Here is a 55,125-nt window from a genome sequence, read left to right as displayed (position 1 = left end):
GCAGTTACTGCTGGAGCTGATGGCCCTGGGGGTGAGGCGGGTGGTGCTTTGCCCAGGCAGCCGCTCGGGGCCCCTGGCGGCGGCGGCAGGGCTGCTGCTGCAGCGGGGGCTGGAGCTGCACACGGCCATCGATGAGCGCTCGGCGGGGTTCTTCGCCCTGGGTCTGGCCAGGGGCGAGGGCCGACCAGCGGTGGTGATCACCACCTCCGGCACCGCCGTGGCCAACCTGCTGCCGGCGGTGGTGGAGGCGGGTAGTGGCTCCATCCCGCTGCTGCTGCTCAGCGCCGATCGTCCACTGCGCCTGAAGAACTGCGGCGCCAACCAGACCGTGAACCAGGAGGAGTTCCTCGCCGCCTGCTGCCGCTGGTTCGCCCAGGCCGATGGCCGGGGCCTGGCCGAGATGGACCCCACAGCCATCCGGGACCTGGCCCGCCAGGCCCACCGCAGCGCCCTGGCGGCCCCGATGGGGCCGGTACACCTGAATCTGCCCTTTGAAGAACCACTCCATGCCAGCGCGGAGGCCCTGCAGCGCCTGGCCGCTGAACTGGGCACCCCAGCGGAAGCCAGCGCTGATATCCCGGCTGAAGCCCCAGCTGGCGCCCCAGCGGAAGCCACCGAGGCGCTCGGGCTGCTCGGCTTGGATCCTGATCGCCCCGGCCTGATCGTGGCGGGCCCCTGGCGGGGCAGCCCCCAGCACTGGCCAGCCTTTGTGGAGGCACTGGGGCGCTGGCAGCGGCGCAGTGGCTGGCCGCTGCTGGCCGATGGACTCTCCGGCCTTCGGGGCCAGACCGATCTGGAGCTGGTGGCCGGCTACGACCTGATCCTCGAAGACCCTGACCCCGCCCTGACTCCCCCCCAGGTGCTGAGGCTGGGGCCACTGCCCGCCAGCCAGCGGCTGCAGCGCTGGCTGGCGCAGTGCGGCGGCCTGCAGGTGCTGATCAGCGAAGGGGATCCGCGACCGCTCGATCCGCTGGGCACGGTGACGGCCAGCTGCAGCGTTGGCCTCTCGGCCTGGTGCGCCGCCCTGCCGGCTGCTCTCTGGCAGGGCGGCGACGGCACCACCGCCCACCAAAACGATCTGGCTCGCTGGCGGGCCGCCGAAGACGGCACCCAACACTGGCTGAACGCCCAACTGAACCAGCCGGCGGCCCGCCGGCCGGATGAACCCAGCCTGGCCCGGGCCCTGAGCCAGCTGCTGCCACCGGGCCTGGCGGTGATGCTGGCCAGCAGCAGCCCCGTGCGCGACTGGGAGAGCTTCGCCGATCCCAGCGGCCCCGCCCGGCCCGTTTATGGCTTCCGCGGAGCCTCCGGCATCGACGGCACCCTGTCGCTGGCGGCCGGACTGGCGGAGAGCCTGGGCAGGCTGGTGCTGCTGAGCGGCGATCTGGCCCTGCTCCACGACGCCAACGGCTGGCTCTGGCACCACCGGCTACAGGGCCGGCTCACCGTGGTGCTGATCGAGAACGGTGGCGGCGGCATCTTCGAGCAGCTGCCGATCCGGGCGGCGGCGGGCCTGGATTTCGAGCGCCTCTTCGCCATGGCTCAGCCCCTGGATCACACCGCCCTGGCTGCCGCCTATGGGGTGCCCTGGCGTCGGGTGGGGGCCCTGGCCGAACTGGGCGAAGCCCTCGCCTGGGCCCTGGAGCGGCCCGTGGCCCTGCTGGAGGTGAGAACCGATCGCCAGGCCGATGCCCGGTGGCGACAGCGCCTGCGCCAGGACCGCCCGCGCCCACAGCTCAGAATGGCTCCGCCCCAGCCCCCGCCGCGATGAGCGCCGATCCCCAGCCGGCCGCTGCCCCTGGTTCTGACCCGGTGTTGCCGGGGGAGAGCCTGGTGCACTGGCAGCCCGCCGCCAGCTACGAGGACATCCGCTTCGACCTCTGTGGGGAGGGGATCGCCCGGATCGCCATCAACCGTCCGGCCAAGCGCAACGCCTTCCGCCCGCGCACGGTGGTGGAGCTGTACGACGCCTTCAGCCGGGTGCGCGACAACCCGCGGGTGGGCGCGGTGCTGTTCACCGGCGTGGGCCCGGCCGCTGACGGGGGCTACGCCTTCTGTGCCGGCGGCGACCAGAGCGTGCGCGGCGATGGTGGCTACCTCGATGAAAGCGGCCTGCCGCGCCTGAACGTGCTCGATCTGCAACGCCAGATCCGCTCCCTGCCCAAGGTGGTGATCGCCCTGGTGGCGGGCTACGCCATCGGCGGCGGCCAGGTGCTGCATCTGCTCTGCGACCTCAGCCTGGCGGCGGAGAACGCCGTTTTTGGCCAGACGGGCCCGAGGGTGGGCAGCTTCGATGGCGGTTTCGGCGCCGGCTACCTGGCGCGCCTGGTGGGCCAGCGCAAGGCCCGGGAGATCTGGTTCCTCTGCCGTCGCTACAGCGCCGAAGAGGCTCTGGCCATGGGCCTGGTAAACGCGGTGGTGCCGCTCCACGAGCTGGAAGCCGAGGGGGTGCGCTGGGCCCGGGAGGTGCTGCAGCACAGCCCCACGGCGATCCGTTGCCTCAAGGCGTCCTTCAACGCCGAAACCGATGGACTGGCCGGCATTCAGGAGCTGGCGGGCCAGGCCACCCACCTCTTCTATCGAACCGCCGAGGGTCAGGAGGGGCGCAATGCCTTCCTGGAGAAGCGTGATCCCGACTTCAGCGATTCCCCCTGGTTGCCGTGACACCTGGTTGCCCTGAAGCCACTGGGCAGGAGCCCCTACTGAAGCCGCCGGAAGCAGAGAGGCTCACGGCGTTCCAGACCCAGGATCCAGAGACCGCCCGCCAGCTCCCTCAGCCGTTGCAGAAAGACCGTGCTGTCGCCGGTGGCGATCCACTGGGCCTTGAGGGCCGGCAATGTCTCCTGCAGAGCCTCAATCGGCAGCTCCAGCAGCAGCAGGCTGTGCTCGCCAGCCGCCCGGCGCAGCGCACCCTCCTCACTGCGCTGCCACACCCTCACCAGCAGCTCAAGGGCCTGCTGCCGTCCGACATCACCCGGATCACCATCGGCCGGCACGGGCTCAAGCAACGATTTCCCCTGCAGTGGCATCGCCCGCTGCCCCCCCTGCTCCAGCAGGGCCAGGGCGATCAAATAGGGAGCGGCAGCCATGGGATTGAGCAGCGGAGGCACTGACACAGTGGCCCCTGGAGCCACGCCAGGCACGCTGTTCTCCAGTTGGACCAGAACAGCCCACGGCGATCCATTGCCTCAAGACCTTCTTCACGCCGACCCCGATGGCCTGGCCGCCACTTCGATCGAACCGCCGAGGGTTCAGCACTTCACCCTGATTGCCCTCGAGGCCCGACTGGCCCGATCGAGCGCATCGCTGAGCTGCGCCAGCTGCAGCGGCTTGGTCAGAAAGTCGTTCATGCCGGCTTCCAGCGCCTCAGCGCGATCAGCCACAGTGGCTCCAGCCGTGAGCGCCACGATCCATGGGCGCTGCTGATCGCCGCAGTTGCGGCGAATCCGGCGGGTGGCCCCCAGGCCATCGAGGCGGGGCATCTGCACATCCATCACGATCAGGTCCGGATCAAGGGAAGCGTGAAGGGACACCGCCTCCTCACCGTCGACGGCGAAACTGACGCTCAGCCCCAGCTTGGCGAACATCAGCGCGCACACCCGGCGGTTGACGGCACTGTCTTCGGCCACAAGGATGCGCAGGGAAAGCCGGAACGCCTTGGCCCGGGAGGCGTCGGCGATGCCATCACCAGCAGACTCCGGCTCGGCCTCGTCGTTCGTCAGCGGCGCTGCTGACGGCGCGATGGGGACCTCAAGCGCGAAGCTGAAACGAGTGCCCAGGCCAAGCTGGCTTTCCACAGCCAAGCTGCCCCCCAGAGCGGCAACAAGCCGCTGGGCGATCACCAGACCCAGGCCTGTGCCGCCATGGAGTCGGGTAGAAGAGCCATCAGCCTGGGAAAAGGGTTGGAACAGCTGCTGAACAACCTCCGGCTCCATGCCGATGCCGGTGTCTGAAACAGTGAACCCAACTTGAACAATCTCGGGTGAAGTGGCAGGCACCAGGACAACCATCAGCTGCACCCGGCCGTGTTCACTGAACTTGACGGCGTTGCCGAGCAGGTGGGAGAGGATCTGCAGCAACCGCTCAGGATCAGAGACGATCCAGAGGCCATTCACCAACCGTTCGGGACGGGCCGAAACCTGCGGGAGTTGAAGCGTCAGATCGAGCCCCTTGCCACGGGCATCAGCTGCGTGGGCCTCAATCGCCCGATCCAGCAGCGAACAAAGCTGAAAAGGCCGCGGCTGCACCTTGAGACGCCCAGCCTCAATGGTCGTGAACTCCAGGATGTCGTTGAGCAAGCGGAGCAGGTTTTCTCCCGAGCACTGGATCGTCTCGAGGAATTCCCGCTGATCCCTCGACAGGTCACCGTCCAGGGCCATGGCACTCATGCCGAGGATGCCGTGGAGCGGCGTTCGGATCTCATGGCTCACGCTGGCCAGAAAGATGCTCTTGGCCCGGTTGGCCTGCTCAGCAAGGATCCTGCCGCGCTCCTGCAGGGCCAGGACCTCGACCCGTCCCCGCAGGGCCTGGAAGCGCCGAAGGCCCACAAGCACCGAGAGCGCCGAACTGGCCAGCAACCCGAGACCAAGGGCCAGGCGCAGAGGCTGAAGCCTAGCGTTGAGGGCCTCCAGGGAGAGATCAACTCCCACCAGCCCTGCGACACGACCATCGGCCGTGCGAAAGGGTGCGTAGGCACTGAGAAAGGTGCCCCAGGAATCGGTGTAGGTGTCACGGCTGGCGTCGGCCAACCCAGTGCTCAGGGCCCGCAGGACAGCCGGGGACGCATCGGGATAGGGCTGACCTGGCTGGGCGACGGGGGTGTCGTCGCCGGCATTCTTGATGTAGTAGGAGCTATCGAGCCCAAAACGCGGGGCCTGGCCCTTGGCTGAGGCCACCAAGGTGTAAGCGTAATAAGCCTCTGGCACAGCCCCGCGAAGTGCCAGCAGGGGCTCAGAGGCAACCCGGTACTCCGGAGTACCGATCCTTCGGGCGGCCATGATTCGACCATGCAAGCGAGCATCGATGCTGGCGGCCGAAATGCCTGCAAAACCAATCAGATCGATTCGTGCCTGCTGCAGGAGCGCCCGTGAGGCCATGCGTTCGGTGAACACCAGGGCCGTAGCCGAGGCCAGAAACACCGTGGCTCCAGCCAAAAAAGCCTCCAGCCGAACGCTCCGGGAGCTCGTAGGGAGCTCGCCTTCGCGATGGAGCCAACGTAAGAACAAATCGCCTAGAGCTGGAGACCCATCATCCTGGGTTAAGCCTAGTCGGGAGAGGTTGATCGACTGGCCCGTCCAGAAACTGCCCTGAGCCCAGCGGAGCAAGACCAGAAAGGCCGGGCCTCACCGAGAATGGGGATGAATCAACACACCACCAGCCAGCATGGATACCCCAGCGTCATATCTCCTGCATGTGATCCAGCCGTCAGGAGTGCTGGATAGCGACGCCGGCAAACAGCTGCGCCAGGACCTGAGCAACGCCCTCGCTGCTGGCAAGGGCATGATCCTGATTGATGCCCAATCGATCACCTTCATGGACAGCAATGGCTTCAGTGCTCTGGTGGCCTGCCTCAAGAAAGTGCGGGAGGGCGGTCAGCGCTTGGCCTTGTGTTCACTCTGCCCTCAGCTGAAGTTGGTTCTTGAGATCACCGGAACCGATCGGATCTTCGAAGTTTATGCCGATCGAGCCAGTTTTGATCAGTCTTGCCTATGAGTATTGCCAGCAGAAAACCGTGCTGCTATCACCGAGGCGTCGTCTGGGAATGAGGTGCAACCAGTGCAGTCACGAATGGCCTCAACCAGCTGCTGCAGGTCCGTGCTTCCTCTGCCGATCTGCTCTCGCAGCAGCCGACGGAAATCTTCGAGTTCCCACATAGCCTCTCCAGACGTGGGGACTTCGTAGATTCCATCACTGTAGAGATAGAGAAGGGCGCCAGGCTCGACTGAACAGGAGTGGGTTATATAATTGATACCGTCGAACAGACCAATAGGCAGACTGGGTGCTTTCAACTCCTTAAGTGTGTAGCCCTGTTGAACATCCGGAGTGAACAGAAGGGCTGGCGGATGACCGGCACTAGCATAGCGCAACACCGCACTTCTCTTGTCATAAACCCCATACCAGAGTGTGAAGTATTGGTTGTTCTGCCGATCCATCTGAAACCAGGTATTGAGGTAGCCAAGCACAGCAGCCGGATCACCAAGATCGGACTGGGTGAGCACGCGGGAGCGCAGAAGATTATGCACAGAGATCGAGGGAAGAGCCGCTGCCAGACCATGTCCAGACACATCCAGCAGATAAAGAATCAACTGATTCTCATCCAACCAGTAATAGTCAAGGCAGTCACCGCCCAGCTGTTGGCAGGGCATGAACAGACTATCGATGCCAACCGCACCCTCCAGGGAGGAAGGGAGGATCGAGCGGACATAATCGGCGGCGCTGGTGAGTTCGTCCTCCAGCCTTTGCTTCTGAGCGGCAAGGTCTTGGCTCAACACCAGCAACTCATGATTGGCCTGGTACAAGCGCAAGCCAGAGCGCACCCGCGCCAACAAGTCGGAAGGCTCGACCGGCTTGGAGAGGAAGTCATCGGCACCTGCATCAAGGCCTTCCACCCGCTCTCCGAGCGATGAGCGTGAGGTGAGCAGGATGAAATAGATCGCAGCCAGATGCGGGTCCTGTTTGAACCGTCGGCAGACCTCCAGACCATCCATTCCAGCCATGCACCAGTCACAGAGCACCAGCTGGGGCCTGTGCCGACGCGCGAGCTCCAGCCCGCTGGAACCATCAGAAGCGGTCAACACCAGGCATCCCTGTGCCCGGAGAAGCCCTCTGAGAATGTGCTGCAGAACCCGGTCATCGTCGATCAGCAGGATCGTGGTCGACGCGCTGAGGCCGGGGGTGGGATCAGAGGTCACGGATCATCGACCTCAACTCCTCAACGACCTGTTCGGATTCAGCCAGAAGTTTCTGCACCTGAGGGGACTCCAGGGAAAGACTATCGATGGCGTCGACCCCCGCTTCCAGAGCGGCGCAGGCCTCAGCGAGCCCCAGGCCCCCCAGGCTGGCGCTGGGTGAGCGCAGGGCATGGGCATGAAAAGCGATAGCGCGACGGTCGGACTGGCGGACAGCCTCACGGATGGCCTCCAGCTGGATGGGTGCATCTTCCAGGTACATGCTGATCAGCTCAAGGATGAGCGCATCAGCCTCAGATCCACCCAGAGCACGCAAGTCCTCCCAGACCCGTTGATCAAGAACCGAAGGTGTCGTCATGGAGACGACTCCAGGGGTGCCAGGGCCGCTGAAGGAGGAGCTAATTCGGACAGGACGGAACCGCCTTGCCGATGGGCATTCCAGTGCAGAAAGCGCTGCAGACAACCCCTCAGGGCCGGGACTCTCACAGGCTTGGTCAGGAAATCCTGCATGCCTGCCTCCAGGCAGGCCTGTTGCTGATCCTCAAGCGCGAACGCCGTCAGCGCCACAACATAAGGCTGTGAAATCGGCAGGGCGCGCAGCCGGCAGGTGGCCTCGCGCCCATCGATTCCGGGCATCTGCAGATCCATCAGCACCAGATTGAATCCTCCCTCACTGAGACGCTCCAACGCATCCTCACCACAATCGGCGAATTCAACCTTGAGACTCAGCTTGGCCAGAAGGAGTTCAAGAACCCTCTGATTGATGCGGTTGTCTTCCACGGCCAGCAGGCGGACCGAGCTCAGGTCCAGGTCAAGGGACTCGTCCGATCCCGAGACAGGCGACACTTCCGGCGCACTGCGCTTCAGGGGAAGACGGACGTGGAACCGACTGCCCTGGCCAAGCTGGCTCTGGACCTCGATGCCGCCTCCCATCAAGTGGCAGAGCCGATCGCAGATGGCCAGTCCCAGACCGGTTCCCTGCTGATGACTGGCATGGGCCTGATTGTGTTCCTGGCTAAAATCTTGGAAGATTTTGGAAAGAAAATCTTCGGAGATTCCAGTACCTGTATCGTCCACAGTGAGATCCAGCTCGATGGAATCAGGAGCTAGGGGGCGCCAGCCGATTTTCACGTCAATGGAGCCCTGATTTGTGAACTTGATTGCATTATTCAGCAGATTTAGTAGAATCTGACGAATGCGTAGGCCATCGCCGATAAGACCATCAGGTGGATCGTCACAAAAGGAGCAGCGCAACTCGAGATGCTTTGCACGCAAAGCTGCATCCATCATCCGACAGCAATCCAGGACCAACGATCGCAAGGAGAAAGCCTCCGAGGCGATCGTCAACTTTTTGGCCTCGATCTTGGACAGATCAAGGATGTCGTTGATGAGACGCAGCAGGAGCTCGGCACTGCTGTTGATGGTTTGAACAAGCTCCTGCTGCTGGAGATCCAGACTTATATCCAGCAGCAGATCGGACATACCGATCACGGCATTGAGAGGAGTTCGGATCTCATGACTGATGGTGGACAGGAACTGTCCCATGGCACCCTTTGCTGCCAGTGCTTCATCCCGAGCTTGCTGAAGTTCGAGAGTTCGGGCCGCCACATCATGCTCAAGGGTGTCACGCGCTCGGATGATCTGATCCTGGGCGATGGTGATCTCAGTGAGGTCACGGAACACGAAGACCAGGGAGGGATCGGGATTGAGGTTGACCGGTGACCATTTGACCTCGACGACCCTTCGCGGAGGGGTGGGAGAGAGATCCCACAGCAGGCTGCCAGGCCCGAGGCGAGCCTCTTCAAGCAGATCCCGCGAGGACTCTGGGCTTCCTTCGACATAGTGAGGAGGCATCAACTCAACAAGGAGACGACCCAGACTGAGCAGCCGCGGCTGGCCCACGAATTGATTGAAAGCACGGTTGGTCCACTCGACACGTCCGTTGACATCCGTGAGCACAAGCGCGTCTTCGACCGAGCTCAGGGCAGCTTCCAGACGCCCCAATGTTCTGCGAAGCTGCTCCTGAAGTTCGGCTGAACTCAAGGCCTCACTCCAGCGGGGTGAGGGTGGCGGCAAAGCTCCAGGTGGAACCCTCACGCTCGGCCACGATAAAGTGCTCAGACTCGATCTCGCGAAGATCCTTGCAGACAGTTTTCAGCCTGAGCGGGTGATTGAGAACTTCAGAGCCAACGCCCTCGGTGATCCTGAAGCGGGAGAATCCAAGGTGATGGGCATCCTTGAAAAACGCAGGAAGAATTAGGCCAAGGGAGCGACCAAGAATGTCTTCAGGGAGCCAACCATAGACCTGTTGAAAGGCCTCGTTGATCTCGACAACGAGGCCCTCCTGGTCGGCGCGCACGAAGGGGAGAACGGTACTGCGCAGCTGATCGATCGTGACTTTGTCGGTATCCAGGTCGGCCATGCTCTGAAATCAATCAGGTAAGGATAACAATGAAGGCAGGAGGGAGGGAGAAGGTCGAACCGTGGCTGAGTCTCCATCAGAGACTCAGGCCATCTGTAAGGTGCCTGGGGGTGATGGAGGTAGATCCTCGGGCAGCGGTTCCTGATGCGCAAGACCCATGACCACCAGACCGGGCCAGTACAAGTAGACAAGAATCTCCAGATTTTCGCCAAACGTATAGAGAAATAGAATGATGACAATGCTCAGACCAACTCGGGCCAGCTGGCGACGCGCATCCATCGATCTGATCAGAAGATCAACAAAGCTGGCCAGCATGGGCACAGCCAAAGCCACAAAACCAGCGGCACCCTTGACGAAGAGCAACCCGGCCCAGGTGTGATGGGAGCCGATCGGCATCCCCTCGACCAGGTGTGGGCCTTTCTCCACGACTCCATGTCCCCAGAGGGGAGCCTCAACCCTCCAACGATAGACGGCGATACGCTTCAATGCCATGCGAACCCGCGTGGAGCCCGCCCGGGCTGATTTGAATGAATCCCAGAATTGCTCCAGGCTGAGCAGAATCCAGGGGGAGAACAGGCCCGCCAGATAACTGACGAAACCGAGGATCAACAGCATGGCTGGCCGGCCCAGCCGTCCCAGAACGGCCGTGATCAGAGGGACGAGAACAAGGCTCAACTGCGCCAACCTGGACTTACAGACCAGACACATCACCACCGATCCCAACAAGCCCGCGCTCTTCCAGCGTGGATTCTTCTCCTGAAGCGAAAGCATGAAGAACACATTGCCGACCATTCCCAGCGCCGGTCCCCAGGGGGTGAACAATCTCCAGCGCAGATCACCGGTGCTGCCATCAATTTCATAAAGGGGGACATCGAAGAATTCATTACCCGGACCACCAATCATCCTGAGCGGTGAAACATAGAGGATCTGGGGAAGGTGAAGGTAAGGAGTGATCAAGAGAACAGGAGTGATCAGTAACGTGTGTAAGCCAACGATACAGATCGCCCGGTAGATCAGAGGAGCGCGGATCTTCAGGCAGCCAGCCAGAGGATAAAGCGCAAGAGCGGCCCAACCCTTCCCCCAGCCGATCGACGACTTGATGATCATGGCGATGCCGAGATTGAAGTCGAGATGTCCAGCGAGCAGGGCAACCTCCATCAGCAGCATTCCTGCCACCCAGCACCAGAGCACCCAGGAGACCTGCAAGCGCTCTGATTCAGGGGTGGTTTCATCCTGGGCGAGCAGCTTGATCAGCAGACAAAAAAGCAGCAGCCAACCAAGGACAGAACCCACCACATACAGACCACCCACGACCCAGATGGGATAGATCCATGTAATGGACCACCAGATCAGGCGTTCGGGAACATTGGCGGGTGTGATCCGATCTCGAAACCCTGGGGACCCCACGGCGTCATCCAGGCCTAAGGGGGGTGCAGTCATGGGGAGATCAGCCTGGACAGCTTTTTGACCCAGGGCTTGCGCAGCCACAGCAGCCAGAGGCCAAGGCTGGAGAAGATGGATCCCAGGACGGCCCCGGCCAGCACGAATCCCACCTTGGGAGAGGAGGGTTTCCCGGGCAACTCCGGATCCACGACCATCTGCACGAGGGGATAGGCCGAGAACAGCTCGCCCTGACCCAGATCCAGCTTGGTGAGTGTGGAGGCGAAGACAGCCTCGGCGATCTGCACATCACGCTTGAGGGAGTCGAGGTTTGACTGGCGCTGGGAGAGCCGGCTGAGACGGGCCTCCAGGCTGACTATGGCCCGATCGAGGCCCTGAATCCGGCCCTGAACACCCTCAAGGTCGGCTTGCACCGTCACCAGCCCCTGCAGCAGGGTGTCGCGGCCAGAGGCTCCTGAACTGGCCAAGGCCAGGCGGGCCAGCTCAGCCGCCGAAAGGGACCGCGACAGAAGCGAGCGGCTGCGGCGGAGCAGACCATTCATCGCCGACTCCTGACGCTTGCGTTCCTTGATCACTCGGGGATGGTTGACGCCAAAGCGCCCGGACAACACCTTGAGGGAAGCGCTGGCCTCGCTGTACTCCCTCAGGTTCTGCTGAAAGACCCCATCGTTCTGAAGCAGAAAGGCATCCGCCGCCTGGGAGGAGCTGAGGCCGAGATCGCGCCGCAGCTGCTCCAGCCGAGCGGCAAAGAGGCGCTGCTGCGCCGTGGCCTCAGCCCGCTGCTTGCGGAGATCCTCGATGTTGCTGGAGAGGTTGCCGACAAGATCATCAGAGGTGAGACCAGAGCGCGACTTGTATTGGGAGAGTTTCGTCTGGGCGACTTCCAGCTTGAGCTGGGCCTCACTCAGAATCTTCTGGGTGGGCCCCTCGCGCTGGCTGATCTCCCTGCGTCGAAGCTCATTGAGACGCTCCGCGATCGCTTCATAGAGCGCGAAGGATTTGGCCTTTGCCAGGGCAGGAGTAGGTGCAGCCACTTCAAATTCCATCAGGGTGGTATTATCCAGCAGCTTGATTCTCGGCTTTTTGAACTGACCGGGAGCAAGACCTGCCAGCTTCGCTGCTCGATACAGCACCGTATCGCTGCTGAAGATATATTCATAGTTGGCTCTCTGATCAAAGGTGGAGCTACCCATTCCCGTTCCACTGGAGGAAGACGCCTGGCCGATTTCAGGAAGATTGACGCTCACACCACTGCTCCCGCCAGGCAGCAGAAGGGCCCATTTCGTCGTATAGACCGGGCGGGCCAAGGCCAGGTATAGGAGTGACGTGATCCAGATGAAGGCGTTGGCGGCGAGGCCAAGGGTGGCGTAGCGGTTCCAGCGGCGTTTCAGGTAGCCATGCAGCGGATGGGCCCGCAGCCTTGTCGCAATCTTCTGCGAGACTGACTGCATCAGAAGAACGCGCGAATCAGGGTACCTGGCAGGATCACATCCGACAACGTCCTCATCACATCGCGGATGGATGTCACGGTAGAATCAAAACAAGCCACCGAATCGTTGGCCATCAGATAAGGGTTGTTCCGATCATCCGTGGAGGCCTGCATCAGCTCATGGATGCCTCGCTCCAGCACGGAGGTTTTGCCGGTGAGCTCGTTGGTCGTGACAAGAATCGCTCGACGACCCGCATTGGTGCCTCTGGTGCCACCGACACAATTAGCGGCGACAACAGCCTGAGAAAAACGTGATCCATAGGAGAAAGATGTTGCATCCCGACTGATTCCCGAGATCGAATTTCCAGTGGCAGGAACAGTCAGATTTGAAAGGAAGATCTTCACGCCAACAGGGGTGACTTGTGAGGGTCTAACAATCAGATTATTGACAACTCCGGTGTCTGGAACGATCACCTGATCACCGGCGATCAGAGGGACATCCTCAAAGGGTTCACCATTGAAGATGCCACTGAGGTCGAGGGTTTGCGGCTTCCCCGCCCGGATCAGCTGGATGGTCTTGATGTCAGCCGTTGGCTTGAGACCACCGGCCTGCCGCAGCGCCACAGAAAGGTAGCGATTAGTGGGATTGTTCCCGCTGATTTGAACCGGAGGTTGAGTCAGCTCAGCATCGGAGAGTTCATTGATCAGAACGCGGCCAGGCAGAAACGTGGCCCCTCGCACGAACACCTGGGCAGGTGCCCACTGGATGACGTTCACGCTGACACGCAGGAACGAGGGCTGAAAGTAGCCACCCGAGAGCAGTGCATGGGTGATCGATTTCTGGAGTGCGCTGGGCTCAAGCCCAGCGGCATTGAGCGGAGGCAGGTAAGGAATCTCGAGCTTCCCGTCCTGATTAACCTCGTAAAGTCCGCTGAACTCCTCACCGTCCGGAATGCTCAATTTGAGCCGGTCCCCCGGAGAGAGGGGCAATGCCCGGACAGGGCCTGCGAGAACAAGGCCGGCGGAGAGAAGAGCCAGGACCGCTGCAGCCGCTGCGGAGCAGCGAGGCCAGAGAAGCAGCTGAAGCCAACCCCTGTGGAGCATCGGCAGGTGATCTGTCACTTCGGATGATGCAGGTCCTGCACCGTCATGGTCCAATGGCAACACCCATGTTAAGCATGATCACAAGGCCATCGCTGTCCACCACCTGCCCCGCAAGACACCCTTGCAAAGCGGCGAAGGAACAGGTGCCACGGATACATCCAGGAGATGGCGCGATGCTAGATTGCATGGCAACAACAATACTCTGACATGTTGGTGGGCCCCTTCAACTCCCACTCTATACTGGTCCATGAACATTGTGAATTCCAGCCTGCTGGATTGCTGAAACAAATCAACGGTTGCCTGATCCTGCTCTAATCATGGCTATCCGCATTGGGCTGATCAACACCTACTCAACCCTGAACATCGGCGATGCAGCCATCTACAGTGCCCTGGCCAGCCTGGTGGATCCCGCCGAGGTGGTGGCCAAGGTTCAGGACGTGGAACCACTGCCGGTCCCTGGTGTCAGCTTTCCGGCTGAACTCGGCTCTTGTGATGCCCTGATCAGTGTCGGTGGCGACATCTTCAACAACGGCAGAGAGTGGCTGATCACGCGCACCTTTCTGCAGAACCTCAGGGAGCTGAACAGGGATCCACAGCACACTGTTCTGTTCGGCCAGTCCATCCCAAGATCGTGCCATGGGCTGAGCTTCCATGCTCTGGTGTTGTGCCTGAAGCGCCTTGCTGGCGTGTGCGTCCGCGATGCCGAAAGTCACCGACGCCTGTGCCAGGCCGGCGTGAAGGCAATTCTTTCCTATGACGCGGCCTTTGCCCTGACCCTCCATCCCCGTGCCGAAGCCGAAGCCAGCCGTCTCCTGCGGGATGCCGGGATCGAACCGTCCCGGGCTGCCCTGCTCTCGGTGCGGGGCTTCGACAGGATGTATGCCCACAACTCAGCCAAGTTCCAGGACCAACTGGTGGACCTCAGCCACAGCCTGCTCGGGCAGGGCCTGCAACCCGTGATCCTGATCCAGTCCCGGGCCTACGGGGCTGACAACGACCTGGAGGTGGCCGAGGCCCTGACCCGGCGGGTCCCGCGGCTGGCCAGCTTCAATCCATTTCACGGGGGCTCGGGTCTGGCCGGCTGGCAGCTGGTGATGGGGGCCCTCAAGGTGGCGAGCCTGAGCGTGGCCGTCCGTTATCACACAGCCGTACTCGCCCTGGCCGCCGGACGCGTGCCCTTCAACCTGCACTACTCGAACAAGGGGCGTGACCTCAGTGAGCGGCTGGGAGTGATCGGCTGTGGGCTCGAAAGCTTCGAGCCATCCACCCAGCTGGAGGCGATTCTCGCGTCCGGGAAACGTCGCTTCAACGATGGGGAGATCCGCCGACAGGTGCGTCAGGACCTGCGGCAGTGCCTGGATCCTGTCCTGGAAGGTCGCTGGTGAGAGTCCTTCACGTCCTCGCCGGCCAGAGCATGGGCTGGAGCGGCGGGATCGCCGCCACCCTCGAGAGTCTCTCCCGGTCGCGCCTGGGTGAGTGGGTCAGCTTCGCCTGTGTCGGCCGCACGGATGCCCGGCAACGAATCCAGTCCTGGCGCCCGCACCTGATCGTGCTGCATCGGGCGAGCTCCTGGCGCGGTCTGGCGGACCTGGTCGCCCTGGCGGGGCCCCGGCGCGTCCTGATCGAGCACCACTACAGCCGAGGGTTCGAGCAGCACCAGGTCCCCTCGAAGCAGCGGTTCCGAAGCATGCTTCGCCTGACCTACCGGGCCATGGACCGGGTAGTGGCGGTGTCCGAGGGGCAGCGCCAATGGTTGCGGGAGGCCCGGCTGGTGGGAGACAGTCGTCTGCGCCTGATCCGCTCCAGCCGTGACGTGGAACCCTTCCTGGCGGTGCCGCTGCCGGCTCCGGCCCCGACGCCCCTGCGGCTGGTGGCCTTCGGGCGCCTGAACGAGCAGAAGGGATTCGATCTGCTGATCGAGGCCGTGCGCCAGCTGCCGGCCGGCAGCGTGCAGTTACGGCTGGGGGGAGAGGGGCCGCTGCGCTCCAGCCTGGAGAAGCAGGCCGGCTCCGATCCAGCCATCCAGTTGGTGGGCCGCGTCGACGATGTGCCGGGCTTTCTCAGCCAGGCCGATGCTGTGGCAATACCGTCCCGCTGGGAACCATGGGGCAACGTCTGCCTGGAAGCCAGAGCAGCCGCCCGTCCCATCCTGGTGCGGGCGGTGGATGGCCTCCAGGAGCAGGCCCTGGGCTGCGGACTCGAGGTGAAGAGCGACGAGCCTTCGGCCTGGGCGGCAGCCATCGCGGCGATGGCGGCGGCCGGAGACGAGCGGCGCCTGGCCTGGGCACGGCATGGCCGCGCCACCGCAGCCTCTGCCTGGCACGACTTCGTCAGCGCCTGGGAAACGCTGCTTGAGGAATTCCGATGAGCTGGCTGGCCACGCTCCAGACCCGCTGGCAGGGCTTGCGTGGACAGGTGGCCGGCGATCGCTTCTTGCGCAACGTGGGCTGGATGGGGCTCTCGGAGCTTGGGATTCGGATGTCACGGCTTCTGGCCACGATCATCCTGGCCCGCCTGCTCACCCCCGAGGACTACGGACTGGCCGCCATCGTCCTCACCACCCATGAATTCATCCGGGTGTTCACCCGCAACGGCATCGGCGACAAGCTCGTTCAGGCCGATGCCACCGATGTGGAGGAGCTCTGCGTCACGGCCTACTGGCTGAACTGGTTGCTTGGCGGGGGCCTGTTCCTGATCCAAACCATCGGCTCGTTCGCCGTGGCCCGCTTCTTTGGCAATCCCAAACTGATCATGCCGATCATGGCGATCGGATGCACCTATCTGATCTACCCCTTGGCCATGGTTCAGACGGCCCTGATTCGGCGCGAAAACCGCCTGAACGTGTTCAGCCTCACCAACCTCGCCCAGGTGGTGACCGACAACCTGCTCACCGGCGGGCTGGCACTGATGGGACTGGGTATGTGGGCCATCGTTCTTCCCAAGCTGCTGGTGGCACCGATCTGGGTGCTGATGATGTACAGATACCAGGCCTGGAGGCCGGTGCAGGCCTTCACGATCAGGAACTGGCGGCGGATTCTTGGCTTCGGCAGCCGCATTCTCGGCGTCGAATTGCTCAACACTCTGCGTGAGAACATCGATTATCTGCTGATCGGTCGCTTCCTGGGCCTGGCCCCGCTGGGTGTCTACTACTTCGCCTTCAATGCGGGCCTGGGCCTGAGCCTGAGTGCCGTGAATGCGATGGGGGTTTCGATGTACTCCGACCTCTGTGACGTGCGCTCCGACCCGGGAGAACTGCAGCGGCGTTTCAACCGCAACCTGCGCACCACCGCTGTGGTGATCGGCCCCCTGGTGGCACTCCAGTCCAGCCTGGCGCCGCTCTATGTGCCGATCGTGTTCGGCTCCCAGTGGGTGGAGCGGGGAGCGGTGCCGGTGCTGATCCTGATCTGTCTCTCGGCCCTCTCGAGGCCCTTCGCCAACGCCGCTTCGATGCTGTTTCGTGCCGTGGGCCTTCCCCAGGTGGATCTGCGCTGGAACCTGATCTTCACCGTCCTGCTGGCCCTGGCGATTCTGGTGGGAACCGGCTGGGGGATTCTCGGGGTGGCCGTGGCGGTGATGGTCACCCACCTGGTCCTGCAGCCCCTGTATCTGCTCTGGGCCAGGAGGTTGCTGCAGTCCCCCGCCAGGGAGCTGGCCTGATGCAGAGCCAGGCTCACGAAGGACCCACGGTATCGGTGGTGATTCCAGCCTTCGACGCCGAGACGTCACTGCCGGCGACGATTGCCTCGGTCCAGGCCCAGACCTGGAGCGACTGGAACCTGCTGGTGGTCGATGACGGCTCCAGCGACGGCACCGCCGACTGCGTGCGCCGGCTGCAGGCCGCTGACGGACGGCTGGGTGTGATCTGCGTCCCGAACAGGGGGGTGTCAGCTGCTCGCAATCTTGGGGTGGCCCGCAGCCGCGGCCCGATCGTGGCCTTCCTCGACGCCGATGACCTCTGGCATCCCACCAAGCTGGAGCGCCACCTGCAAGAGCTCCGGGCCGAGCCCCGCCTGGGGGTGAGCTTCGCCCGTGTGGAGGTGCTCAGCCCCGAGGGTGTGCCCACGGGCCAGGTGTCGAGCTCGAAGCTGCGCAATCTTCGCGCCGAGGACTTTCTCTCGGAGAATCCCACCACCACAACCTCCAACTGGGTCGTGCGGCGCCAGGTGCTGGAGGAGGTGGGCGGCTTCCTGGAATCGATGAGTTACAGCGAAGACCTGGAATGGTTGCTGCGGGTGCGCTGCTGCACGGACTGGGAGATCGCTGGAGTGCCCGAGGTGCTCACCGGGTACCGAACCAGTGTCGGTGGTCTCTCGGCCCAACTCGCTCGAATGGAGGCCGGCTGGGAGCAGATGGTGGACCAGGCGCGCCGCTATGCCCCGGAGCTGGTGGAGAATCATCTGAATGAGTCCCGTGCGCTTCAGTTGCGCTATCTGGCTCGCCGTAGTCTTCGTCTGCGATCAGCGGCCGCCCAGGGATCCGACTACATGGCACGGGCCCTGCGATCCGATCCAGCACTGCTTTGGAAGCAGCCGCGGCGCACCTGGTTGACCTGGGGGGCTGTGGTGCTGAGGGCCTGGATCAGCCGCGTGCTGTCTGCCTTCGGTGTCCGGAGGGGCCAGCCATGACGGGTCCGCTCGTCTCGGTGATCATTCCGCTCTACAACAGCGCGGCCACCGTGGCCGCCACGCTCGAGTCGGTGATCGCCCAGACCTATCCCCATCTGGAGATCCTGGTGGTCGACGATGGCTCCACCGACACGGGGCCCGCCATCTGCCGGAAGTTCACAGATCCAAGGCTGCATATCCTGCAGCAGGCCAACAGGGGACTCGCCGGTGCCCGCAACACGGGAATCCGCCGGGCCAGGGGAACGTACTGCGCCTTCCTTGACAGCGACGACCTGTGGCTGCCGGAGAAGATCGAGCGGCATGTGGATCACTTCCGACTCCGGCAAGAGGTGGGGGTGAGCTTTTCTCGTTCCGGCTTCATCAATGAAGACGGGTCGCCACTGGGGATCTATCAGATGCCCCAGTTGAACGACATCACGCCGGAGCTGATCTTCTGCCGGAATCCAATCGGCAATGGTTCGGCGGTGGTGATCCGCCGGGAGGTGCTGGAGGCCATCCATTTTCGGGCCAACCTCTATGGAGAACCCGAAGACTTTTACTTCGATGATTCCTTCCGCCAGTCGGAGGACATTGAGTGCTGGTTGCGGATCGCCCTGCAGACCGACTGGCGTTTCGAGGGGCTGCCCGAAGCGCTGACCCTCTACAGGGTCAATGCAGGTGGCCTCTCCGCCAACCTCAAGCAGCAGTACGCCGCCTGGGAGCGAGTCCTCACCAAGACCGCCATCCGTCATCCGGGCTTCATCGCCCGCTGGGCCCCCAGGGCCAGGGCCTATCAACTGCGCTATCTCGCCCGGCGCGCGATCCGGCAACGGCAACCCGCTGTGGCGGTAAGGCTGATGCACCAGTCCCTCGCCAGCAACCCACGCATCCTGCTGGAGGAGCCCCGCCGCACACTGATCAGCCTGGGAGCCGCGTATCTGCTCTGGCTGCTGCCCGATTGGCTGTATCGCCGGATGGAATCCAGCATGATCAGGCTCACGGGATCCAGTCAGGAGCGAAGGATGCGACAGGACCCTCGACCGGGATCCGGCGCATCAGGTGTCGGGGGAGCAGCTCCATGACCATTCTGCTGGTGTGCTCTTCAGGGGGGCATTTCAAGGCCCTGCAGCAACTCAGACCCTTCTGGGAGAACCATCCCAGGGTGTGGGTGACCTTCCGGACGGCCACCACGGAACAGGAGCTGGAGGGGGAAGTGGTGCGCTGGGCCTTCAGCCCCACCAACCGCAATCTGCCCAACCTGCTGAGGAATCTGGGGCTGGCACTGGGGATCCTTCGCCGGACACGCCCCACCCTGATCCTCTCCACCGGGGCCGGGGTAGCCGTTCCCTTTCTCCTGCTGGGCCGCCTGTTCGGCAGCCAGGTGGTCTTCATCGAATCGATCACGAGGATCCACACCCTGAGCCTCTCGGCCCGCCTGGTCAGGCCCTTTCTGCATGTGCTCTACGTGCATTGGCCACAGCTGCAGAGCCGTTATCCCCGCGCGGAGCTGATCTCGGATCTGGTGCTGGAGCCGGCGGAACGTGCGGATTCAACCCTGGGTGGAGTCCTTCGATGATCTTCATCACCGTGGGCACCGAGCAATACCCCTTCAACCGGCTGATGCAGTGGATCGAGATCCTGCTCGATGCAGACCTGATTCAGGAGGAGGTGGTTGTGCAGTACGGCACCTGCACGACCCTGCCGAGTGGGGCCACGGTCTATCGGATGCTCAAGGAGGACGCATTCCGGGAGCTGATCGAGCGCTCGCGGCTGGTGATTGCCCACTGCGGGGAAGGGACCGTGCTGTTGCTTGATCAGCTCAGCACGCCCTACATCCTGGTGCCGCGCTCCCAGCGATTTCAGGAACATGTCGATGATCACCAGGTGGAATTGGCGATGGCCCTGGCCCAGATGGAGGTGCCGATCGGCTGGTGCCCCGGCGATCTGGTGCGCTTCCTGGAGCAGCCCAGACACGCTTCGATCAGCGATCTCTCCGAACACTCCGCCCAGGTGCTCTCGGCCAGTCTGCAACGACGTTTCGCCGCACGGCTGGCCGCCGCCGAAGGCCCCCGTGCTCGAGCCAGAGGCGCCTGAAGTTGTCCATGGAACCCCCATTCAAGCCCAATCCCTGCGGCCTCTGCCGGCGACACGGCACCTTGCTGATCCAGCTGCCACCCCGGCTCACCGTGGCCGAAGCCGTCCAACTGCGCGATGACCTCCCCAGCTGGCTCTCGGCGCCGGAGTTGAAGGCCGTCGTGCTGGACTTCGGTCACACCGTGGTGATCGACAGCAGCGGCATCGGTGCCCTGGTGGGCGCCATCAAGCTGGCCCAGGCGCGCTCCCTCCCCCTGAAGGCCTGGAGCGTGAACCATCAGGTTCGCCTGGCCCTAACGATGACGGGGCTCGAGTCGCGTCTACCGATCACCGACCACACCGACGCTGTCGTGGCCACGCCCGGACGCGGGGAGGATCGACGACCACCTCAGACCCACCCCTCCGTGCGCTCGCGCACGAAGAGGTTGATCGACATCTCTGGCGCCCTGGTCGGACTGACCATCACGGCTGTGCTCTTCCTGCCGATTGCGATCGCCATTCGCTGCGACAGTCCGGGTCCGATCCTGTTCTCGCAGGTTCGTTGCGGCTGGATGGGGCGTCGCTTCCGCATCTGGAAGTTCCGCTCGATGGTGGCGCAGGCCGAGGCCCTCAAGAGCAGCGTGACCAACCAGGCGGATGGGGCCTTCTTCAAGAACGAGAACGATCCGCGCATCACCCGGGTGGGCCGCATCCTGCGCAAGACCAGCCTCGATGAGCTGCCTCAGTTCTGGAATGTGTTCATCGGTGACATGAGCCTGATCGGCACCCGCCCTTCCACTCCGGATGAAGTGGGGCTCTACGACGTGCCGAACTGGCAGCGTTTCGATGTCAAGCCAGGGCTCAGTGGAGAATGGCAGGTGAGCGGTCGTTCTTCGATTCGCCGTTTCGAAGATGTGATTGCCCTGGATCTTCGTTATCAGCAGAACTGGAGCCTGCTCCATGATCTGAAGCTGATCTTGAGAACGATCCTTGTGGTGTTCAGTCGTAAGGCTGGCGGGATGTGATCGCCATGGCGAGCGGCAGCCCCATCCATCGGGAGTCCTTCCTGGTCCCCAGCCAGCTCGATGGTGTTGGCGAGGTTCTGGCGCGTTTCGAGCGCCTGCGCTCGGCTCAGATCAACGACAGCCTCTGGGTGGAAGGCCAGACCGCCTTGATGGAGGGCTTCAGCAACGCGGTCCGCCACGCCCACCGCGACCTCTCGCCGCCTCCACCGGTCGCCATCGATCTCTCACGCTCAAGCGTTGAACTCCGCATCCAGATCGACGACCATGGCCCGGGCTACGACATGGAGGAAGCCTGGCGCCGCCTCGACAGGGAACAGGCCAGCCACGACTACGACCCACTGGAGCGGGAGGCCCACTGGGGCATGGTGCTGCTGCGGCAGCTGCAACGGCAGCGCGGCTGGCAGATCACCTACCAACGCCGGGGTGAGCAGGGGTGCCGACTGACGATCAGCCATCGGATCGATCTGCTGCCCTCTCAGGCGCCGTTGGGGGCCGATAACGCAGGCTGAAGCGCGATGGAGACCTGAAGGCTGGATGCAGCCACGACCAGCGGGTCCAGATGAACAGGTAGTAGTTGGTGTGCTCAGGACCCACACCCCAGCCATGGGCGACGGCATCACCCCAGAGAATGCTGTCGCGTTTCAGCCGCTGGCTTTGGCTGGGCGACAAGTTGGCCAGATCACCCCCGAACAGGATGCGCCGACCGCGGTAAAGGAGCATCGGCTGAAGATCGCTCCCCGGCGCCGCATCAGGGACGCGGAACCAGACCTTCTTGCTCTTGTGCAACATCCAGAAGGACAAGGAGCTCGATCGGGGCTTGTGGCCGTCTCGATCGCTGAAGACCAGTCCGGGACGCTCCACATCCTGGGCCGAGGGCAACGTGAAGGCCATGGCCGTGGGCTGGGGCTCCTGGCTCGGGTGCCTCCGGTTCACTACAGCCAGGAGCCCCAGCAGCAGCGCGGTCGATAGCACAACAGGTAGCACCACCGGCCGACTGTTCAAGGGCCCGGCGAAGGCTTGATCGGCTCCACCGCCCGGGCCAGGAACAGGGCGTTGTCGGCGCGGATGAGCAGATCGACGGCGCTCAGATCCTCCGCGTCCAGGCGGCTCAGGCCGATCAGGAGCTGAGGATGCAGAGAGCGCACCGAGGCGCCCCGCAGGGTATCGGACACGGCCTGCTCCCGCTCCGTCGAAGCCCCCACCAGAAGCATCGCGAAGCAGGCATCGGCATAGCGGCCCAGCAGATCGGACTCCGCCGCCAGCGCGCTGAACCGCTCGGCGAGTTCACCGACAAGGCCATCGGGAGCCGTGGCTTCGGCCAGCCCTCGCACCTGATCGAGATTCTCCACCCTGAGCAGCAGCAGAGTCAGGGTTCCATGGGTGCGCCGGGCCCGCTCGAACTCCTTCTGACAGAGCATCTCGAATGAGCTGCGGTTGAAGAACCCGGTGATGGGACAACGCGCCAGCCGCTGGCGCAGCTCGATTTCACGGCTCACCTGCTCAGAGAAGAGCTGGAGCCAGCGCAGCTGCCGTGGGCTGAACTGGCGGGGTGTCCGATCGATGACGCAGAGGGTGCCGAGGGGTTGCCCGTCCTGGGGCCTGAGCTGGGCGCCGGCATAGAAGCGGATGTTCGGCTCCGACACCACCAGCGGATTGGTGTTGAAGCGGGGGTCGTCCAGGGCGTCAGGCACCACCAGCGTCGAGCCCTGGGTGATCGCGTGGGCGCAGAACGCCATGGACCGGGGTGTCTGGGAGGCCTGCAAGCCCACCTTGGACAGAAACCACTGACGCTCCCGATCCACCAGAGAGATCAGGGCGATCGGTGTGTCCAGGGTCTCGGAGGCCAGGGTGGTGATGCGGTCGAGATCAGCGTCCGATTCGCTGTCGAGCAGCAGGGTCCTCTCCAGCGACCGCAGCCGCTCTTCTTCATCGGCGGGAGTCGGATAGTCGGGGAAGGGCGTCATGGTTTCCAGAGAGGGCAAGAACTCTCCGGGGCGCCGGGCCACGGCTTTCTCTCCATCCTCCGAATCGCGGTCCTGCCCATCACGGTCCTGCCGAAACCGCCATGGGTAGCCTAGGTGTCAAAAGCTTGTAATCCGACTCCTGACCGTGCCTTCCCGCTTCACGATCCCCGTGGTGAGCCTGCTGCTCGGTGGCGGCCTGCTGTCACCGGCCAGTGCCCTGGCCGAGGCGAAGCCCATCGTCTCAGCTCCACAGCCGTGGCATCCGCCCATCGAGCTCCCCCACACCCCGGCCCTTCAACCACAGCTGACCCACAAGCCCCAGGTGCAGACGCAGACCCAGACACCAGCACAGGCCAGTCCCAGCACCAGCCTGGCGATCGCGGCCCCGGGTCCTGAACGCAGCCTGGTGCTTCACCGCAGCAAGAGGCAGGTGGTGGTCCTTGAGGATGGTCGCGAGCTGCGCCGGTTCCCGGTGGCCGTGGGCATGCCCGGCTGGGAAACCCCCCTCGGCCGCTTCCAGGTGATCGAGTTGGCGCCCAATCCCACCTGGAAGCACCCGGTGAGCGGCAAGCTCTACCCCCCCGGTCCCGACAATCCCCTGGGTAGCCGCTGGATCGGCTTCTACCGCGACTGTGCCGGCAGGAGCGGATTCAACGGCCAGCAGCACCTGGAGGTGAAGGGCTGTGTCACCGCTGGCTTCCACGGCACGCCCCAGCGCGAGACCGTCGGCCGGGCTGTCTCCCACGGCTGCGTACGCATGTACGACGAGAACGTGCGCGACCTCTTCGAACTGGTGCGCATGGGCACGGTGGTCACGGTGCTTCCCTGATTCCTGGGGCTGCAGCCCAGCTGGCCGAGCAGGGCAGCAAACGTAGAGTTCGGCCCTCCCCTGCGTTCTCCCCATGCGCGTGTTGTTCGCCGCCGCCGAGTGCGCCCCGATGATCAAGGTGGGCGGCATGGGCGATGTGGTGGGGTCCCTGCCGCCGGCTGTAGCGGCCCTCGGCCACGACGTGCGCACGATCCTGCCGGGCTACAGCAAGCTCTGGAGCCAACTGGAGATCCCCACTGAGCCGGTCTGGCGAGGCCGGGCCATGGGCAACGAGTTCGCGGTCTATGAAACCCGCCATCCGACCCATGGCTTACCGCTGTATCTCATCGGCCATCCGGTCTTCGATGCCGAGCGGATCTACGGCGGAGAGGATGAGGATTGGCGCTTCACCTTCTTCGCCAACGCCGCTGCTGAATTCGCCTGGAACCACTGGAAACCCGAGGTCTTTCACTGCCACGACTGGCACACCGGCATGATCCCGGTCTGGATGCACCAGGACCCTGAGATCAGCACGGTCTTCACCATCCACAACCTCGAATATCAGGGGCCCTGGCGCTGGAAACTCGAGCGCATGACCTGGATTCCCTGGTACATGCAGGGGGACCACACCATGGCCGCCGCTCTGCTCTATTCCGATCGGGTCAATGCCGTCTCCCCCACCTATGCCCAGGAGATCCGCACGCCCGAATACGGGGAGCGCCTCGATGGCCTGCTGAATTACATCAGCGGCAAATTGCGCGGCATCCTCAACGGCATCGACACCGAAGCCTGGAACCCCGCCACCGACACGCTGCTGCCGGCTTGCTACAGCGCCACCAACATGGCCCCGAGGGCCACCAACAAGCGGGTGCTGCAGGAGCGCATGGGGCTGGGAGTCAATCCCAACACTTTTTTGATGGGAATGGTGAGTCGCCTGGTGGATCAGAAGGGTGTGGACCTGCTGCTGCAGGTGGCCGACAGGGTGCTGGCCTATTCCGACAGCCAGATCGTGGTGCTGGGCACCGGCGACCGCCACTATGAATCGGGCCTCTGGCAGATGGCCTCCCGCCATCCCGGCCGCTTCTCCGTCTTCCTCACCTACGACGACGCCCTAGCCCGGTTGATCTATGCGGGCGCCGATGCCTTCCTGATGCCCAGTCGCTTCGAACCCTGCGGCATCAGCCAGATGCTGGCGATGCGCTACGGCTGCATCCCGATCGTGCGCAAGGTGGGTGGGCTGGTAGACACCGTCCAGCCCCATGTACCCGCCGAGCACAGCGGCACAGGCTTCTGCTTCGATCGCTATGAACCGGTGGATTTCTACACCACCATCGTGCGCTCCTGGGAGGCCTATCGCCATAGCCACAGCTGGCGGGAACTGCAGTTGCGCGCCATGGCGGTGGACCACAGCTGGACCCGCTCCGCCCTGGAATACGACGCCATGTATCGCGATGTGCGCGGGGTGAAACAACCCACCCCCTCAGCCGCCGATGTGGAGCAGTTCTCCCTCGGTCAGGAGGCCGACCCCAGCCTCGTACCCTCCAGTGGCTCGGCCCAACCCACCCGGCCGGAAGGCGGCGGCGGTCCCCGCAATCCCCTCTCCGCCCTCCTGCGCCGCGGCCAGGGCTGAGCATGGAGCGCTCGGGCTCCGAGCTGCCCGTCGTCTACGAAAGTCCCTGGCGGGCCCTGCGGCGGGATCTGCGCGCCGTGGCCGCCAGCTGCGGGCTGGCCCTCAGGAGGCTGTGGCGACGCCAGTGGCAGGGAGATCTGCCCCTGCCAGCGTTCTGGCCCCGGCGTCAGGCCACACACTTCTGGCCTGCTGTGCTGCTGCTGGCCGTGGTCCTGCTGGCGCTGGCGGGGAGTGTCACGGTTCGGCAGTGGCGCCCAGCGGGCGCTCAGGGCCCAGCCATCGATCCGTTTCCGGCACCGATGGAAGCCGGAGAGGGCTCCAGGGAGGAAGCAGCCGTGACCTTCGACTCCGCTGCAGTCATGGACTCCGCTGCAGCCGGAGAAACCACGCCCGAGCCGAAGCCGGAGCCGGAGCCCCAGAACGATGTCCCTGGCACTAAGGCCGCAAGCACCCTCAGCAGTGCCCCGGTTGGTCTGCCGCCAGGGTTCAGCGATGACTCAGGCCTGGTGCTGTCGGCCCCAGCTAGCGGCGGCGCCACGCTGCTGAACCTGCAGATTTCAGCGGCGTTCCTGACCCTGCCTGAGGGCGAGCGGCAACGGCTGGCGCAACAGTGGTGGCAGCAGGCCCTTGGCCTGGGCTATGAGCAGCTGCGACTGCTCGAGCCAGGCGGTGCGGCCGTGGGCCGGACGGCCGTCGTGGGCGGCGGCATGATTCTGCTCGATTCATTCAATGCGGGCGGAAGCGATGCGGCTGGCGAACCTGGTGGAGCTGTGGGGACCGCCGATCGAAGCCGCTCCCGCTGATCCAGCGGCCCGCTTCAGCGGGGTCAGCAGTGACAGCCGCGAGCTGGAGAGCGGCTGCCTGTTCGTGCCGCTGGTGGGGGAGCACTTCGATGGCCACCGCTTCCTGGCAGCGGCCCTCGAGCAGGGTGCGCTGGCCGCCCTGGCCCAGCGCGACCGCCTCAGCCCCAAGCAGGCCGAAGCCCTGGTGCGCTCCAGCGGCGGCCGGATCTGGCTGGTGGACGACACCCAGGCGGCCTACCAGGAGCTGGGGCGCCTCTGGCGCCGCCAGGGCAACGCTCCGGTGATCGCCGTGACCGGCTCAGCCGGCAAGACCACCACCCGCGAGCTGATCCGTGCCGTGCTGGCCCCCCTCGGGCCAGTGCTCGCCAGTGTGGGCAACGAGAACAACGACATCGGCGTGCCGCTCACCCTGCTCAAGGCCGACGCAGGGCACCGGGCCGTGGTGGTGGAGATGGGCATGCGCGGTCTGGGGGAGATCGAGCGGCTCAGCCGCTGCGCCGAACCGGACATCAGCGTGATCACCAACATCGGCACGGCCCATATCGGCCGTCTGGGCAGCCGTGAGGCCATCGCCACCGCCAAGTGCGAGATCGTCACGGCTCTGCGCCCCGATGGACTGGTGGTGATCCCCGCCGGTGATCCCCTGCTGGAGGCCAGTCTCGCCGCCGTCTGGGGTGGCCGGGTGATCCGCGTGGCCCTTCAAGGCGACCCGCCGGGTCCTCAACCGGCCCAGCTGCTGGGCCGCCTCGAGGCCGGAGCCGACGGCGAGCGGATGATCTGGGGGCAGGCCCAGCCTGGGGCGGCGGAGCACAGCACCGAGCTGCCGTTGCCCGGCCGCCACAATGCCCGCAACCTGCTGCTGGCCCTGGCGGTGGCCAGCGAGCTGGGGGTGGATCCCCTGACCTTGCGCCGGCTGGAAGTGGCCCTGCCGGGCGGGCGCAGCCGGCGGCTGCGCCTCGGGGGGATCGAGGTGCTTGATGAGACCTACAACGCCTCCCCCGAAGCGATGCTGGCGGCCCTAGATCTACTGGCGGCCCAGCCGGGCCGACGCTTCGCGGTCCTGGGCACCATGCTCGAGCTGGGGGAGCAGAGCACCGAGCTGCATCGCCAGGTGGGGGAGCGGGCCCAGGTCCTCGGGCTCGATGGCCTGGTGATCGTGGCGTGTGGCGCCGAAGGGGACGCCCTGCTGGCGGGGGCCGCCGGCCTGCCACGCCTACAACGGCTCAATGCACCCGCCGAAGCCGCCGAAGCGCTGCTGGGCTGGCTGGAACCCGGCGATCACCTGCTGCTGAAGGCCAGCCGTGGGGTGGCACTGGAGCGGCTGCTGCCCATGCTGGAGCAGGGGCTCAGCCCCGCGGCGGACTCCAGTCGGTCTTGATCTGCTGGGGGGCACGGCCCAGCGCCAGGGCACCGGCGGGCACATCACGGGTAAGGGTGGAGCCCGCCCCCACGGTCACGCCGGCACCGAGCACGATCGGCGCCACCAGCACCGAATTGGCGCCCGTCTTGCTGCCGGCACCGATCACCGTGCGGTGCTTGCGCACGCCGTCGTAGTTGGCGGTGATCGTGCCCGCCCCCACATTCACCGCCGCCCCCAGATCGGCATCCCCGAGGTAGCTGAGGTGGTTGGCCTTGCAGCCGGCGGCCAGGTGGCTGTTCTTGACCTCCACAAAATTGCCGATGCGGCAGCCGCTCTCCAGCCGCGCTCCCGAGCGCAGCTGGGCGAAGGGGCCCACCACGCAGCCGCCGGCCACGCTCACCTGACGCAGCACCGAATAGAGCACTTCCACGTCGTCCTCGAGCTGGCTGTCCTCGATCAGGCAGCCGGGGCCGATGCGGCAACCGCTGCCGATGCTGGTGCGGCCCCGGAAATGGCACTGGGGCTCCACCAGCACATCCCGGCCGAAGCGGGTGCCCTCGCTGAGGGTGCAGCTGGCGGGATCCACGAAACTCACCCCTTCCGCCATCCAGTGGGAGCGCAGCCGCTCCTGCAGGGCGATCTCACACTGGGCCAGCTGCATCCGGTCGTTGATGCCGGCGATTTCGGCGGGGTCCGCCACCTCCACATGCACCGCCGGGCTGAGCATCGCCACGGTGTCGGTGAGGTAGAGCTCCCCCTGATCGTTATCAGTGCTCAGCCGCGGCAGCACCTCAGCCAGGGCGCGCCAGTTGAAGCAGTAGATGCCGGCATTGGTGAGGTCGTTGCGGCGCTGCTCCTCGCTGCAGTCGCGGTGCTCCACGATCGCCTCCACCTGACCCAGCTCGTCGGTGAACACCCGGCCGTAGCCACTGGGGTCGGCCAGTCGGGCCGTGAGCAGGCTCACCGCGGCGCCCGAGGCCCGATGCCGCTCCAGCAAAGACTCCAGGGTGGCGGGCCGCAGCAGGGGGACATCGCCATTGAGCACCAGCAGCTCCCCCTCGAACCCCTCCAGAGGGCCGAGCAGCTGTTGCACGGCATGGCCCGTGCCGTTCTGCGGTTGCTGCAGGGCGAACTCCAGGCCCTCCAGATGGGCCAGGGAGGAACGTACCCGCTCGGCCTGGTGCCCCACGATCAGGAGCTGACGCTGGGGGTCGAGATGGCGGCAACTGGCCAGCACCCGCTCCACCAGGGTGGCCCCCGCCAGGGATTGCAGCACCTTGGGCCGATCGCTCTTCATCCGGGTGCCCTTTCCTGCGGCCAGCACGGCAACGGCGAGCATCGGCGGATCAAGGCGGCTGGGCACGAAATCTACCGGGCCCCTCCCGGCAGACCCCAGCGGCGGCGCCAGGCGCTGGCCGGCTCCGCCCCACTGAGGGCCTGGGCGCGGAGACGATCCGCCAGGATCGAGCTCGCTTCAGCCCTGCCCGCGGGATCGCGGTAGGACTCGCCGGCACGGCTCAGCAGGTGCTCCCGCTCCATCGCTGATAGAGGTCGCCACCAGCGCGACGTCGGCTCCAGCTGCGGGCCTGCCACGGTGCCGGCGCTCCAGGCCCCGTTTAGGTCATCACCAAGGTCGTCACCAGCTTCAGCCTCTGGGTTGGTGGCTTTGGATCGCAGCGCCGCCAGCTGCAGGCCCGCCGCCGCCAAGCTGCGGCGGGGGGCGGCGGCCGAGCAATAGGTCAGCAGGCGCCCGCGGGGGGCCAAGAGCCCAGAGAGAGCAGCGAGGAACTCCTGGCTCCAGAGCTGGGGGCAATGGCGCGGCGAGAAGGCATCGAGCATCACCAGATCGCAGCGCCCGGCGGCCTGCTTCAGCAGCGTCTCGATCTGCCCACGGGCATCCCCCCAGAGCATCTCGCCCCGGCCGTGGGAGCTCAGCCAGCGGCCGCTGTTCTGAAGCTGCTGGAGCAGATCCAGCCCGAGCGCCGGCTGCCACTGGCGGCGGAAGCAGGGCTGCGCCAGGGCCAGGGCCAGGGGGGCCGGATCGACCTCCAGGCCGAACCAGCGCAGACGGATCCCCAGGGGAGCCGCCGCTTCCAGCAGCGCGGCGCTGTTGGTGCCCAGCCCCACACAGACGTCCACCAACGTCAGCTCCTCGCCGGCGCCGAAGCGCTCCAGCTGGGCTGGACGCACATAAGTGCAGCGGGCTTCCAGCAGGGCGCCCCTGCGGGAATGGAACCCCTCGGCGAACTCGGCGCTGTGCAGGCTGAAGCTGCCGTCGTCGGTGATCCGCGGGCTGAGATGGCTCGTGGTCGGAGCCTTGGGCGTCACCCCGCCGGGCCGGAGGGGTCGAGCTGCAGGCGCGCCAGATCCTCCCAGAAGCCCGGGTAGGACACGGCCGCCGCCTCACTGCGGTGCAGCCGGCTGGCACTGCCGGCCACCTGGGCCGCCACCGCCAGGCTCATGGCCACACGGTGGTCGGTTTCGCTATCGAGCTCAGCGCCATGGAGCGGACGGCCACCTTGAATCACCATCCCATCGGCGGTTTCCTCCAGATCGGCCCCCATCGCCCCCAGCTGGCGGGCCATCACCGCCAGGCGGTCGGTTTCCTTCACGCGCAGTTCCTCGGCATCGCGGATGCAGCTCACCCCCTCGGCGCAGCAGGCCGCCACCGCCAGGATCGGGATCTCATCCACCAGGCGCGGGATGAGATCGCCACCGATCTCAAAGGCCTTGAGCGGACCATGGCTGACGCGCAGGTCCCCCACCGGCTCACCGGCCACATCGCGGGGGTTGAGCACCTCCAGCTGAACCTCCATCTGCTCCAGCACCTCGAGGATGCCGGTGCGGGTGGGGTTGAGACCCACGTTCTCCACAGTGATCTCGGCCCCGGGGGTGATGGCGGCGGCCACCAGCCAGAAGGCTGCCGAGCTGATGTCACCCGGCACCACCACCGTCAGCCCCCGCAGGCTGGAGCCGGGGTAAAGACAGATCATGCGTCCCATGTCGCCACCCACCTCGAGGCTGGCACCGAAGGCCCTGAGCATGCGTTCGCTGTGGTCGCGGGAGCGGGCCGGCTCGATCACGGTGGTGGAGCCACTGGCCGTGAGGGCCGCCAGCAGCAGCGCCGATTTCACCTGGGCCGAGGCCACGGGAGTGCCGATCACGCCGCCATGGAGCTGGTGCCCTTCGATCGCCAGGGGTGCGAAGTTGGCGCCTGCCCGGCCATGAATCAGGGCGCCCATGGTGGCCAGGGGCTGCCCCACCCGGGCCATCGGCCGCCGGCGCAGGGAGGCATCACCATTGAGCACGAAATGGCGGCCGCTGCGGCCCGCCAGCAGCCCCAGCATCAGGCGCATGGTGGTGCCGGAATTGCCGCAATCGAGCACATCCTCGGGTTCCTGCAGGCCATCGAGGCCCACTCCTTGCACTAGCACCGCTGCACCGGCCTGGATCGGGCTGATGCTCACGCCCATGGCCCGCAGGCAGGCGGCGGTGCTGAGGGGATCCTCGGCGGGCAGCAGTCCCTCGATGCAGGTCTCACCTTCGGCGATGGCACCGAAGAGCAGGGCCCGGTGGGAGATCGATTTATCACCCGGCACCCGCACCGTTCCCCGCAGGCTGTGCCTCCGGCCCGCACCGGCGTTGGAGCCCAGGGTCAGGGGGCTGCCGGAGGGGGAGGCGACGGCCATGGGCTCAAGGGGCGAGGCGAGGGGCTCGCGCGAGCCTAGGGCTGAGCTTCCGCTGGAAACTGTGGCGACTGGGAGCCATAGAGACGATCCCCGGCATCGCCGAGGCCGGGAACAATGCGGAAGGCCCCGTCGAGCTCGGGATCGATGCAGGCCGTGTACACCTTGAGATCCGGAAAGCGCCTGCCGACGGCCGTGAGCCCTGGGCTGGCCGCCAAGGCCGTGATCACGAGTAGCCGTTGGCCGCTCACTCCCCGGGCCTCCAGACGCTCCAGCACCTGGATCAGGCTGCGACCGGTGGCCAGCATCGGATCGAAGACCATCACCCCCACCCGCTCACCGATGCGCTCCGGCAGGGAATCGAGGTAGCAGCTGGCCTCACCCGTGCGCTCATCCCGCACCAGACCCACATGGGCCACGCGGGCGGAGGGCAACACCGCTCTGGCGCCTTCCCACAGCCCCAGCCCGGCCCGCAGCACCGGCACCGCCAGCACGGGCACCGAGGGGTCCACCACCATCCCGTCGCAGACAGCCAGAGGGGTCTGCACCTGCAGGGGCAGCTGGGGCAACCACTCGCGCACGGCTTCGTAGGTGAGCCAGCGCCCTAGCTCGGTCATGGCGGTCGCGAACAGCGGCGAGGGGGTCTGCTGATCCCGCAGCACGGTGAGCCAGTGGGCGATCAGGGGGTGGGGTGGAACGACCACCCGCAGCGACATGCTCATGTGCCATAGCTTGAGGGGTCACGCTACGTGCGCCGTGTCGTCTGCTCCTAGGGGCTTCAGCCTCCACCCATCTTCCTGGCAACGCCACCAGCGCCCTTTCTGGCCGCTGGTGGCGGGCCTGATCCTGCTGGTGGGCAGCTGGCTGATGGTGGGGGTGGGCAGCGCCGCGGCGATCACGGCGCCGGAGCTCCGCGGCCAGCGGGCCCTGCAGGATCTCCAGCCCGACATGCACGGCCGTGACCTGCGCCAGCAGGAATTCCTCAAAGCCTCCATGGGCGGCTACGACCTCAGCGGCAGCGATCTGCGCGGGGCTGTGTTCAACTCCAGCGACCTCAGCAACAGCAACCTGAGCGCGGCCAACCTCGAGGACGCCGTGGCCTTCGCCACCCGCTTCGATGGAGCTGACCTGAGCGGGGCCGTGCTGCGCAACGCCATGCTCATGCAGAGCCGCTTCACAGGGGCCCAGATCGATGGGGCCGATTTCAGTGATGCCGTGCTGGATCTCTCCCAGGTCAAGGCCCTCTGCTCCCGCGCCGAAGGCGTCAACCCCAGCACCGGGGTGTCCACCCTTGAAAGCCTCGGCTGCCGGTAGCATTCGAGTCCGGTTCCGGTGGGGAACAGCCACCGGGGGCAAGGGGGAAAGTCCGGTGCAAGCCCGGCGCTGTCCCGCAGCTGTGAAGCCCGTGCTCCGGTCAACCGCCGCCGCACGAGCCAGTCAGAACACCCGCCGGTTCTCCCTCTCGTGCCGGCGCGGACCGGATCTCCAGACCATGCTCTCCCTCCCCCGGGATCCGGCTCGGCTGTCTCAGCCAGCACGACCCATGCTCCAAGCCTCCCGCCCTGGGCACTCCAATCCTGGACATAGGATTGCCCTGCTGGGTTTGCTGCCCCTCCTGCTCCTCTCGCTGCTGGCGGCACCGGCCTCGGCCCACCACGTGATGGAGGCCTTCGGGCTCAAAGAAGGGCCCATAGCTGGTTTCCTCAGTGGCCTGGGCCATCCGCTGCTCGGTCCTGACCACCTGCTCTTTCTGCTCAGCCTCGGCCTGGTGGGGCTTCATCAACCGTTGCGCTGGGTGATGGCCATGCTTGCCATCGGGGTGGGATCCACCGCCCTGGGTCTGGTGCTGCCCGTGCTGCCCGGTAGCGAGCTGCTGGTGGCCCTCTCGTTGGTGGCCACCGGGCTGGTGGTGCTGGGCCGCTGGCCCCGCTGGATCCTGCTACCCGCCATCGCCCTGCACGGCAGCGTGCTCAGCGAACCGGTGCTGGGCTGGTCGATCTCGGCCCAGATCCCCTACCTGCTCGGTCTGCTGATCAGCCAGGGGACCCTGCTGATCGTGGCCGTCACCCTGGTGCGCTCCTGGGCCCGGGGGCTCCAGCCCGCCAACCTGCGGCTGCTGGCGGGGCTGCTGATGGGCATCGGCGGCACGTTCGCCTGGACCCAGCTGGTGCCCTGACCATGACCTCCCAACCCTCAGCCCCACTGGCGCCCCCCGCCAGTGGGCGGCTGCCGGTCACGGTGGTGACCGGATTTCTCGGTGCCGGCAAAACCACCCTTCTGCGCCAGCTGCTGCTCAACAGCGGTCAGCGCCTGGCGGTGCTGGTCAATGAATTCGGCGAAGTGGGCATCGATGGAGCCCTGCTGCGCAGCTGTGGCTTCTGCCCCGAGGAGGAGCTGGAGGGCCGGCTGGTGGAGCTGGCCAACGGCTGCCTCTGCTGCACCGTTCAAGACGAATTCCTGCCCACCATGCAGATCCTGCTGGCCAGGGCTGACCGCCTCGACGGCATCGTGGTCGAAACCAGTGGTCTGGCCCTGCCCGAGCCGCTGGTGCAGGCCTTTCACTGGCCCGAGATCCGCACCCGCACCCGCGTCAATGGCGTGGTGACGGTGGTGGATGGCGAAGCCCTGGCCCAGGGCAGCGTGGTGGGCGATCCGGCAGCCCTGGAGCGTCAACGGGCGGCCGACCCCAGCCTCGATCACCTCAGCGACCTCGAGGATCTGTTCCGCGACCAGCTGGCAGCGGCGGATCTGGTGCTGATGAGCCGGGCCGATCGGCTCGAGGCCTCCCAGAGCGAGGCCATCCAGCGACAACTGGCGCCGCTCTGCCGCCCCGGAGTGCAGGTGCTGCCGATGGTGCGCGGAGAGGTCCCCACCGAGCTGCTGCTGGGTCTGGAGCGAGTGGAGCCGACCAGCGCCGCCAGGGAACCGGATCATCACCACCAGGACGACGACAACGATCACGGCCACCACGACGACCACGACCACGTCCATGTGCCGATGCAATCGCTAGCGCTGCAGCTGCCGGGCGACTTCGATCGCCAGGTCCTGGAACGCCTACTGGTGGAGCAGATCGTCGAGCAGGGGATCCTGCGGCTGAAGGGCTGGTTGCGGCACAGCGACAAGCCACGTCCCCTGCAGATCCAGGCGGTGGGTCCGCGGCTTGAGTGCTGGTACGACCGTCAGCCTTCAGAGGCCGCAGGCGACAGAAGCCCCGGCCTGCAGCTGGTGGTGCTGGGCCTGCGCCTCGACAGGGGCCGGCTGGAGCAGGCCCTGGGCGCCGCCGTCCTCAGCCGCCAGGCCTGAGGCCGACCCTCAGTCGAGCGGGAAGGCGCCCTTGGCACAGATCCCATCCCAGCAGAGGGCATGGTTCTCATCCCAACGGCTACTCACCGACTGCCAGGGGCCACTGGAGCGGCTCATCTCAACGCTGCCGCGCCCATCGTGGCGAAACACGACCCGCAGGCCCCCAAGGTCGACCTGCCAGCGTTCCCCTACCGCCTGCACCGTCATCACACAGGGGCGCCAGGGGCCATCCCCCAGGCGGCATTCCACCTGGTAGGCCGGTGGCTCGGCCCCCAGCGCCGTTCGCGGCGCCCAGCCCAACCCGATCACCAGGAGCGCCGCCAGGGCCAGCATGGGTGGAGCGTGCATCAACTTTGTCTCCTCCGTCTCACTCCTTCAAGCTGGATCTGGCCTGGCGGATGGGGAACACGGGCTGCCAAGATTTAACAAATGCCTCGACCGCCTGGTGCCCCGCTTTCACGCCCGTGTGCTGGTCTCCCTGAGGCCCTCGGTTCTCGATCCGGCCGGTGAGGCCACCCGCGCCGCCAGCAGCCGCCTGGGGGTGGAGGGGGTGAGCCGCCTGCGCATCGGCAAGGCGGTGGAGCTGGAGATCGAAGCCCCCGATGCCGACACCGCCCGCTCGCGGGTGGAGTTGCTCAGCGACCGGTTGCTGGCCAATCCGGTGATCGAGAACTGGGAGCTGGAACTCAGCGAGATCGCCACCACCAACGCCTCTCTGCCGGCATGAGCATCGGTGTGGTGGTCTTCCCCGGCTCCAACTGTGACCGGGACGTGGCCTGGGCGGCCCAGGGCTGCCTGGGAATCCCCACCCGCTTCCTTTGGCATGAGGAGCGCGACCTGGGGGGCCTTGATGCGGTGGTGCTGCCCGGCGGCTTCAGCTATGGCGACTACCTCCGCTGCGGTGCCATCGCCCGCTTCGCGCCGGTGCTGGAGGAGGTGGTGGCGTTCGCCGCCAGGGGCGGGCCGGTGCTGGGCATCTGCAATGGCTTTCAGATGCTCACTGAACTGGGCCTGCTGCCCGGTGCCCTCACCCGCAACAGCCGCCTCCATTTCATCTGTGAGCCCACGGCTCTGACGGTGCGCCCAAGCCAGTGTGGCTGGCTTTCAGGCTACGGGGAGGCCGAGGAGATCGAGCTGCCGATCGCCCATGGCGAAGGCCGCTACCAATGCGAGCCAGCCACATTGGAGGCCATGGAGCAGGCCGGCCAGGTGGTGCTGCGCTACCGGGCCAATCCCAATGGTTCCGTGGGCGATGTGGCTGGGTTGTGCAACCCCGCCGGTAACGTGCTCGGGCTGATGCCCCACCCGGAGCGGGCCTGCGACCCTCGCACCGGAGGGCTCGACGGCCAGCGCCTGTTCACCAGCCTGCTGGGCTGAGGCTCCGGCCCGAGGTAGACGAAAAAGGGGGCACTGGGCCCCCCGGATTTTGATCAAGGGTCAGATGTCCTTGATCAAAATCCACAAATCACGGTCTGCTGATTTCGGTCAACTGATCAAGCTCCGCTGATCAGTTGACGGCAGAGAAGAACTCTTTGCTGCCGACGGGGTCGGGCTTCATCGTCTTCTCGCCTGGGGTCCAGTTGGCGGGGCAGACCTCATCGGGGTTGGCCTGGGTGTACTGGAAGGCCTGAAGAACCCGCAGGGTCTCATCGACATTGCGGCCCACCGCCAGGTTGTTGATGGTGGCGTGCTGGATCACACCCTCGGGATCGATGATGAACAGGCCGCGCAGGGCCACGCCGGCATCCTCATCGAGCACGCTATAGGCGGAGGCGATCTCTTTCTTGAGGTCGGCCACCAGGGGGTAGGCGATGTCACCGATGCCGCCCTTCTTGCGATCGGTCTGAATCCAGGCCAGGTGGGAGAACTGGCTGTCCACCGACACGCCCAGCACTTCGGTGTTGCGGCTGGTGAAATCGCCGTAGCGGTCACTGAAGGCGGTGATCTCCGTGGGGCAGACGAAGGTGAAATCCAGGGGATAGAAGAAGAGCACCACGTACTTGCCGCGGTACTGGGAGAGGGAGACCGTCTGGAACTCCTGGTCCACCACAGCAGTGGCTGTGAAATCAGGAGCCTGCAGACCGACGAGCCGGGACATGCTGGAGAAGGGGGTGACAAAGGAGAAGGCAGGGAACCCAGTCCGAACTCGGACCGACTACCACTTGCGACCGCAACAATTTATCACGGAACCCTGGTGCAGCTGCCCCTACGATGGCTACGGCGACGATGGCTGATGCCCCGCCCCCTTTCCACAGCTTTTTCCTGATGTCCTGGGACCCTGTCCTGCTTCGCAAGTACAACAACACCGGTCACTTCCGCCTGCTCAACCAGCTGCGCAGCGAACTGAAAACCAGCCCCCTCAACCGCGAGGAGCCCGGCAACGAAGACGGAGGCGGTCGCTCCCGCACAGGCACCTTGGTGCGTGCGGTGGATGTGCGCCCCCAGCTTTACGGCCGCGCCCGCCGCTTTGCTGGACCGGCCCCGGCGCCCAACCTGCCCCCGGCCGCCACCGCAGACGGGGGCTCCGGCTCCGCCGGCTTCCGTGAGCGCCTCAATGCCGTCGAGATGCGCTGACTCTCCAGCTTTGGAGCCGCCCATCAAACGGCGGCCTGACAGCAGGCAGAGCCCGTCCAAACCAGGAAGCCCCAGGCCTGAACAGACCTGGGGCTTCAGTGCTGGTGAACAAGCATCAACAAGACGCCAGAATGGCTCGGGGGAGACTTGAACTCCCGACCTTGGGGTTATGAATCCCACGCTCTAACCAGCTGAGCTACCGAGCCCGGATGTGAGGACTTTAAACGATCAACCCCCCTCGCCCTGCTCGGGCAGAGGGAGATGGCAAGGATAGAGATCAGGCCCTGCCGGGGAGGAATTGAAGCGGATTAGCAGCGCCACGGCCAGGGGGGTGGATCTCAAAGTGGAGATGGGGTCCGGTGCTGCGACCGGTGCTGCCCATTTCAGAGATCTGGCTGCCCTGGGACACCTGCTGACCCACTCGCACCAGCAGCCGGCTGTTGTGGCCGTAGAGCGACTTGCTGCCATCAGGGTGCTGGATCTCCACCAGGTAGCCGTAACCCCCGTCGTGCCAACCGGCATAGGACACCTGTCCGGCGGCGGCGGCCACGATCGGCGTTCCCACGTTGCTGGCGATGTCGATGCCCTTGTGCATCCGACCCCAGCGCCAGCCGTAGCCCGAGCTGAAGACACCCCGGGCCGGCCAGATCCAACCACGGCTGAGCTGGGAGGGATCAGTGCGCTGCTCACCCGGGCGGTTGAAGCCGGGAAGGTCGGGCCAGCTCAGGCCGCCGCTGCCCACGGGCTTGAGACCGAGCACCATGCGCGAACGGGAGGCACCAGCCTTGGAGACGCGGATCTGACTCCCTTCCACCAGGCGGGCCGCCTCCAGGCCGGGATTGAGCCGCAGCAGATCCTGGATGCTGAGCTTGTAGCGCTGGGCCAGCTTCACCAGGTTGTCGCCAAAGCGCACCACACCGGTGGTCTCCACCGGTGTGGACTCATTCAGGGGAGACGAGCGGCGCAGCTCGCTGGTGTCGAGGGAGGCCAGTTGCTTGGCCGCCGAAGCTTTGGAGGAAGGGAGCACCAGCCAGTCGCCGCGACTGAAGGAGTGGTCCTCGTTGACGTCGTTGAGTTTGGCCAGGGGGGTGTCCTGAACCCGCAACTGGCTGGCCAGCTCCTCAAGGCTGATGTCGCTGCGAATGCGCACCCAGAGCTTGTCGCGGAAGGAACTAGGCAGCGAAGCCAGCAGCTGAGACGCACCCGTCCGAGGCAGGGTTGCCGTCCCTGGATCCACATCCAGGCGCTCGGGCATCGTTTCAAAACCGGGGCGGCGCGCGTCGGCAATGCCGGGGATCGCCCCGACAGCCACGAGCGAGAGAACCGGCATGGTCCCCAGCAGCGGCAGGATCAGATGCAAAGGCTTCATGCAGAAATTCACGCGTTGGACAAGGCCCGATGGAGAAGCCACTATCCCCAGACCGCGCCGAGAGTAGCGGCATGAACCAACGGGCACAAGCCTCCTTGGGTCAGCCCATCGATCGTCAAGGACGATCCGAGATGCGGTTGGCCGCTTCAATCCCTGTCTCCAACTGACGCAGGGCCTCGAACAACACCACCGCCACCGACACCGAGAGATTCAAGCTGCGCACCCCGCCGCCGTGGTGCACGGAGCCAGCCATGGGGATTGTGAGGCGCAGATCGGCCTGCTGGAGCAGCTCCGGCGGCAGGCCGTCGCTCTCACGCCCGAACAGCAGCCAATCGTCGCTGCGGTAGCAGCAGTGATGGTAGGGCTGATCTACCAGGCTGCTCAACGCCAGCAGCCGCCCTCCCCGACGCCGCCGCTCCGCCAGCAGCTCCTCAACGCCGGGATGCAGGTGCAGCGGCACCCAGGGCCAGTAATCGAGTCCGGCCCGCTTGAGCTGGCGGTCATCGAGGCTGAACCCCAGCGGCTCAATCAGATGGAGCTCAGCCCCAGTGGCGGCACAGGTGCGGGCCACATTGCCGGTGTTGGGCGGAATCTGGGGCTGGAACAGCACCACCCGCGGAAGGGCACTCACAGCTCCGGCACCGGTTGACTGAGGGCATGCAGATCCAGGGCACGGCCCTGGATCACCAACCAGCTGGCATGGGCCAGGGGTTGCAACCGTTGCTGCAGCGCTCCCAGCCGATCACGGAAACGGCCACCGACCACGGTGGCAGGCACCACCCCCCAGCCGGTCTCCTCCGTCACCAGCACCTGGGGGGCCGCGCAGGTGCGCAGGGCCTCCAGCAACCCCAGCTGCCGTTGCTCCCAAGATTCAGCGTCGAGATCCAGGTGGTGGGCCAACCAGGTGCCGAGGGAATCAATCAGGAGCTGGTGATCCGCCGGGGCACGACCGAGGGCCACCTCCAGCTCCCCTTCCACCTCCCAGGTGGCCCAGTGGCCAGGTCGCCGCTGCCGGTGCAGCTGCAGGCGCCGCTGCCAGGCCGGATCATCCGCCGCCAGGGCTCCGGTGGCCACGTACAGCACCGGCTTGCCACGGCCGGCCACCAGATGCTCGGCCCAGCGGCTTTTGCCACTGCGGCTGGGGCCACTCACCAGGGTCAGCCCGACGCCGGTGCTCTGCTCAACCACCTCCATTCATGTTGCGCAGGGTGGCCACGGAAGACGGCGAGACACGGTTGAGATAACGGAAAATCCAATACTTGAAGATGGTGGCCAGGATCACCGGGAAGGTGGCGATAAACAACAGAATAAAATTCTCTCGCTGGGGTAATCCCAGGTGGTTGGCGACACCATCGAGCAGAACAGTCCAGCCTTCTGGACTATGGAACCCAACAAAGATATCTGTGAATAGAATGATGGCAAAAGCCTTGGCACTATCACTCAGTCCATAGATGAGCTCATCAAGGAAACCTCGCAGCACCCGAATTTCCTCCTGACAGAATATACACACCAGGACGAAGCCCAGCATGGCGAACAGATCAGAGAGCACGTTCTTGATCGCACGGGTGCTCTGGCTGTCCGCCTCCAGCTTGAGCTCCTCGGCCCGGGTGGCCAAGGCCTCGTGCAACTCCTCATTGGTGGGCAGCACAGAGCCCTTGAGCAGGGCATCGAACTCGATCTCCGCCTTGTAGATGCGCAGCTTCTCCACGGCCGCCTCCTCCAGCTGCGGCTTGGGGTAACTCAGAAATGGAACATGGGGCGAGAAGCGATCCACCAGGGGAGAAATCACGAAGGAGCGGCTGGCCTGCTGCATCAACAGGGGGACCAGCACCAGCAACAGCAGGACGCGCAGGGACACCAGCGTGGTGTTGCGCTGGCGCCTGAAACCCGCCACCACGGTGGCTTCGGCCTCCGGATCCAGCTGCTGGCGCACCCGCTCCACGGCGCCCATCAGGCTGCGGGGGATCAGATCCGGCGTGCGACTGAAAGTGGCTTTGCCGGACCGTGGGTTGTAGCGGGCCTCCACCGACTCGATCAGTTGCAACTGGCGCTGCTGCTGGGAATCCAGCTCCTGACGGCGGGGCTGAAGTTCCTCGAGGCTCTCACGGCAGAGTTGCAGGGCTACCCGAAAGCGGCGCAGCATCTGGCTGCGCACCTGACGGGGCACGCTCAGCTCCAGGTCGGTGCGGACAGGCCGATCAGCGAAGAACTCGATCTCGATGCTCTGGATCAACAGGGCGGCTTCATAGGCGCGCTCCAACTGCAGAACAAGATCGGCGGAACGCGCCCTGCCGAACGTACCCATCCAGTCGCGAAGGGCCATCGGTGGTCAGCGGGAGAAAACCCACCAGGTGAGCATCGGCACGATGGTGCCCACCGCCAGCAGCACGATCACCCACTGGAAGCCGTTGCTATTGGCGGTCTCCTCGCGGGTGGGAATATTGGTCACGACGGGGGCGGCCGTTTCTTGCAGGGGAGGCCCAGGATCCTCGCCGCCGTGGAGCACCGTGCTCAGACGATCAAGAGCATCGAGGGAGGCCTGGCGGTAGCGCATGCCGAGCCGCAGCGGAACGGCCATGGTGCTGTCGGCGGTGTCGTGCAGCAGAGAAGCGGGCAGTTGCTCCAGCAGATCGGGGCTGGCCACCACCGCAGCGGTGTTGGTCTGGGCGTCGATCAACACCAGCAGTTCGGAGTCGTCGCTGGGCTCAGCGCTCGACCAGGCCTCCAGTTCCTGCTGGCCCAGGGCTTCGAGTTCCAGGCCGTAGTCGAGCCGGGGAACCGTCAGCAGCCTGGCCTGGACGTGATCGCTCTCCAGGTCGGCCAGGCGGTGCTCCAGCTCCGCCGAGGTGGAGCGGCTGAACAGGTCGGCCGTGTCGATCAGATGCTGGGAGGCCGGCGGTATGGGCAGGTCACGCACTCCCACGGCCCAGGCGACGGGAGCAGCGGCCAGAAGGGGGATCACCAGGGCAGTGAGCACGGCCAGCAATCGGTTCAGCAGACGCACAGGCGGCGGGGAATGGGTCGTTGCTCCACAGTTTGCCCTCAGCTGGCCAGGCTGTCGCGGTTCAGGCCCTAATCGGCGCAAGAATCTGACCAGCCTGGCCACGCCAGGCCTCCAGGAGGCCGTGGGCCTTCGGGCGGCTGGAATCCGTGTCAGCGTTCACCCTGACGTTCCGTCCTGCCGTGTCAACCATCCCCACCCCGGCCCGTTTCACCCTGGCGGCAGGGGTGCTGGGCCTGGGGCTCTGCCTGCTCAATCAGCTCACCGCCGCGGAGCTGAACCCGGCCTTGGAGCGCGCCGGGGTGCTCGCCAGCCTGATGGCGGTGGGCCTGATGCTGGTGGCCGTGCTCTGGTCCCGGGCAGTACCGCTGGCGCCCGAGCGAGTGGAGCTGCAGGGAGAGCAGGGGTTGAAGCTGGAGCCCAAGATGGCCGAAGAGCTCGCGCTGGAGCTGGCCTGGGGCAGTCGGTTGTTGCTCACCGCCACCCCGGCCGCCAGCCTGCTGATCCACTGGAGGGGCACAACCCTGTTGCGGCGGGGGCTGCTGGGGACCAGCCCATTCGAGCCAGGGGAGATCTGCCGGCGGGCCAGCAGCACCGCCCGGGCTATCTCCCTGGTGAACCTCAAGCTTTACCCAGGTCGCGACGAGTTTCGCTGCCTGCCTGAGGGCACCCCGGCGGTGTTGGTGCAGCCCCTCGGCGGCGAGGGCTGGCTCCTGGCCGGCGGCTGGTCGCCGCGCTGCTTCAGCCGCAGCGATGAGATCTGGATCGAGGGCTGGGCGGAGAAACTCAGAATGTCACTGGAGCAGGCTGACGGCGTTCCTTGGAGGGAGGAGGAACCTTCAGCTCCGAGAACACCCGTCCCCCCGGGGTCGTGAACTCAGCCAGACCCTTGGCTCCCACCTTGCCGACCAGCCGTTCGCTGCGGGTGATCTGCTGGTTCTGATCCCGCTCCAGCTGAACCCCCCCAAGGGCTTCGATTTCTTGGCGGCCCCAGTTCCAGCGGCATTCCCTGGCCTGCAGCCGTTCGCCGGGCTGGCGCAGGCGGCAACCGTTGGGAATGATCGCCATCGTGTCGCCCAGGATCATGCGCAGGGAGTCACCGGCCACGTGCGTCTGATCAGCCACGCCGGTGAAGGGCAGGTCCGTGCTGAGCACCTTCTCCTTGGCGTTCCAGCGGGTGCGCTGGGCCTCAAGCACCGCCTTGCGTGAGGGATCCACGAAACGCACCGGCGCCAGCAGGTCCAACACCTCCTCACGGGTGTTTCCCTCCAGCGATGAACCCGTGACGGTCTGGACGTTGCCCTTCTCTCCGGCAGGTCGCCGCTCCCCTTTCACCGGCCCCGCGGCCACCAGGGCACCGGTGTTGGCCATCCAGTCGGCGCGACTCACGCGCAGATCCAGTTCCGGCTGCTGCAGGCGCGTGGGGCCGCGCAACTCCAGCTTCTCCTTGTCGAGCAGGAAGCGGGCCGTGGACGAACTCAGGCGGCTCTTCCGTTCCGTGAACACGGGCTTACGGTCGATCTCCATCAGATGCTTGCTTGGCGTCCAGCGCACCCGGTCGCCGCTGATCAGCGAGCCCCTGGGACCGAGCAACTGGATAAGCACCTTGCCCTCCAGCTGAATCACCTCGCCATCATTGATCACCAGGCCACTGGTGGCCTGCACCTTGTACCGGGGCTTGCCGGCGGCGTAGATCACCCCGCGCGGTTCGGTGGCGCGGGCCACCCGGCGCTGCAGGTCGTACCGGGCCTGGGGGCTGGTGAGCTCCCAGGCCGGCCGGCCTTTGCCATCCTGCTGGCGCAGGTTGAGCGAACGGAACACGAAGGGTTGGGGGTCCTTGGGTTTGGGCGGCTTGCGATCACAGCCCACCAGCACCACCAGCGCCATGCCGAAGATCAGGGCACTGGGCAGCACAGTCCTTAGAAGCACAGTCCTCACAGCGGGCCGTCCAGGTCCAGGCGGGCCATCACCGGCTCCGGCTCCGGCAGCGGCGTGCCTGCCACCAACGATCCCCAGGTCAGGCGCTGCTGCCAGGGGACCTGCTCGCCATCGGAACCGCTCTGCCCCCCAGCCACGACACCACTGGGGGCCAGGGGCTGATTGAGCTGAAGCAGCATGCGGGCGGAGAGATCGGGAACGATCGGGGCCAGCAGCAACGCCACCTGCCTGGCGGCCTCCAGCACCGCGTAAAGGTCGTCGGCCACCTGCTGCCGCTGACCCTCCTGCTTCATCCGGCTCCAGGGAGCCTGGTCGTTAAGGAAGCCATTGGCGCTGATGGCGAGCTGCAGGGCGGCGGCGGCGGCCTGGCGGAAATCCAGCCGCTCCAAGCCTTCAATGACCTGCTCGCGGGCCAGGAGGGCCGCCTGTGCCAGCGGATGGCTGCTACCCACGGCCTCACTGGGAGCGGGAACCGCCTGATCGAACCAGCGCCGGGCCATCGAGGAGGTGCGGTTGAGCAGGTTGCCGATCGTGTTGGCCAGGTCGTTGTTGACCAGGTCGCTGAAGCGCTGCTGCTGCACATCACCATCGTCGCCGAAGGGGATATCGCGCAGCAGGTACCAGCGAACGGCATCGGGGCCGCAGCGCTCCAGCAGCTCGCCGGGATCGAGCACGTTGCCAAGGGATTTGCCCATCTTCTGTCCCTCTCGGGTGAGGAAGCCATGGCCGAACACCCGCCCCGGCAACTCCAGCCCTGCGGAGAGCAGCATGGCCGGCCAGTAGACGGCATGAAAGCGCAGGATGTCCTTGCCGATCACGTGGATGCTCGCCGGCCAGCCCCGCTGGCTCAGCAGATCCAGATCAGGGGGATCACCAGACTCCAGCAGGGCCGTGAGGTAACCGAGCAGCGCGTCGAACCACACATAGAAGGTGTGACCCTGATGGCCGGGAACGGGGATCCCCCAGGGCAGGTCCAGCCGGGAGATCGAGAAGTCGCGCAGCCCCTGGGCCACAAAGTTCTCCACCTCGCGGCGACGGCTGACGGGGGCAATGAAACCGGGGCGTTGGATCAGCTCCTCGATCGCCTGCTGGTAGCGGGAGAGCCGAAAGAAGAGATTGAGCTCGTCGCGCCATTCCAGCGGCCGCTGGTGGGTGCTGCACTCGGGCGTTCGGGCCTCGGGGGGATCGTCCTTGAATTCCTCGCAGGCCACGCAGTACCAGCCACGCTGGCGCCCCTCCACCACATCGCCGGCCGCTTCCACCCGCCGGTAGAACTGCTCCACCAACAGGCGGTGGCGGGGGTCGGTGGTGCGAATGAAGCGGTCGTTGCTGATCTGCCAGCGCTGCCAGAGGGCCCTGTACTGATCGCTCACCTGATCGCAGTGGGCCTGCGGGGTGAGCCCGGCCGCCTCGGCGGTGCGCTGGATCTTGAGACCGTGCTCATCGCAGCCGGTGATGAACAGCACCTGCTGGCCCATCAGCCGCTGGAAACGGGCCAGGGCATCACAGGCCAGCGTGGTGTAGGCGCTGCCGAGATGCGGCTTGTCGTTGACGTAATAGAGAGGAGTGGTGAGGGTGTAGGTCATCGGCGTTGGTGAAGGGCCCGCTGCGCCGCCAGAGCGGCCCTGCGCCGGGGCCGGATCCTACCGAGCGCCTCTGCGCAGCCAGTCACGCCGGCCTTGGGCCCCACGGATCGGCACAATCGAGCACCCGGTTTCACCCCTGTGGTTAGCGGTCCGATGCGAGCGAGAGACGATCAGGCCGCCGTGGTGGTCTGGGGTGGTGGCAGCGGCGGGGTGGCCGCCGCACTGCAGGCCGCCCGCGGCGGTGCCGACACCCTGCTGCTGACGCCGGGACCCTGGCTGGGGGGCATGGTGAGTGCGGCGGGGGTCTGCGCGCCGGACGGCAACGAACTCAGCCCCTGGCAGAGCGGGATCTGGGGAGCACTGCTGCGGGCCCTGCAGCGGCGGGAACCCGAAGGCCTTGACCACAACTGGGTGAGCTGCTTCGGCTGGCGGCCCGCCAGCGCCGAGCGGGTGCTGCGCAGCTGGGTGGCCGCTGAGCCCCGGCTGCGCTGGTGGAGCGGCTGCCGGCTGCATCAGCTGGAGCGCACCGGCTCACGGCTCACGGCGCTGGTGCTGGAGCACCGCGCTGAACTGGTGCGGCTGGCCCTGCAGATGGCCATCGACGGCAGCGATCGCGGCGATCTGCTGCCCTTGGCCCAGATCCCCTTCCGTTTCGGCTGGGAGGCCAGCGACGACTGGGCTGAGCCCAGCGCCCCCAGTCGCCAGCGGCTGCAGAGCGAACCGTTCTTCCAGCGCCAGCCCCTGCAATCCCCCACCTGGGTGGTGCTGGCCCGGGAATCGGAGGGTCCCTGCCCGCAGGGGAGCCCAGTGGCCACTCCGTTCGAGCGGGCCACCGAGACCTTTGGCCTGCAGCGCACCCTCAGCTACGGCCGCTTACCCGGTGGTTTGGTGATGCTCAACTGGCCCCTGCATGGCAACGACTGGCACGACGGCCTGGAGCGGGCCTTCGGCGACGATCTCAGCGCCCAGGCGGAGCTGGAGCAAGCCATGCGGGAGCACAGCCTGGCGTTTCTCGCCGCCCTGCGGGAGGCCTCCGGCGGCTGGCTCCAGCCCGCCCAGGTGTTCCCCGAGGCCGGCCGTGCCGGCTCTGCGCTGGAGGGTCCCTCGTCGCTGGCCCTGATGCCCTACTGGCGCGAGGGGCGGCGGCTGGTGGGCCACAGCCTGGTGCTGGAGCAAGATCTGTTGCCCCTGATCCCAGCGGGCGCCAAGGGCGGCCCCGACGACGACGGGGCCTGGATCGGGCCGATCCCGCGCGACCGGCAGGGCCGCTGCAGCTCGATCGCGGTGGGCAACTACGCCAACGATCACCATTATCCCGGCGCCGACTGGCCCCTGGCCCCCAAGAGCTGCCGCTGGGGCGGGCGCTGGAGCGGCACGCCGTTCATGGTTCCCTATGGAGCGCTGGTGAGCGCCGATCTCGACAACCTGCTGGCGGCCGACAAGGCCATCAGCTGCAGTCACATGGCCAACGGCGCCACGCGGCTGCAGCCGCTGATCCTCAACATCGGCCAGGCCGCCGGGGCCGCGGCGGCCCTCTGCGTCACCACGGGCACAGCGCCGGCCGACCTCGACGTGCGGCTTCTGCAGGAGGCCCTGATCAGCGATGGAGCGGCCCCGGCCGGACCGATGCCCCTCTGGGACACCCCCTGGCACCACCCCCAGTGGCAGGAGCGCCAGCGCCGCGCCCTACAGGATCCCGAACTGCTTCAACCCAAGGGGAACCTTCGTGGCAGCGAAACCCCAAGCCCCTTCCAGGCACCGGCCGAACCCCATGAACAGGCCTTCGCCGGTACCCTGGTGCCCGATGGAGCCGGTGGCTACAGCCTTGAGGGGCCCACTCGCTCCTGGCCGTTGATCACCCTGGAGCCCGGCCTGCACCACTGGCTGCGGCAGCAGACGTCGCACCGGCCGCTGCGCCTGATCGGTGTGGCCAATCCTTGGGGTCCCTGGCTGCGGGTGTCGCGACTGGAGGGAGATTCGCTGCCGGCCTAGCGGGCGTCCAGGCGTAGCAGATCTGAGAGGGAATCCACCTGCTGGACCTGAACCGTGAGCGCATCCCCCGGCTGAGACGACTCCGGAGCGCGCACGGCCTGATCCATCGCCAGGGCCTCCAGGTGAACCAGCGCCAGTCGATCCTGCGGCCGCAACCAGCGCAGGAACACCGCCGCCCAACGCTCATCGCGGTGCTGCTCAAACCAGACCTGCTGCCAGTGGCGCTGATCCTCGCGGCTGATCTGGATGCCTTCGCGGATCACTGGATCCAGCTGCTCCAGCAGCTCAGCCATCTCGGAGGCCTCCAGGGGCTCGCCGCCGCCGAGGCTGGCGGCCAGTTGCCGCTGGGCCACCAGGTCGGCGTAACGGCGGATCGGGGAGGTGGCCTGCACGTAGGCCGGTAAACCCAGGCTGAAATGGGAGCTCACTGAGGCGCTGGTGCTGCCGCGGCTGAGGCAGCGGCGCAGGGCAGCGTGGCGCACGGGTCCTTCCGGAAGGGCCTCCAGCTCGCTCTGGGGCGGCAACTCGCTGGTCGGCTGGCCGCGGAATGGCATGGCCAGGCCTCGATCAGCGGCGTGGGAGGCCACCACCGAACCGGTGAGGATCATCGCTTCGGCCACCAGGGCACGTGCCGCCGAGGGATCGGTGATCTCCAGGGCGGCTTCATCGCCCTGGCGGCGGATCCGCCCTTCGCTCTGCTCCATCGAGAGAGCGCCGCGGGCATGACGCCAGCGGCGACGGCGATCCAGCAGATCCTGCAGCTGGGCCAGGTCGGGCTCCTCAGGCGGGGCCAGATCGATCAGGGCATCACCATCGCCGTAGGTGAGGCGGTAAGTGGGGCGGATCCAGCTACGCACGAGTTCATGGCGTTCCACGCTGCCGTCTGCGGCCAGCTCCACCGCACAGCTCCAGGCGGCGCAGCGCTGGCCCTGGCGCAGGCTGAACGGACCCACCGCCAGGGCCAGGGGGAACATCGGCACCACCCCGGAGGCCAGGTAGAGGCTGGAGCCCCGGCGGCGGGCCTCCAGATCGAGGGGGGAGCCGCTGGCCACCAGCCGCCCAGGATCGGCGATGTGAACCCAGAGGCGCAGACCTCCACCATCGAGGGGTTCGAGGGCCACGGCGTCATCGATCTCCTCGGTGTCGGCGTCATCGAGGGTGTAGCTGCGCAGGCCGGTGAGATCGCGGCGGCTCTCATCCCCTGGCAGCTCCTCTCCAGCCTGGGCCAGCAGCCGCTCGGCCTCCGCCAGCAGGGCCGGCTCGAAGCCCTGATCCCAGACGCTGCTGCGCAGCGACGGCAGGGCATGGGGCAGCCACTGGCCCAGGTCCACCAGCAGGCGGCGCACCGGGCCGGGTTCGGCTGCGCAGTGGGCCGCCTGCAGGCCCCGGCGCAGTTCCGGGTCGGTGATCTCCTCGATCTCGCCGGCGGCGAAAGCCAGCAGCTGCTGCAGGTGCCGGCTCTGGGCGGGATCAAGCTTCGCGGGATTGAGGGGGGTGCGTCGGCTCAGCAGGCCATACCAGTGCTGCAGCCGCCGCTCCTCCAGCACCTGCCGGTGGCGGTCGTGGCGCAGCTGGCGCAGATCCCGCAGGGAGCGGGGATGGACCCGGCCTTGGCGCCAGCGGAACAGGTGTTGTTCGCCCTGCTGCAGCCAGCACCAGCAGGCGGCCCTTGTGGCTGGAGCATCGGAGCCTGCCACCAGCTCGCTAAACTCCTCCAGACTCACACCCTCGTCAGGGGGATCTTCCACCAGCAGCAGCCAGGCCGCTCCCAGATCGCGGCGGCCGGGGGCGGCTGCCGCCAAGGCTGCAGGCACCAGCTGCCAGGGGGTCTGATCTAGGCGGTCCGGCGGCTCCTGAAGTCCTGGCAGGGACGCCAGGAGGTCGAGCTGCCGCATCGGCAGGGACTGGGAGCGGCCGTCCCAGCCTGCCTTGAGACGGGCACGGCTGCCTTGGATGGCCTCGATCAGGGCCAGTTCAGGCCCCTTCGAGCCGATCAGACCGACGAGATCACCCGGTTGCAACCGCCATGCTCCGCTGGGGCAGGGGAAACACCACTCAGCCTTCGGGATTCACGAAGGGCAGCAGCGCCACGATCCGGGCCCGCTTGACGGAGTTGGTGAGGTCGCGCTGCTGCTTGGCGGTGAGACCTGACAGACGACGGGGAAGGATCTTGCCGCGCTCGGTGATGAACTTCTTGAGCAGATCAACGTCCTTGTAGTCGATCGGATCACCGGGCTTGATCGGTGAGAGGCGCTTCTTGAAAAAGGAACTGGACATGGGTGAACGGGAACGGGCGGGGGAATGAAGGACGAGCTGCTTGGGTGTGCGCCCCTAGGGGGCGACCCCGGACCTCACTTGATCTCTTTGTGAGCCGTGCTCTTGTTGCAGTGAGGGCAGAACTTCTTCAGCTCCAGCCGTTCGGTGGTGTTGCGGCGGTTCTTCTGGGAGGTGTAACGAGACACCCCAGGAGAGCGCTTGGCGGGATTGGACCGGCATTCGGTGCACTCGAGAGTGATCACGATCCGGACGCCCTTGTTTTTGGCCATAGGAAGGACGTGCGCCGCTTGAAGCGAGGCGAAATGACAATCCGGCACTTTACCCTCCTGGCCTCCGCCATTCCGATCCTTAGGATCTGGGCCTTGATTGATGCAGGCGGATGCGGGTCTCGCTCCAGTGGTTGCGGGACCTGGTCTCCTGCGACGGGCCGGTTCAGGAGCTCGCCGAGCGCCTGTCCATCGCCGGGTTCGAGGTGGAAGCCATCGACGACCTCGCCAGCCAGGCCACAGGCGTGGTAGTGGGCTACGTGGAAGACCGGCAGCCCCATCCAGATGCTGACCGCCTGAGCGTCTGTCAGCTGAGGGTGACCGCGCCCGGCTCTTCCGAGCCGCTGCTGCAGGTGGTCTGCGGTGCCGCCAACGTGCGCGCCGGCATCCATGTGCCCGTGGCCCTGGTGGGCGCCCACCTGAGCGCCGTGGATCTGACGATCAAGGCCAGCGAACTGCGAGGCGTGGCCAGCAGCGGCATGATCTGCTCCCTCAAGGAACTGGGGCTGACGGGCAACTCCGACGGCATCGCCGTGCTCGATGAGCTGCTGGAGGTGGTGCCGGCCGTGGGCACCCCGGTGGCGGCGGCCCTTGGCCTCGACGATCAGGTGCTGGAGCTGGCGATCACCGCCAACCGCCCCGATGGCCTCTCGATGCTGGGCATCGCCCGGGAAGTGGCGGCCCTCACCGGCGGCCGGCTCAGCCTGCCCCCCGCCGCACCCGTGATCTCCGCCGAGCCGCTGCCGGTGGATCAGGCGAGCGCCGCAGCGATCGAAGCCGGCGGCCTGTTCAGCCTCACCGCCCTGAGCGGCGTGCGGGTGGAGCCCTCGCCGGCCTGGTTGCAGCGCCGTCTGGAGCGGGCCGGCCTGCGGCCGATCAACACCGTGGTCGACATCACCAATCTGGTGATGCTGGAAACAGGTCAGCCCCTGCATGCCTTCGACCAGGGCCGGCTGGAGCTGCTGGGGGGCGGAGCGGCCGACCCGGCGGCCCTGGGCCTGCGCCCCGCCCGGGCGGCTGAGGCCTTTTCTGGCCTCGATGGCTCCAGCCATGAGCTGGGACCCGAAGCGCTGGTGGTGACCTATGCCGATCAAGCGATCGCCCTGGCCGGTGTGATCGGCGGCGCCAACTCGGCGGTGCAGGCCGACACCACAGCCCTCTGGCTGGAGGCCGCGATGTTCAGCGCTGAAGCCGTGCGCCGCAGTGCCCGCAGCGTCGGCCTGCGCACCGATGCCAGCGCCCGCTTCGAGAAGGGTCTGCCCCGTGAGGTCACCCTGGCGGCCGCCGATCGGGCGGTGCAACTGCTGCAGGAGCTGGCGGGCGGCCAGGTGCAGGGCCGCTGGCTGCATCAGCGCCCCCAGCTGCCGGTGGAACCACTGCACCTGCGCCGCGATGCCCTGCACAACCTGCTGGGCCCGGTGCTGGTGGACGGCCACGAGGGCGACCTGGCCGACGAACGCATTGAGCAGACCCTCACGGCCCTCGGCTGCAGCCTGCGCTCCGACGCCGATGCCGAAGGCTGGTTGGTGACGGTGCCCCCTTCCCGCTCGATGGACCTCACCCGGGAGGTGGATCTGATCGAGGAAGTGGCCCGGCTGGTGGGTTACGACCACTTCGCCAGCCACCTGCCCGACCCGATCGAGCCCGGCGGGCTCGAACCCGGCCAGCAGGCGGAGCGCTGGTTGCGGCAGGCGCTCTGCCACGCCGGCCTGCAGGAAACCTGCGCCTTCTCCCTGGTACCTGCCCAGGGCCTGATGGAGCACGCCCCGCGGCTGGGGCTCACCAATCCCCTGCTCACCGACTACGGACACCTGCGCAACAGCCTGCTCGATGAACTGCTGCTGGCCTCCCGGCGCAACCTGCAGGCCTCGATGCCGGGCTTCTGGGCCTTCGAGATCGGCCGCGTCTTTCAGAGCGAAGGGGACAGCCTGAGCGAGCGCAGCGAGCTGGCAGGGGTGATCTGCGGCGAGCGCCGCTCGGAGCTCTGGAGCAGCGTCGGCAAGGGGCGCAACCTCGACTACTTCGAAGCCCGCGGTGTGCTGCAGCGGGCCCTGGCGGCCCTGAAGATCCCCTGCGAGGACCGGCCCATCACGGACCATCCCCTGCTCCACCCGGGCCGAGCCGCCGAGCTGGTGGTGGAGGGCCGGCTGGCGGGCTGGTTCGGCCAGTTGCATCCGCAGCGGGCCGAAGCCCTTGACCTGCCGGAGGCCACCCACCTGTTCCAGCTGGCCCTGGGGCCGCTGCTGGATGCCGCCACCCGGCGCAACCGCTGGCAGCCGGCCTTCGCCCCCTACGCCACCGTGCCGGCCTCCGAGCGCGACCTGGCCCTGGTGGTGCCCGATGCCGTCAGCGCCGCCCAGCTGCTGAGCGCCATCCGCAAGGCCGGCAAACCGTTGCTGGAATCGGCGGAACTGATCGACCGCTACGTGGGCAGCCAGGTGGAGGCCGGCCATGCCAGCCAGGCCTTCCGCCTGCGCTATCGCGATGCCCGCCGCACCCTCACCGAAGCGGAGGTGGAGCAGGCCCACACAAAGATTGTGGGCGCCCTGCAGAAGCAGTTCGGCGCCGCCAGACGCTCCTAGGGCTCCGCGGAGCAGACACAGGGCTCAGCTGCCGGGGATCTCGAAGGTGCGCTCCAGCACGGCCAAAGCCTCCACGTGCTGGGTCTGGGGGAAGAAATCGATTGGCTGAACCCGCAGCAGGCGCAGGGTTCCCGCCGCTGTGAGCCGGGCCAGGTCGCGGGCCAAGGTGGCAGGGTTGCAGCTGAGGTAGGCCACCCGCTCGGGCGGTGCGGCCAGGATCGCGTCGCAGACCCGCTCCGGCAACCCCTTGCGCGGTGGATCCAGCAGCAGTCCATCGGCACCCTCCAGGGCTTCGGGCAGGGCCAGGGCCACATCGGCGGCCTCGAGGGTGAGGCCATTGAGCCCGTTGAGACCGGCATTGAGCCGGGCCTGCTCGACGCTGGAGGGGTGCTGCTCCAGGCCCAGCACCCTGGCACCGGCGGCGGCCAAAGGCAGGCTGAAGGTGCCGATGCCGCAGTAGGCATCCACCAGCCGGCGGCCGGGGGCGGGGCGCAGGGCCTCGATCAGCAGGGGCACCAGACGCTCGGCCTGGGCGGTGTGAACCTGAAAGAAGGTGTCCGGGCCGATGCGCAGCTCCAGGCCCGCGAAGCTGTCGTTGAGCCAGGGGCGGCCGGCGATCTCGAGGGTGCGGGGGCCCATCAGGGTGTTGGTGGGCAGGGGCTGGATGTTGAGACCGACGCCCACCAGCTCCGGCCAGCGCTCCATCCAGATCTCCGCCATCGCCGCCAGGTCGGGCAGGTCGCTGTGGCTGCTGATCAAGGTGAGCAGCACTTCACCGCTGTGGTGGCCGACCCGCAGGGCCAGGTGGCGCAGGCCGCCCCCCTCGCTGAGATCCACATCCACCGGCCAGTCGCTCTGCTCCAGGTCGCGCTTGAGCGGAGCGATCATTCGATCGATGCGCGGATCAAGCACCGGGCAGCGGTTCATGTTGACGATCCGATGGGTACCGCTGCGGTAGAAACCCGCCCGCAGCTGCCCGTCGGGGCAGCGTTCCAGCGGAATCGTGGTGCGATTGCGGTAGGCCAGCGGGCTGGCGGCGGCCAGGATCGGCTCCACCTCCAGGCTCTGGCCGCCGATGCGGCGCATGGCCTGCTGCACTAGGTCCTGCTTCCAGATCAGTTGGGCCTGGTCGTTGAGGTGCTGAACACCGCAGCCGCCGCAGTCGGAGGCCAGGATGCAGGGGGGCTGACGCCGCTCGGGTGAATCGTTGTGGCGCTCCAACGGGTGGGCCACCAGATGGCGCTGTGCCTTGTGGTGCACTCGGGCCCGCACCCGCTCGCCAGGCAAAGCCTCTGGAACGAAGACCACCAGGTCGGCAGACAAGCCATCACTGGCCGCGATGCGTGCCACCCCCTGGCCGTGGTGGTTGAGGCCGGAGATGCACAGATCCAGGTCCGTACCTGGGACCGGCAAGGGAAGTCCCATGGGAATCGGAGCGCTTAGGTCGTTGAGCAAACCCTAGATGCAAAGGGGCGTTACATCTGAAGACGTCCTGCCGCAGGGGGGTTCGTGGATCGATAAAGTGATCCAGCGACTGGTGTCCTCGATGAGCGTCGTTCGGGATCTGATCCTCCAAGCCGATGATCAGCTGCGGTATCCCAGCGGCGGAGAACTCCGCTCGATGGCGCAGTACCTCTCTGGTGGAGCCCAGCGCATCCGCGTGGCCCGCGCCCTGGCGGAAAACGAGAAAAAGATTGTCGATGAGGCCGCCCGCCTCCTGTTCTCCCGCAAACCCGACTACGTGGCCCAGGGAGGCAATGCCTATGGCCAGAAACAACGGGCCCAGTGCCTGCGTGATTTCAGCTGGTATCTGCGCCTGGTCACCTACGGCGTGCTGGCCGGCAGCACCGAGAAGATCCAGGAGATCGGTCTCAACGGGGCCCGCGAGATGTACAACAGCCTCGGTGTGCCCATGGCGGGCATGGTCGAGAGCATGCGCACCTTGAAGGAAGCCTCCCTGGCCCTGCTGGGCACCGATGATGCCGCCGGCACATCTCCTTATTTCGACTATCTGATCCAGGGCATGCAGACCCAGGGCTGAGCTCTTAGGCCAAAGACTTCACAAGGCCCTGCAGGTTCGTCAGACTGCCAACGGCAGTCTGACGCTGAAAAGGCTCCCAGCCCCCGGCTTTGACGACACGGTGATCTCCCCTTGATGGCGGCGAACGATCGCTGCTGCGATGGAAAGGCCCAGGCCAGTGCCGCCCTGACTGCGGGAGCGCCTCCCATCACTGCGGAAGAAACGATCAAAGAGGCGCGGCTGATCGGCAGGGCTGATGCCGATGCCGTTGTCCCTCACCTGCAGCAGCGCCTGATGCCCCTCCCGGCTCAGGCTCAGCACCACCTCCCCGCCGCTGGGGGTGTGATGAGGTGCTCTCGGGGGTTCGCAGCGCGATCGCGATCAAGATCTACGGGCCCGATCTGGCGGAGCTGCGCAGGATCGGCGAGCAGGTGCAGGATGCCATCGAGCCGATCCAGGGGGTGGTGGATCTGCAGCTCGAACCCCAGTTGCCGATCCAGCAAGTTCAAATCGCCTTCGACCGCCAGGCCGCCACCGCCAATGGACTCACGATGCAACAGCTCGCCGAGGCGTTGGAGATTGCCCTCAACGGCAAGACGGTGGGGCAGGTGGTGAGCAACGGCACCGATCACACCGATGTGGTGGTGATGCTGCCCGAGGACTCCCGCAACAGCCTTGATGCCCTGCGGGCCATACCGATCGCCACCCCTGCAGGCAGCATGCTGCCGTTGGGATCCCTGGCCAAGATCGACTACGGCTTTGGGGCCAATGTGGTCAACCGGGAAGATATTTCTCGCTTGATTGTGGTGTCCACCAACGTCAGCGGCCGGCCCCTGGCCCTTGTTGGTGGCCTGGTGGCCATGTTCTTCGGGCTCAGCGCTCCGTTGATCAGCGTGATCAGCGGCAAAGCTTCGCCGTTGATGATCGCGGCCCTGCTTTACGCCGGAGCTGCCCTGGCGCTGCTGGTGGTGCGGGCCGCCGTGGGACGCCAGCAGGCGGA

Annotated in this window: 56 protein-coding genes, 1 tRNA gene and 1 riboswitch (1 of these 58 running past the window's edge); of the genes, 27 read left to right on the top strand and 30 right to left on the bottom strand. The window is 66.2% G+C overall.

Features of this window, described 5'->3' with window-relative positions; translation table 11 throughout:
• The first annotated feature begins 19 nt into the window (after window positions 1-19).
• Both menD and menB read left to right on the top strand, forming a co-directional pair.
• On the top strand, window positions 20-1,771 hold the full coding sequence (gene menD, locus KBY67_RS02075; protein WP_399213734.1) for a 2-succinyl-5-enolpyruvyl-6-hydroxy-3-cyclohexene-1-carboxylic-acid synthase: 1,752 nt from the start codon (window positions 20-22) through the stop codon (window positions 1,769-1,771).
• Entirely contained in the window at window positions 1,768-2,664 is an 897-nt protein-coding gene (gene menB / locus KBY67_RS02070; RefSeq protein ID WP_255108168.1) for a 1,4-dihydroxy-2-naphthoyl-CoA synthase, read from the top strand. Before menD ends, menB begins: the two co-directional genes overlap by 4 nt.
• Before the next feature lie 35 nt (window positions 2,665-2,699).
• Here menB and KBY67_RS02065 read toward each other — a convergent pair whose 3' ends face one another.
• Together KBY67_RS02065 and KBY67_RS02060 are read right to left on the bottom strand one after the other, a co-directional pair.
• Complete coding sequence (locus KBY67_RS02065; protein WP_255108166.1) at window positions 2,700-3,089, bottom strand: hypothetical protein; 390 nt, start codon at window positions 3,087-3,089, stop codon at window positions 2,700-2,702.
• 162 nt (window positions 3,090-3,251) lie between these two features.
• Window positions 3,252-5,153: an ATP-binding protein gene (locus tag KBY67_RS02060; RefSeq protein ID WP_255108164.1), complete on the bottom strand. Its 1,902-nt coding sequence runs from the start codon at window positions 5,151-5,153 to the stop codon at window positions 3,252-3,254.
• Window positions 5,154-5,382: 229 nt separating this feature from the next.
• Here KBY67_RS02060 and KBY67_RS02055 point away from each other — a divergent pair, with 229 nt between their 5' ends.
• Window positions 5,383-5,712 carry an STAS domain-containing protein gene (locus KBY67_RS02055; protein WP_255108162.1) on the top strand — a complete coding sequence of 110 codons (330 nt, stop codon included), beginning with the start codon at window positions 5,383-5,385 and terminating at the stop codon, window positions 5,710-5,712.
• Here the strand turns inward: KBY67_RS02055 and KBY67_RS02050 are convergent.
• The 7 genes from KBY67_RS02050 to KBY67_RS02020 form a co-directional block, all read right to left on the bottom strand.
• The gene (locus KBY67_RS02050) at window positions 5,697-6,911 is read right to left on the bottom strand and encodes a SpoIIE family protein phosphatase (RefSeq protein WP_255108159.1); all 1,215 of its coding nucleotides are present in this window, start codon (window positions 6,909-6,911) and stop codon (window positions 5,697-5,699) included. The genes KBY67_RS02055 and KBY67_RS02050 overlap by 16 nt on opposite strands.
• Window positions 6,901-7,266: an Hpt domain-containing protein gene (locus KBY67_RS02045; RefSeq protein ID WP_255108157.1), complete on the bottom strand. Its 366-nt coding sequence runs from the start codon at window positions 7,264-7,266 to the stop codon at window positions 6,901-6,903. Before KBY67_RS02045 ends, KBY67_RS02050 begins: the two co-directional genes overlap by 11 nt.
• On the bottom strand, window positions 7,263-8,951 hold the full coding sequence (locus KBY67_RS02040; RefSeq protein WP_255108155.1) for an ATP-binding protein: 1,689 nt from the start codon (window positions 8,949-8,951) through the stop codon (window positions 7,263-7,265). The genes KBY67_RS02045 and KBY67_RS02040 overlap by 4 nt, the downstream gene beginning before the upstream one ends.
• Window positions 8,952-8,955: 4 nt before the next feature.
• Window positions 8,956-9,330 (bottom strand): PAS domain-containing protein, encoded by a 375-nt coding sequence (locus tag KBY67_RS02035; RefSeq protein ID WP_255108153.1) that lies wholly within the window; start codon window positions 9,328-9,330, stop codon window positions 8,956-8,958.
• 84 nt (window positions 9,331-9,414) lie between these two features.
• Window positions 9,415-10,770, bottom strand: coding sequence for an O-antigen ligase domain-containing protein (locus KBY67_RS02030; RefSeq protein ID WP_255108151.1), 1,356 nt, complete (start codon window positions 10,768-10,770; stop codon window positions 9,415-9,417).
• Window positions 10,767-12,182 (bottom strand): hypothetical protein, encoded by a 1,416-nt coding sequence (locus tag KBY67_RS02025; RefSeq protein WP_255108149.1) that lies wholly within the window; start codon window positions 12,180-12,182, stop codon window positions 10,767-10,769. The genes KBY67_RS02030 and KBY67_RS02025 overlap by 4 nt, the downstream gene beginning before the upstream one ends.
• Window positions 12,182-13,264 carry a polysaccharide biosynthesis/export family protein gene (locus KBY67_RS02020; RefSeq protein ID WP_255108211.1) on the bottom strand — a complete coding sequence of 361 codons (1,083 nt, stop codon included), beginning with the start codon at window positions 13,262-13,264 and terminating at the stop codon, window positions 12,182-12,184. The genes KBY67_RS02025 and KBY67_RS02020 overlap by 1 nt, the downstream gene beginning before the upstream one ends.
• 317 nt (window positions 13,265-13,581) lie before the next feature.
• On the opposite strand from KBY67_RS02020, the gene KBY67_RS02015 reads away from it, so the two are divergent.
• Genes KBY67_RS02015 through KBY67_RS01975 form a run of 9 tightly spaced genes read left to right on the top strand, consistent with a single transcriptional unit; the run spans window position 13,582 to window position 21,475 of the window.
• A complete protein-coding gene (locus KBY67_RS02015) occupies window positions 13,582-14,649 on the top strand; it encodes a polysaccharide pyruvyl transferase family protein (RefSeq protein ID WP_255108147.1) in 1,068 nt (355 codons plus the stop codon).
• Window positions 14,646-15,632, top strand: coding sequence for a glycosyltransferase family 4 protein (locus KBY67_RS02010; RefSeq protein ID WP_255108144.1), 987 nt, complete (start codon window positions 14,646-14,648; stop codon window positions 15,630-15,632). The genes KBY67_RS02015 and KBY67_RS02010 overlap by 4 nt, the downstream gene beginning before the upstream one ends.
• Window positions 15,629-16,921: a lipopolysaccharide biosynthesis protein gene (locus tag KBY67_RS02005; RefSeq protein ID WP_255108142.1), complete on the top strand. Its 1,293-nt coding sequence runs from the start codon at window positions 15,629-15,631 to the stop codon at window positions 16,919-16,921. Before KBY67_RS02010 ends, KBY67_RS02005 begins: the two co-directional genes overlap by 4 nt.
• Complete coding sequence (locus KBY67_RS02000) at window positions 16,921-17,889, top strand: glycosyltransferase family A protein (protein WP_255108139.1); 969 nt, start codon at window positions 16,921-16,923, stop codon at window positions 17,887-17,889. Before KBY67_RS02005 ends, KBY67_RS02000 begins: the two co-directional genes overlap by 1 nt.
• Window positions 17,886-18,950, top strand: coding sequence for a glycosyltransferase family 2 protein (locus KBY67_RS01995; protein ID WP_255108136.1), 1,065 nt, complete (start codon window positions 17,886-17,888; stop codon window positions 18,948-18,950). The genes KBY67_RS02000 and KBY67_RS01995 overlap by 4 nt, the downstream gene beginning before the upstream one ends.
• Entirely contained in the window at window positions 18,947-19,444 is a 498-nt protein-coding gene (gene pssD / locus KBY67_RS01990) for a PssD/Cps14F family polysaccharide biosynthesis glycosyltransferase (protein WP_255108133.1), read from the top strand. The genes KBY67_RS01995 and pssD overlap by 4 nt, the downstream gene beginning before the upstream one ends.
• Complete coding sequence (locus KBY67_RS01985) at window positions 19,441-19,962, top strand: glycosyltransferase (protein ID WP_255108131.1); 522 nt, start codon at window positions 19,441-19,443, stop codon at window positions 19,960-19,962. The genes pssD and KBY67_RS01985 overlap by 4 nt, the downstream gene beginning before the upstream one ends.
• 8 nt (window positions 19,963-19,970) lie before the next feature.
• Entirely contained in the window at window positions 19,971-20,966 is a 996-nt protein-coding gene (locus tag KBY67_RS01980; protein WP_255108129.1) for a sugar transferase, read from the top strand.
• Window positions 20,967-20,971: 5 nt separating this feature from the next.
• A complete protein-coding gene (locus KBY67_RS01975) occupies window positions 20,972-21,475 on the top strand; it encodes an ATP-binding protein (protein WP_255108127.1) in 504 nt (167 codons plus the stop codon).
• Here KBY67_RS01975 and KBY67_RS01970 read toward each other — a convergent pair.
• Entirely contained in the window at window positions 21,414-21,938 is a 525-nt protein-coding gene (locus KBY67_RS01970; protein WP_255108125.1) for a hypothetical protein, read from the bottom strand. The two genes, KBY67_RS01975 and KBY67_RS01970, sit on opposite strands and share 62 nt — an antisense overlap.
• Window positions 21,939-21,964: 26 nt before the next feature.
• Window positions 21,965-22,948 (bottom strand): GAF domain-containing protein, encoded by a 984-nt coding sequence (locus KBY67_RS01965; RefSeq protein ID WP_255108122.1) that lies wholly within the window; start codon window positions 22,946-22,948, stop codon window positions 21,965-21,967.
• A gap of 127 nt (window positions 22,949-23,075) precedes the next feature.
• On the opposite strand from KBY67_RS01965, the gene KBY67_RS01960 reads away from it, so the two are divergent.
• The 4 genes from KBY67_RS01960 to murF all read left to right on the top strand — a co-directional run bounded on the left by KBY67_RS01960 (window position 23,076) and on the right by murF (window position 27,549).
• A complete protein-coding gene (locus KBY67_RS01960; protein WP_399213719.1) occupies window positions 23,076-23,759 on the top strand; it encodes a L,D-transpeptidase family protein in 684 nt (227 codons plus the stop codon).
• Window positions 23,760-23,832: 73 nt separating this feature from the next.
• Window positions 23,833-25,368, top strand: coding sequence for a glycogen synthase GlgA (gene glgA / locus KBY67_RS01955; RefSeq protein ID WP_255108120.1), 1,536 nt, complete (start codon window positions 23,833-23,835; stop codon window positions 25,366-25,368).
• Between the two features lie 2 nt (window positions 25,369-25,370).
• The gene (locus tag KBY67_RS01950) at window positions 25,371-26,171 is read left to right on the top strand and encodes a hypothetical protein (protein ID WP_255108118.1); all 801 of its coding nucleotides are present in this window, start codon (window positions 25,371-25,373) and stop codon (window positions 26,169-26,171) included.
• On the top strand, window positions 26,113-27,549 hold the full coding sequence (gene murF / locus KBY67_RS01945; protein WP_255108116.1) for a UDP-N-acetylmuramoyl-tripeptide--D-alanyl-D-alanine ligase: 1,437 nt from the start codon (window positions 26,113-26,115) through the stop codon (window positions 27,547-27,549). The genes KBY67_RS01950 and murF overlap by 59 nt, the downstream gene beginning before the upstream one ends.
• Here murF and glmU read toward each other — a convergent pair.
• The 4 genes from glmU to upp are packed head-to-tail and all read right to left on the bottom strand — an operon-like array spanning window position 27,518 to window position 31,939.
• Entirely contained in the window at window positions 27,518-28,870 is a 1,353-nt protein-coding gene (glmU, locus tag KBY67_RS01940) for a bifunctional UDP-N-acetylglucosamine diphosphorylase/glucosamine-1-phosphate N-acetyltransferase GlmU (RefSeq protein WP_255108113.1), read from the bottom strand. The genes murF and glmU overlap by 32 nt on opposite strands.
• A gap of 29 nt (window positions 28,871-28,899) precedes the next feature.
• Window positions 28,900-29,859, bottom strand: coding sequence for an MnmC family methyltransferase (locus tag KBY67_RS01935; RefSeq protein ID WP_255108111.1), 960 nt, complete (start codon window positions 29,857-29,859; stop codon window positions 28,900-28,902).
• Window positions 29,856-31,220, bottom strand: a complete 1,365-nt coding sequence (aroA, locus tag KBY67_RS01930; protein WP_255108108.1) for a 3-phosphoshikimate 1-carboxyvinyltransferase — start codon at window positions 31,218-31,220, stop codon at window positions 29,856-29,858. The genes KBY67_RS01935 and aroA overlap by 4 nt, the downstream gene beginning before the upstream one ends.
• 35 nt (window positions 31,221-31,255) lie before the next feature.
• Window positions 31,256-31,939 carry a uracil phosphoribosyltransferase gene (gene upp, locus KBY67_RS01925; protein WP_255108106.1) on the bottom strand — a complete coding sequence of 228 codons (684 nt, stop codon included), beginning with the start codon at window positions 31,937-31,939 and terminating at the stop codon, window positions 31,256-31,258.
• A 145-nt stretch (window positions 31,940-32,084) separates the two neighbouring features.
• On the opposite strand from upp, the gene KBY67_RS01920 reads away from it, so the two are divergent.
• The 3 genes from KBY67_RS01920 to cobW all read left to right on the top strand — a co-directional run bounded on the left by KBY67_RS01920 (window position 32,085) and on the right by cobW (window position 34,520).
• Window positions 32,085-32,531, top strand: coding sequence for a pentapeptide repeat-containing protein (locus KBY67_RS01920; protein WP_255108206.1), 447 nt, complete (start codon window positions 32,085-32,087; stop codon window positions 32,529-32,531).
• Window positions 32,525-32,686, top strand: a riboswitch (cobalamin riboswitch). (Overlaps the previous gene by 7 nt.)
• A gap of 74 nt (window positions 32,687-32,760) precedes the next feature.
• A complete protein-coding gene (locus tag KBY67_RS01915; RefSeq protein WP_255108096.1) occupies window positions 32,761-33,393 on the top strand; it encodes a HupE/UreJ family protein in 633 nt (210 codons plus the stop codon).
• A 2-nt stretch (window positions 33,394-33,395) separates the two neighbouring features.
• Window positions 33,396-34,520 carry a cobalamin biosynthesis protein CobW gene (gene cobW / locus KBY67_RS01910; protein ID WP_255108093.1) on the top strand — a complete coding sequence of 375 codons (1,125 nt, stop codon included), beginning with the start codon at window positions 33,396-33,398 and terminating at the stop codon, window positions 34,518-34,520.
• A 9-nt stretch (window positions 34,521-34,529) separates the two neighbouring features.
• Here the strand turns inward: cobW and KBY67_RS01905 are convergent, their stop codons facing one another.
• Window positions 34,530-34,868 (bottom strand): hypothetical protein, encoded by a 339-nt coding sequence (locus KBY67_RS01905; RefSeq protein WP_255108090.1) that lies wholly within the window; start codon window positions 34,866-34,868, stop codon window positions 34,530-34,532.
• 97 nt (window positions 34,869-34,965) lie between these two features.
• Between KBY67_RS01905 and purS the strand changes: the two genes are divergently transcribed.
• Window positions 34,966-35,247: a phosphoribosylformylglycinamidine synthase subunit PurS gene (gene purS, locus KBY67_RS01900; RefSeq protein WP_255108088.1), complete on the top strand. Its 282-nt coding sequence runs from the start codon at window positions 34,966-34,968 to the stop codon at window positions 35,245-35,247.
• Window positions 35,244-35,897 carry a phosphoribosylformylglycinamidine synthase subunit PurQ gene (purQ, locus tag KBY67_RS01895; RefSeq protein WP_255108079.1) on the top strand — a complete coding sequence of 218 codons (654 nt, stop codon included), beginning with the start codon at window positions 35,244-35,246 and terminating at the stop codon, window positions 35,895-35,897. Before purS ends, purQ begins: the two co-directional genes overlap by 4 nt.
• 130 nt (window positions 35,898-36,027) lie before the next feature.
• Here the strand turns inward: purQ and KBY67_RS01890 are convergent, their stop codons facing one another.
• Window positions 36,028-36,618 carry a peroxiredoxin gene (locus KBY67_RS01890; RefSeq protein ID WP_255108076.1) on the bottom strand — a complete coding sequence of 197 codons (591 nt, stop codon included), beginning with the start codon at window positions 36,616-36,618 and terminating at the stop codon, window positions 36,028-36,030.
• A 167-nt stretch (window positions 36,619-36,785) separates the two neighbouring features.
• Between KBY67_RS01890 and KBY67_RS01885 the strand changes: the two genes are divergently transcribed.
• Window positions 36,786-37,094, top strand: coding sequence for a hypothetical protein (locus KBY67_RS01885; RefSeq protein WP_255108074.1), 309 nt, complete (start codon window positions 36,786-36,788; stop codon window positions 37,092-37,094).
• Between the two features lie 132 nt (window positions 37,095-37,226).
• On the opposite strand, the gene KBY67_RS01880 is transcribed toward KBY67_RS01885, so the two are convergent.
• The 6 genes from KBY67_RS01880 to psb32 form a co-directional block, all read right to left on the bottom strand.
• Window positions 37,227-37,300: transfer RNA gene (locus KBY67_RS01880), tRNA-Met, on the bottom strand.
• Window positions 37,301-37,371: 71 nt separating this feature from the next.
• Window positions 37,372-38,463 carry a M23 family metallopeptidase gene (locus tag KBY67_RS01875; protein ID WP_255108072.1) on the bottom strand — a complete coding sequence of 364 codons (1,092 nt, stop codon included), beginning with the start codon at window positions 38,461-38,463 and terminating at the stop codon, window positions 37,372-37,374.
• 115 nt (window positions 38,464-38,578) lie between these two features.
• Window positions 38,579-39,094 (bottom strand): tRNA (cytidine(34)-2'-O)-methyltransferase, encoded by a 516-nt coding sequence (locus KBY67_RS01870; protein ID WP_255108070.1) that lies wholly within the window; start codon window positions 39,092-39,094, stop codon window positions 38,579-38,581.
• Window positions 39,091-39,657 carry a bifunctional adenosylcobinamide kinase/adenosylcobinamide-phosphate guanylyltransferase gene (gene cobU, locus KBY67_RS01865; protein WP_255108068.1) on the bottom strand — a complete coding sequence of 189 codons (567 nt, stop codon included), beginning with the start codon at window positions 39,655-39,657 and terminating at the stop codon, window positions 39,091-39,093. The genes KBY67_RS01870 and cobU overlap by 4 nt, the downstream gene beginning before the upstream one ends.
• Window positions 39,644-40,786 carry a proton extrusion protein PcxA gene (gene pxcA / locus KBY67_RS01860; protein WP_255108066.1) on the bottom strand — a complete coding sequence of 381 codons (1,143 nt, stop codon included), beginning with the start codon at window positions 40,784-40,786 and terminating at the stop codon, window positions 39,644-39,646. Before pxcA ends, cobU begins: the two co-directional genes overlap by 14 nt.
• Window positions 40,787-40,792: 6 nt before the next feature.
• Window positions 40,793-41,467 carry a photosystem II repair protein Psb32 gene (psb32, locus tag KBY67_RS01855; RefSeq protein ID WP_255108064.1) on the bottom strand — a complete coding sequence of 225 codons (675 nt, stop codon included), beginning with the start codon at window positions 41,465-41,467 and terminating at the stop codon, window positions 40,793-40,795.
• Between the two features lie 179 nt (window positions 41,468-41,646).
• Between psb32 and KBY67_RS01850 the strand changes: the two genes are divergently transcribed.
• On the top strand, window positions 41,647-42,339 hold the full coding sequence (locus tag KBY67_RS01850; protein WP_315855538.1) for a cofactor assembly of complex C subunit B: 693 nt from the start codon (window positions 41,647-41,649) through the stop codon (window positions 42,337-42,339).
• On the opposite strand, the gene lptC is transcribed toward KBY67_RS01850, so the two are convergent.
• Both lptC and KBY67_RS01840 read right to left on the bottom strand, forming a co-directional pair.
• On the bottom strand, window positions 42,251-43,402 hold the full coding sequence (gene lptC, locus KBY67_RS01845; RefSeq protein ID WP_255108059.1) for an LPS export ABC transporter periplasmic protein LptC: 1,152 nt from the start codon (window positions 43,400-43,402) through the stop codon (window positions 42,251-42,253). The genes KBY67_RS01850 and lptC overlap by 89 nt on opposite strands.
• Window positions 43,399-44,988 carry a methionine--tRNA ligase gene (locus KBY67_RS01840; RefSeq protein ID WP_255108056.1) on the bottom strand — a complete coding sequence of 530 codons (1,590 nt, stop codon included), beginning with the start codon at window positions 44,986-44,988 and terminating at the stop codon, window positions 43,399-43,401. Before KBY67_RS01840 ends, lptC begins: the two co-directional genes overlap by 4 nt.
• A 153-nt stretch (window positions 44,989-45,141) precedes the next feature.
• Between KBY67_RS01840 and KBY67_RS01835 the strand changes: the two genes are divergently transcribed.
• Window positions 45,142-46,980, top strand: a complete 1,839-nt coding sequence (locus tag KBY67_RS01835) for an FAD-dependent oxidoreductase (RefSeq protein ID WP_255108054.1) — start codon at window positions 45,142-45,144, stop codon at window positions 46,978-46,980.
• On the opposite strand, the gene KBY67_RS01830 is transcribed toward KBY67_RS01835, so the two are convergent.
• The 3 genes from KBY67_RS01830 to rpmG form a co-directional block, all read right to left on the bottom strand.
• A complete protein-coding gene (locus KBY67_RS01830; protein ID WP_255108052.1) occupies window positions 46,977-49,001 on the bottom strand; it encodes a ribonuclease catalytic domain-containing protein in 2,025 nt (674 codons plus the stop codon). The genes KBY67_RS01835 and KBY67_RS01830 overlap by 4 nt on opposite strands.
• 34 nt (window positions 49,002-49,035) lie before the next feature.
• The gene (gene rpsR / locus KBY67_RS01825) at window positions 49,036-49,257 is read right to left on the bottom strand and encodes a 30S ribosomal protein S18 (RefSeq protein WP_094553902.1); all 222 of its coding nucleotides are present in this window, start codon (window positions 49,255-49,257) and stop codon (window positions 49,036-49,038) included.
• Window positions 49,258-49,331: 74 nt separating this feature from the next.
• The gene (rpmG, locus tag KBY67_RS01820) at window positions 49,332-49,526 is read right to left on the bottom strand and encodes a 50S ribosomal protein L33 (protein ID WP_255108049.1); all 195 of its coding nucleotides are present in this window, start codon (window positions 49,524-49,526) and stop codon (window positions 49,332-49,334) included.
• Window positions 49,527-49,636: 110 nt separating this feature from the next.
• Here rpmG and pheT point away from each other — a divergent pair, with 110 nt between their 5' ends.
• Entirely contained in the window at window positions 49,637-52,105 is a 2,469-nt protein-coding gene (pheT, locus tag KBY67_RS01815) for a phenylalanine--tRNA ligase subunit beta (RefSeq protein WP_255108047.1), read from the top strand.
• 24 nt (window positions 52,106-52,129) lie between these two features.
• Here pheT and rlmD read toward each other — a convergent pair whose 3' ends face one another.
• A complete protein-coding gene (gene rlmD, locus KBY67_RS01810; RefSeq protein WP_255108045.1) occupies window positions 52,130-53,530 on the bottom strand; it encodes a 23S rRNA (uracil(1939)-C(5))-methyltransferase RlmD in 1,401 nt (466 codons plus the stop codon).
• A 121-nt stretch (window positions 53,531-53,651) separates the two neighbouring features.
• On the opposite strand from rlmD, the gene apcD reads away from it, so the two are divergent.
• Window positions 53,652-54,146 (top strand): allophycocyanin subunit alpha-B, encoded by a 495-nt coding sequence (gene apcD, locus KBY67_RS01805; protein WP_255108044.1) that lies wholly within the window; start codon window positions 53,652-53,654, stop codon window positions 54,144-54,146.
• Between the two features lie 39 nt (window positions 54,147-54,185).
• Here apcD and KBY67_RS01800 read toward each other — a convergent pair whose 3' ends face one another.
• Window positions 54,186-54,446 carry a cell wall metabolism sensor histidine kinase WalK gene (locus KBY67_RS01800; protein ID WP_255108043.1) on the bottom strand — a complete coding sequence of 87 codons (261 nt, stop codon included), beginning with the start codon at window positions 54,444-54,446 and terminating at the stop codon, window positions 54,186-54,188.
• A 29-nt stretch (window positions 54,447-54,475) separates the two neighbouring features.
• Between KBY67_RS01800 and KBY67_RS01795 the strand changes: the two genes are divergently transcribed.
• On the top strand, window positions 54,476-55,125 hold the start of the coding sequence (locus KBY67_RS01795; RefSeq protein WP_255108042.1) for an efflux RND transporter permease subunit. It continues 904 nt past the right edge of the window; 650 of the gene's 1,554 nt are visible here — the first part of the coding sequence; its start codon is at window positions 54,476-54,478; its stop codon lies beyond the right edge, outside the window.

Origin of the sequence: Synechococcus sp. RedBA-s (genome assembly GCF_024345495.1) — a bacterium.
Classification (GTDB): domain Bacteria; phylum Cyanobacteriota; class Cyanobacteriia; order PCC-6307; family Cyanobiaceae; genus Regnicoccus_A.
This window is presented reverse-complemented; position numbering and strand designations above follow the sequence as displayed.

Coding starts and splice junctions, on each gene's coding strand:
- aroA (WP_255108108.1), bottom strand. CDS start 31,220: ATGGCCGTCGCCTCCCCCTCCGGCAGCCCCCTGACCCTGGGCTCCAAC.
- rpsR (WP_094553902.1), bottom strand. CDS start 49,257: ATGTCCAGTTCCTTTTTCAAGAAGCGCCTCTCACCGATCAAGCCCGGT.
- KBY67_RS01985 (WP_255108131.1), top strand. CDS start 19,441: ATGATCTTCATCACCGTGGGCACCGAGCAATACCCCTTCAACCGGCTG.
- KBY67_RS02000 (WP_255108139.1), top strand. CDS start 16,921: ATGCAGAGCCAGGCTCACGAAGGACCCACGGTATCGGTGGTGATTCCA.
- pxcA (WP_255108066.1), bottom strand. CDS start 40,786: ATGGCCCTTCGCGACTGGATGGGTACGTTCGGCAGGGCGCGTTCCGCC.
- cobW (WP_255108093.1), top strand. CDS start 33,396: ATGACCTCCCAACCCTCAGCCCCACTGGCGCCCCCCGCCAGTGGGCGG.
- KBY67_RS02055 (WP_255108162.1), top strand. CDS start 5,383: ATGGATACCCCAGCGTCATATCTCCTGCATGTGATCCAGCCGTCAGGA.
- glgA (WP_255108120.1), top strand. CDS start 23,833: ATGCGCGTGTTGTTCGCCGCCGCCGAGTGCGCCCCGATGATCAAGGTG.
- KBY67_RS01920 (WP_255108206.1), top strand. CDS start 32,085: ATGGTGGGGGTGGGCAGCGCCGCGGCGATCACGGCGCCGGAGCTCCGC.
- rpmG (WP_255108049.1), bottom strand. CDS start 49,526: ATGGCCAAAAACAAGGGCGTCCGGATCGTGATCACTCTCGAGTGCACC.
- KBY67_RS01980 (WP_255108129.1), top strand. CDS start 19,971: ATGGAACCCCCATTCAAGCCCAATCCCTGCGGCCTCTGCCGGCGACAC.
- upp (WP_255108106.1), bottom strand. CDS start 31,939: ATGAGCATGTCGCTGCGGGTGGTCGTTCCACCCCACCCCCTGATCGCC.
- KBY67_RS02020 (WP_255108211.1), bottom strand. CDS start 13,264: ATGCTCCACAGGGGTTGGCTTCAGCTGCTTCTCTGGCCTCGCTGCTCC.
- KBY67_RS01950 (WP_255108118.1), top strand. CDS start 25,371: ATGGAGCGCTCGGGCTCCGAGCTGCCCGTCGTCTACGAAAGTCCCTGG.
- KBY67_RS02045 (WP_255108157.1), bottom strand. CDS start 7,266: ATGACGACACCTTCGGTTCTTGATCAACGGGTCTGGGAGGACTTGCGT.
- murF (WP_255108116.1), top strand. CDS start 26,113: ATGCGGCTGGCGAACCTGGTGGAGCTGTGGGGACCGCCGATCGAAGCC.
- KBY67_RS01995 (WP_255108136.1), top strand. CDS start 17,886: ATGACGGGTCCGCTCGTCTCGGTGATCATTCCGCTCTACAACAGCGCG.
- cobU (WP_255108068.1), bottom strand. CDS start 39,657: ATGGAGGTGGTTGAGCAGAGCACCGGCGTCGGGCTGACCCTGGTGAGT.
- KBY67_RS01905 (WP_255108090.1), bottom strand. CDS start 34,868: ATGCACGCTCCACCCATGCTGGCCCTGGCGGCGCTCCTGGTGATCGGG.
- KBY67_RS02005 (WP_255108142.1), top strand. CDS start 15,629: ATGAGCTGGCTGGCCACGCTCCAGACCCGCTGGCAGGGCTTGCGTGGA.
- rlmD (WP_255108045.1), bottom strand. CDS start 53,530: ATGGGACTTCCCTTGCCGGTCCCAGGTACGGACCTGGATCTGTGCATC.
- menD (WP_399213734.1), top strand. CDS start 20: ATGGCCCTGGGGGTGAGGCGGGTGGTGCTTTGCCCAGGCAGCCGCTCG.
- KBY67_RS01975 (WP_255108127.1), top strand. CDS start 20,972: ATGGCGAGCGGCAGCCCCATCCATCGGGAGTCCTTCCTGGTCCCCAGC.
- menB (WP_255108168.1), top strand. CDS start 1,768: ATGAGCGCCGATCCCCAGCCGGCCGCTGCCCCTGGTTCTGACCCGGTG.
- KBY67_RS01915 (WP_255108096.1), top strand. CDS start 32,761: ATGCTCCAAGCCTCCCGCCCTGGGCACTCCAATCCTGGACATAGGATT.
- purQ (WP_255108079.1), top strand. CDS start 35,244: ATGAGCATCGGTGTGGTGGTCTTCCCCGGCTCCAACTGTGACCGGGAC.
- KBY67_RS01835 (WP_255108054.1), top strand. CDS start 45,142: ATGCGAGCGAGAGACGATCAGGCCGCCGTGGTGGTCTGGGGTGGTGGC.
- pheT (WP_255108047.1), top strand. CDS start 49,637: ATGCGGGTCTCGCTCCAGTGGTTGCGGGACCTGGTCTCCTGCGACGGG.
- KBY67_RS02035 (WP_255108153.1), bottom strand. CDS start 9,330: ATGGCCGACCTGGATACCGACAAAGTCACGATCGATCAGCTGCGCAGT.
- KBY67_RS02015 (WP_255108147.1), top strand. CDS start 13,582: ATGGCTATCCGCATTGGGCTGATCAACACCTACTCAACCCTGAACATC.
- apcD (WP_255108044.1), top strand. CDS start 53,652: ATGAGCGTCGTTCGGGATCTGATCCTCCAAGCCGATGATCAGCTGCGG.
- pssD (WP_255108133.1), top strand. CDS start 18,947: ATGACCATTCTGCTGGTGTGCTCTTCAGGGGGGCATTTCAAGGCCCTG.
- KBY67_RS01840 (WP_255108056.1), bottom strand. CDS start 44,988: ATGACCTACACCCTCACCACTCCTCTCTATTACGTCAACGACAAGCCG.
- KBY67_RS02030 (WP_255108151.1), bottom strand. CDS start 10,770: ATGACTGCACCCCCCTTAGGCCTGGATGACGCCGTGGGGTCCCCAGGG.
- glmU (WP_255108113.1), bottom strand. CDS start 28,870: ATGCTCGCCGTTGCCGTGCTGGCCGCAGGAAAGGGCACCCGGATGAAG.
- KBY67_RS02065 (WP_255108166.1), bottom strand. CDS start 3,089: ATGGCTGCCGCTCCCTATTTGATCGCCCTGGCCCTGCTGGAGCAGGGG.
- KBY67_RS02025 (WP_255108149.1), bottom strand. CDS start 12,182: ATGCAGTCAGTCTCGCAGAAGATTGCGACAAGGCTGCGGGCCCATCCG.
- KBY67_RS01885 (WP_255108074.1), top strand. CDS start 36,786: ATGTCCTGGGACCCTGTCCTGCTTCGCAAGTACAACAACACCGGTCAC.
- KBY67_RS01890 (WP_255108076.1), bottom strand. CDS start 36,618: ATGTCCCGGCTCGTCGGTCTGCAGGCTCCTGATTTCACAGCCACTGCT.
- KBY67_RS01875 (WP_255108072.1), bottom strand. CDS start 38,463: ATGAAGCCTTTGCATCTGATCCTGCCGCTGCTGGGGACCATGCCGGTT.